Origin of the sequence: Blautia sp. HCP3S3_G3 (assembly GCF_052063365.1) — a bacterium.
Taxonomy (GTDB): domain Bacteria; phylum Bacillota; class Clostridia; order Lachnospirales; family Lachnospiraceae; genus Blautia_A.
The window spans coordinates 634,387-692,057 of record NZ_JBQHXR010000001.1; the positions used below are offsets into that span (position 1 = coordinate 634,387).

General features: G+C 44.3%; 59 protein-coding genes and 1 pseudogene (2 of these 60 only partly in view). 56 read left to right on the top strand and 4 right to left on the bottom strand.

From position 1 onward, the window contains the following. The 5 genes from ACTNEW_RS02865 to rpsA form a co-directional block, all read left to right on the top strand. A protein-coding gene (locus tag ACTNEW_RS02865; protein ID WP_441057630.1) for an oxaloacetate decarboxylase subunit alpha crosses the window boundary here: on the top strand, positions 1-971 show its 3' portion. It extends 442 nt beyond the left edge of the window; 971 of the gene's 1,413 nt are visible here — the last part of the coding sequence; its start codon lies beyond the left edge, outside the window; it ends in the stop codon at positions 969-971. Between the two features lie 212 nt (positions 972-1,183). Continuing rightward, the gene (locus ACTNEW_RS02870) at positions 1,184-2,422 is read left to right on the top strand and encodes an NAD(P)/FAD-dependent oxidoreductase (RefSeq protein ID WP_441057633.1); all 1,239 of its coding nucleotides are present in this window, start codon (positions 1,184-1,186) and stop codon (positions 2,420-2,422) included. A 17-nt stretch (positions 2,423-2,439) separates the two neighbouring features. Further along, a complete protein-coding gene (cmk, locus tag ACTNEW_RS02875; protein ID WP_441057636.1) occupies positions 2,440-3,111 on the top strand; it encodes a (d)CMP kinase in 672 nt (223 codons plus the stop codon). Between the two features lie 82 nt (positions 3,112-3,193). Next, positions 3,194-4,060 carry a 4-hydroxy-3-methylbut-2-enyl diphosphate reductase gene (gene ispH, locus ACTNEW_RS02880; RefSeq protein ID WP_441057639.1) on the top strand — a complete coding sequence of 289 codons (867 nt, stop codon included), beginning with the start codon at positions 3,194-3,196 and terminating at the stop codon, positions 4,058-4,060. Beyond that, a complete protein-coding gene (rpsA, locus tag ACTNEW_RS02885) occupies positions 4,041-5,126 on the top strand; it encodes a 30S ribosomal protein S1 (RefSeq protein WP_441057642.1) in 1,086 nt (361 codons plus the stop codon). Before ispH ends, rpsA begins: the two co-directional genes overlap by 20 nt. A gap of 1,556 nt (positions 5,127-6,682) precedes the next feature. Here rpsA and ACTNEW_RS02890 read toward each other — a convergent pair. Further along, complete coding sequence (locus ACTNEW_RS02890) at positions 6,683-7,705, bottom strand: ribonuclease H-like domain-containing protein (RefSeq protein ID WP_441057645.1); 1,023 nt, start codon at positions 7,703-7,705, stop codon at positions 6,683-6,685. Between the two features lie 130 nt (positions 7,706-7,835). On the opposite strand from ACTNEW_RS02890, the gene rsxC reads away from it, so the two are divergent. From rsxC to ACTNEW_RS02975, 17 genes are all read left to right on the top strand, one after another. Further along, positions 7,836-9,152: an electron transport complex subunit RsxC gene (gene rsxC / locus ACTNEW_RS02895; protein ID WP_441057648.1), complete on the top strand. Its 1,317-nt coding sequence runs from the start codon at positions 7,836-7,838 to the stop codon at positions 9,150-9,152. 14 nt (positions 9,153-9,166) lie between these two features. After that, positions 9,167-10,144, top strand: a complete 978-nt coding sequence (locus tag ACTNEW_RS02900) for an RnfABCDGE type electron transport complex subunit D (RefSeq protein ID WP_441057651.1) — start codon at positions 9,167-9,169, stop codon at positions 10,142-10,144. Further along, positions 10,141-10,758 carry an RnfABCDGE type electron transport complex subunit G gene (locus tag ACTNEW_RS02905; RefSeq protein ID WP_441057654.1) on the top strand — a complete coding sequence of 206 codons (618 nt, stop codon included), beginning with the start codon at positions 10,141-10,143 and terminating at the stop codon, positions 10,756-10,758. The genes ACTNEW_RS02900 and ACTNEW_RS02905 overlap by 4 nt, the downstream gene beginning before the upstream one ends. Further along, complete coding sequence (gene rsxE, locus ACTNEW_RS02910; protein ID WP_441057656.1) at positions 10,755-11,468, top strand: electron transport complex subunit RsxE; 714 nt, start codon at positions 10,755-10,757, stop codon at positions 11,466-11,468. Before ACTNEW_RS02905 ends, rsxE begins: the two co-directional genes overlap by 4 nt. 6 nt (positions 11,469-11,474) lie before the next feature. Beyond that, positions 11,475-12,050: an electron transport complex subunit RsxA gene (gene rsxA, locus ACTNEW_RS02915; protein ID WP_441057659.1), complete on the top strand. Its 576-nt coding sequence runs from the start codon at positions 11,475-11,477 to the stop codon at positions 12,048-12,050. A 12-nt stretch (positions 12,051-12,062) separates the two neighbouring features. Next, positions 12,063-12,860: an RnfABCDGE type electron transport complex subunit B gene (locus tag ACTNEW_RS02920; protein ID WP_441057662.1), complete on the top strand. Its 798-nt coding sequence runs from the start codon at positions 12,063-12,065 to the stop codon at positions 12,858-12,860. Between the two features lie 200 nt (positions 12,861-13,060). Beyond that, on the top strand, positions 13,061-13,429 hold the full coding sequence (locus tag ACTNEW_RS02925) for a NusG domain II-containing protein (RefSeq protein ID WP_441057665.1): 369 nt from the start codon (positions 13,061-13,063) through the stop codon (positions 13,427-13,429). Positions 13,430-13,590: 161 nt separating this feature from the next. Next, a complete protein-coding gene (gene ruvA, locus ACTNEW_RS02930) occupies positions 13,591-14,199 on the top strand; it encodes a Holliday junction branch migration protein RuvA (protein WP_441057668.1) in 609 nt (202 codons plus the stop codon). Between the two features lie 36 nt (positions 14,200-14,235). Continuing rightward, entirely contained in the window at positions 14,236-15,237 is a 1,002-nt protein-coding gene (gene ruvB / locus ACTNEW_RS02935) for a Holliday junction branch migration DNA helicase RuvB (RefSeq protein ID WP_441057671.1), read from the top strand. A 139-nt stretch (positions 15,238-15,376) separates the two neighbouring features. Next, the gene (locus ACTNEW_RS02940; protein WP_441057674.1) at positions 15,377-15,784 is read left to right on the top strand and encodes a cell division protein ZapA; all 408 of its coding nucleotides are present in this window, start codon (positions 15,377-15,379) and stop codon (positions 15,782-15,784) included. A gap of 65 nt (positions 15,785-15,849) precedes the next feature. Beyond that, positions 15,850-18,048: a peptidase U32 family protein gene (locus ACTNEW_RS02945; RefSeq protein ID WP_441057677.1), complete on the top strand. Its 2,199-nt coding sequence runs from the start codon at positions 15,850-15,852 to the stop codon at positions 18,046-18,048. A 6-nt stretch (positions 18,049-18,054) separates the two neighbouring features. Continuing rightward, positions 18,055-19,425 (top strand): FtsW/RodA/SpoVE family cell cycle protein, encoded by a 1,371-nt coding sequence (locus ACTNEW_RS02950; protein ID WP_441057680.1) that lies wholly within the window; start codon positions 18,055-18,057, stop codon positions 19,423-19,425. After that, positions 19,352-20,833, top strand: coding sequence for a peptidoglycan D,D-transpeptidase FtsI family protein (locus tag ACTNEW_RS02955; RefSeq protein ID WP_441057683.1), 1,482 nt, complete (start codon positions 19,352-19,354; stop codon positions 20,831-20,833). Before ACTNEW_RS02950 ends, ACTNEW_RS02955 begins: the two co-directional genes overlap by 74 nt. Positions 20,834-21,040: 207 nt before the next feature. Further along, the gene (locus ACTNEW_RS02960; protein ID WP_441057686.1) at positions 21,041-21,496 is read left to right on the top strand and encodes an NUDIX hydrolase; all 456 of its coding nucleotides are present in this window, start codon (positions 21,041-21,043) and stop codon (positions 21,494-21,496) included. 142 nt (positions 21,497-21,638) lie between these two features. Next, positions 21,639-21,950 carry a hypothetical protein gene (locus ACTNEW_RS02965; RefSeq protein ID WP_441057689.1) on the top strand — a complete coding sequence of 104 codons (312 nt, stop codon included), beginning with the start codon at positions 21,639-21,641 and terminating at the stop codon, positions 21,948-21,950. Between the two features lie 4 nt (positions 21,951-21,954). Further along, positions 21,955-23,163 carry a hypothetical protein gene (locus ACTNEW_RS02970; protein ID WP_441057692.1) on the top strand — a complete coding sequence of 403 codons (1,209 nt, stop codon included), beginning with the start codon at positions 21,955-21,957 and terminating at the stop codon, positions 23,161-23,163. After that, entirely contained in the window at positions 23,160-23,549 is a 390-nt protein-coding gene (locus ACTNEW_RS02975; RefSeq protein ID WP_441057695.1) for a GerW family sporulation protein, read from the top strand. Before ACTNEW_RS02970 ends, ACTNEW_RS02975 begins: the two co-directional genes overlap by 4 nt. Positions 23,550-23,911: 362 nt before the next feature. On the opposite strand, the gene rpmB is transcribed toward ACTNEW_RS02975, so the two are convergent. Continuing rightward, positions 23,912-24,100 (bottom strand): 50S ribosomal protein L28, encoded by a 189-nt coding sequence (gene rpmB, locus ACTNEW_RS02980; RefSeq protein WP_441057698.1) that lies wholly within the window; start codon positions 24,098-24,100, stop codon positions 23,912-23,914. 160 nt (positions 24,101-24,260) lie between these two features. Between rpmB and ACTNEW_RS02985 the strand changes: the two genes are divergently transcribed. From ACTNEW_RS02985 to ACTNEW_RS03035, 11 genes are all read left to right on the top strand, one after another. Continuing rightward, entirely contained in the window at positions 24,261-24,620 is a 360-nt protein-coding gene (locus ACTNEW_RS02985; protein WP_441057701.1) for an Asp23/Gls24 family envelope stress response protein, read from the top strand. A gap of 22 nt (positions 24,621-24,642) precedes the next feature. Continuing rightward, positions 24,643-26,316, top strand: coding sequence for a DAK2 domain-containing protein (locus tag ACTNEW_RS02990; protein WP_441058104.1), 1,674 nt, complete (start codon positions 24,643-24,645; stop codon positions 26,314-26,316). A gap of 65 nt (positions 26,317-26,381) precedes the next feature. Then, complete coding sequence (gene recG, locus ACTNEW_RS02995) at positions 26,382-28,433, top strand: ATP-dependent DNA helicase RecG (RefSeq protein WP_441057704.1); 2,052 nt, start codon at positions 26,382-26,384, stop codon at positions 28,431-28,433. A 313-nt stretch (positions 28,434-28,746) separates the two neighbouring features. Beyond that, positions 28,747-29,154, top strand: a complete 408-nt coding sequence (locus tag ACTNEW_RS03000; protein WP_441057706.1) for a DUF6465 family protein — start codon at positions 28,747-28,749, stop codon at positions 29,152-29,154. 321 nt (positions 29,155-29,475) lie between these two features. Next, positions 29,476-31,365, top strand: coding sequence for an outer membrane protein assembly factor BamB family protein (locus ACTNEW_RS03005; RefSeq protein ID WP_441057709.1), 1,890 nt, complete (start codon positions 29,476-29,478; stop codon positions 31,363-31,365). 48 nt (positions 31,366-31,413) lie between these two features. Further along, positions 31,414-31,656: a nucleotidyltransferase family protein gene (locus tag ACTNEW_RS03010; RefSeq protein WP_441057712.1), complete on the top strand. Its 243-nt coding sequence runs from the start codon at positions 31,414-31,416 to the stop codon at positions 31,654-31,656. Beyond that, positions 31,580-32,188, top strand: a complete 609-nt coding sequence (locus ACTNEW_RS03015; RefSeq protein WP_441057715.1) for a glycerol-3-phosphate responsive antiterminator — start codon at positions 31,580-31,582, stop codon at positions 32,186-32,188. The genes ACTNEW_RS03010 and ACTNEW_RS03015 overlap by 77 nt, the downstream gene beginning before the upstream one ends. Positions 32,189-32,544: 356 nt before the next feature. Then, on the top strand, positions 32,545-33,954 hold the full coding sequence (locus ACTNEW_RS03020; protein ID WP_441057718.1) for an NAD(P)/FAD-dependent oxidoreductase: 1,410 nt from the start codon (positions 32,545-32,547) through the stop codon (positions 33,952-33,954). After that, positions 33,951-35,249: an NAD(P)/FAD-dependent oxidoreductase gene (locus ACTNEW_RS03025; RefSeq protein ID WP_441057721.1), complete on the top strand. Its 1,299-nt coding sequence runs from the start codon at positions 33,951-33,953 to the stop codon at positions 35,247-35,249. Before ACTNEW_RS03020 ends, ACTNEW_RS03025 begins: the two co-directional genes overlap by 4 nt. After that, positions 35,242-35,595 carry a DUF1667 domain-containing protein gene (locus ACTNEW_RS03030; protein ID WP_441057724.1) on the top strand — a complete coding sequence of 118 codons (354 nt, stop codon included), beginning with the start codon at positions 35,242-35,244 and terminating at the stop codon, positions 35,593-35,595. The genes ACTNEW_RS03025 and ACTNEW_RS03030 overlap by 8 nt, the downstream gene beginning before the upstream one ends. Before the next feature lie 260 nt (positions 35,596-35,855). Continuing rightward, positions 35,856-36,089 carry a small, acid-soluble spore protein, alpha/beta type gene (locus ACTNEW_RS03035; RefSeq protein WP_441057727.1) on the top strand — a complete coding sequence of 78 codons (234 nt, stop codon included), beginning with the start codon at positions 35,856-35,858 and terminating at the stop codon, positions 36,087-36,089. Positions 36,090-36,236: 147 nt separating this feature from the next. On the opposite strand, the pseudogene ACTNEW_RS03040 reads toward ACTNEW_RS03035, so the two are convergent. Beyond that, positions 36,237-37,055, bottom strand: a pseudogene (locus tag ACTNEW_RS03040) (DegV family protein); the annotation flags it as partial. Positions 37,056-37,175: 120 nt separating this feature from the next. Between ACTNEW_RS03040 and ACTNEW_RS03045 the strand changes: the two are divergent. The 4 genes from ACTNEW_RS03045 to ACTNEW_RS03060 are packed head-to-tail and all read left to right on the top strand — an operon-like array spanning position 37,176 to position 39,275. After that, a complete protein-coding gene (locus tag ACTNEW_RS03045; protein ID WP_287776393.1) occupies positions 37,176-37,571 on the top strand; it encodes a methylglyoxal synthase in 396 nt (131 codons plus the stop codon). Then, positions 37,568-38,122, top strand: a complete 555-nt coding sequence (gene rsmD / locus ACTNEW_RS03050) for a 16S rRNA (guanine(966)-N(2))-methyltransferase RsmD (RefSeq protein WP_441057730.1) — start codon at positions 37,568-37,570, stop codon at positions 38,120-38,122. Before ACTNEW_RS03045 ends, rsmD begins: the two co-directional genes overlap by 4 nt. A gap of 19 nt (positions 38,123-38,141) precedes the next feature. After that, complete coding sequence (coaD, locus tag ACTNEW_RS03055) at positions 38,142-38,624, top strand: pantetheine-phosphate adenylyltransferase (protein WP_441057733.1); 483 nt, start codon at positions 38,142-38,144, stop codon at positions 38,622-38,624. A 21-nt stretch (positions 38,625-38,645) separates the two neighbouring features. After that, positions 38,646-39,275, top strand: coding sequence for an ATPase (locus ACTNEW_RS03060; RefSeq protein WP_441057736.1), 630 nt, complete (start codon positions 38,646-38,648; stop codon positions 39,273-39,275). Here ACTNEW_RS03060 and ACTNEW_RS03065 read toward each other — a convergent pair. Continuing rightward, complete coding sequence (locus tag ACTNEW_RS03065) at positions 39,252-40,232, bottom strand: hypothetical protein (protein WP_441057739.1); 981 nt, start codon at positions 40,230-40,232, stop codon at positions 39,252-39,254. The two genes, ACTNEW_RS03060 and ACTNEW_RS03065, sit on opposite strands and share 24 nt — an antisense overlap. A 92-nt stretch (positions 40,233-40,324) precedes the next feature. Between ACTNEW_RS03065 and ACTNEW_RS03070 the strand changes: the two genes are divergently transcribed. The 19 genes from ACTNEW_RS03070 to ACTNEW_RS03160 form a co-directional block, all read left to right on the top strand. Further along, a complete protein-coding gene (locus tag ACTNEW_RS03070) occupies positions 40,325-41,776 on the top strand; it encodes an aminoacyl-histidine dipeptidase (RefSeq protein ID WP_441057742.1) in 1,452 nt (483 codons plus the stop codon). 186 nt (positions 41,777-41,962) lie between these two features. Next, positions 41,963-42,775, top strand: coding sequence for a M23 family metallopeptidase (locus tag ACTNEW_RS03075; protein ID WP_441057745.1), 813 nt, complete (start codon positions 41,963-41,965; stop codon positions 42,773-42,775). 64 nt (positions 42,776-42,839) lie between these two features. Beyond that, positions 42,840-43,652 (top strand): GTP pyrophosphokinase, encoded by an 813-nt coding sequence (locus ACTNEW_RS03080; protein WP_441057748.1) that lies wholly within the window; start codon positions 42,840-42,842, stop codon positions 43,650-43,652. Positions 43,653-43,675: 23 nt separating this feature from the next. Continuing rightward, complete coding sequence (locus ACTNEW_RS03085) at positions 43,676-44,341, top strand: HAD family hydrolase (protein WP_441057751.1); 666 nt, start codon at positions 43,676-43,678, stop codon at positions 44,339-44,341. Beyond that, positions 44,342-46,234 carry a YgiQ family radical SAM protein gene (locus ACTNEW_RS03090; RefSeq protein ID WP_441057754.1) on the top strand — a complete coding sequence of 631 codons (1,893 nt, stop codon included), beginning with the start codon at positions 44,342-44,344 and terminating at the stop codon, positions 46,232-46,234. It abuts the gene before it with no gap. Between the two features lie 11 nt (positions 46,235-46,245). Beyond that, the gene (locus ACTNEW_RS03095; RefSeq protein ID WP_441057757.1) at positions 46,246-46,869 is read left to right on the top strand and encodes a hypothetical protein; all 624 of its coding nucleotides are present in this window, start codon (positions 46,246-46,248) and stop codon (positions 46,867-46,869) included. A 9-nt stretch (positions 46,870-46,878) separates the two neighbouring features. Continuing rightward, on the top strand, positions 46,879-47,946 hold the full coding sequence (locus ACTNEW_RS03100) for an RluA family pseudouridine synthase (protein WP_441057760.1): 1,068 nt from the start codon (positions 46,879-46,881) through the stop codon (positions 47,944-47,946). Then, a complete protein-coding gene (lepB, locus tag ACTNEW_RS03105) occupies positions 47,870-48,433 on the top strand; it encodes a signal peptidase I (protein ID WP_441057763.1) in 564 nt (187 codons plus the stop codon). The genes ACTNEW_RS03100 and lepB overlap by 77 nt, the downstream gene beginning before the upstream one ends. Positions 48,434-48,488: 55 nt before the next feature. Further along, positions 48,489-49,019, top strand: coding sequence for a Holliday junction resolvase RecU (locus ACTNEW_RS03110; RefSeq protein WP_441057766.1), 531 nt, complete (start codon positions 48,489-48,491; stop codon positions 49,017-49,019). Positions 49,020-49,238: 219 nt separating this feature from the next. Next, the gene (hisZ, locus tag ACTNEW_RS03115; RefSeq protein ID WP_441057769.1) at positions 49,239-50,360 is read left to right on the top strand and encodes an ATP phosphoribosyltransferase regulatory subunit; all 1,122 of its coding nucleotides are present in this window, start codon (positions 49,239-49,241) and stop codon (positions 50,358-50,360) included. After that, on the top strand, positions 50,357-50,992 hold the full coding sequence (hisG, locus tag ACTNEW_RS03120; protein ID WP_441057772.1) for an ATP phosphoribosyltransferase: 636 nt from the start codon (positions 50,357-50,359) through the stop codon (positions 50,990-50,992). Before hisZ ends, hisG begins: the two co-directional genes overlap by 4 nt. 66 nt (positions 50,993-51,058) lie before the next feature. Beyond that, entirely contained in the window at positions 51,059-52,360 is a 1,302-nt protein-coding gene (hisD, locus tag ACTNEW_RS03125) for a histidinol dehydrogenase (protein ID WP_441057775.1), read from the top strand. Between the two features lie 9 nt (positions 52,361-52,369). Beyond that, positions 52,370-52,960 (top strand): imidazoleglycerol-phosphate dehydratase HisB, encoded by a 591-nt coding sequence (gene hisB, locus ACTNEW_RS03130; RefSeq protein ID WP_441057778.1) that lies wholly within the window; start codon positions 52,370-52,372, stop codon positions 52,958-52,960. Between the two features lie 12 nt (positions 52,961-52,972). Further along, complete coding sequence (gene hisIE / locus ACTNEW_RS03135) at positions 52,973-54,256, top strand: bifunctional phosphoribosyl-AMP cyclohydrolase/phosphoribosyl-ATP diphosphatase HisIE (protein WP_441057781.1); 1,284 nt, start codon at positions 52,973-52,975, stop codon at positions 54,254-54,256. Between the two features lie 35 nt (positions 54,257-54,291). Beyond that, the gene (locus ACTNEW_RS03140; protein WP_441057784.1) at positions 54,292-54,858 is read left to right on the top strand and encodes a DUF2284 domain-containing protein; all 567 of its coding nucleotides are present in this window, start codon (positions 54,292-54,294) and stop codon (positions 54,856-54,858) included. Between the two features lie 296 nt (positions 54,859-55,154). After that, positions 55,155-55,535 carry a GntR family transcriptional regulator gene (locus ACTNEW_RS03145; RefSeq protein ID WP_441057787.1) on the top strand — a complete coding sequence of 127 codons (381 nt, stop codon included), beginning with the start codon at positions 55,155-55,157 and terminating at the stop codon, positions 55,533-55,535. Continuing rightward, positions 55,532-56,374 (top strand): ABC transporter ATP-binding protein, encoded by an 843-nt coding sequence (locus ACTNEW_RS03150; RefSeq protein WP_441057790.1) that lies wholly within the window; start codon positions 55,532-55,534, stop codon positions 56,372-56,374. The genes ACTNEW_RS03145 and ACTNEW_RS03150 overlap by 4 nt, the downstream gene beginning before the upstream one ends. 1 nt (position 56,375) lies before the next feature. Then, positions 56,376-57,014, top strand: coding sequence for an ABC-2 transporter permease (locus ACTNEW_RS03155; protein WP_441057793.1), 639 nt, complete (start codon positions 56,376-56,378; stop codon positions 57,012-57,014). A gap of 213 nt (positions 57,015-57,227) precedes the next feature. Then, positions 57,228-57,671: the beginning of a TrkH family potassium uptake protein gene (locus ACTNEW_RS03160; protein WP_441057796.1), read on the top strand. It continues 885 nt past the right edge of the window; 444 of the gene's 1,329 nt are visible here — the first part of the coding sequence; its start codon is at positions 57,228-57,230; the stop codon falls past the right edge of the window.

Sequence of the window (57,671 nt, forward strand, 5' to 3'; positions counted from 1 at the left end):
TTTCCTATACTCTGGGCGATGCCTATACACTGGAATACTGGACCACAATTGCAAAACAGATTGAAGAGATGGGTGCTGATTCCATCTGTATCAAGGATATGGCAGGTCTTCTTGTTCCGTATAAAGCAACCGAACTTGTTACCGCTCTGAAAGAAGCAGTTAAGATCCCGATCGATCTTCATACACATTATACCTCCGGTGTGGCTTCCATGACTTACCTGAAAGCTGTTGAAGCAGGCGTAGACATTATCGATACCGCAATGTCTCCATTTGCTCTGGGTACCTCCCAGCCGGCAACAGAAGTTATGGTTGAGACTTTCAAAGGTACACCATATGATACAGGGTTTGACCAGAATCTTCTTGCAGAGATCGCTGATTACTTCCGTCCGATGCGTGATGAAGCTCTGGAAACAGGCCTCCTGAATCCGAAGAATATGGGTGTAAACATCAAGACTCTTCTGTACCAGGTACCTGGAGGAATGCTTTCCAACCTTACCTCCCAGCTGAAAGAACAGCATGCAGAAGATAAGTTCTACGATGTTCTGGAAGAGGTTCCGCGTGTGCGTAAAGACCTTGGTGAGCCGCCTCTGGTTACTCCGTCTTCTCAGATCGTTGGTACTCAGGCTGTATTCAATGTCCTGATGGGCGAAAGATATAAGATGGTAACAAAAGAGACAAAAGACATCTTAAGCGGTAAATACGGTGCGACTGTAAAACCGTTTGATGCAGAAGTTCAGAAGAAATGTATCGGTGATACAGAGCCGATCACTTGCCGTCCTGCAGATCTTCTTGATAACGAGCTTGATAAGCTGGAAAGCGAAATGGCTCAGTACAAAGAGCAGGATGAGGACGTTCTGTCCTATGCACTGTTCCCGCAGGTTGCAACTGACTTCTTCAAATATCGTCAGGCACAGAAGACCAAAGTGGATGAGACAGTTGCAGATACCAAGAATGGAGCTTATCCGGTGTAATTGGTAAGAGTTGTAATCTCTAAAGTAAATAATCAAATGTTGCTGTAAACGAAAGTGATCAGTAATCATGAAAAACAAGTCTGATGGTTTTATCATCGGGCTTGTTTTTTGTTGGAAATTTGATATAATCATACTCTGGGGAGATAGAAGATTAGAACATACTTCTATTTCTGACTATTCTGTGAAATAATAATTAGTACAAAGGATTCATTATGAGTAAAGTAATTATTATCGGCGGCGGTGCGGCAGGTATGTTTGCCGGAATTCATGCGGCACAAAAGGGAAATGAAGTACATTTGTATGAAAAAAATGAAAAGCTGGGGAAAAAACTTTATATTACTGGCAAAGGCCGCTGCAATGTTACGAACGCCTGTGATACGGAAGAGCTTTTTCCGGCTGTGATGAGTAATGCGAAATTTCTTTACAGTGCTTTTTATACGTATGATAACCATGCGGTCATGGATTTTTTTGAAAAGGCGGGAGTTCCTCTGAAGATTGAAAGAGGAAACCGTGTATTTCCGGTATCAGATCATTCGTCTGATATCATACATGCTCTTGAAAAATTGTTGAAACAGGCAGGTGTCCGGATTCATCTGCGTTCAGAGGTGAAAAAAATTCTTCATGACGATGAGCATGTGTATGGGGTAGAGTTGGCTGGAGGCGCAAAAGTGCAGGCGGATGCCGTGATAGTTGCTACGGGAGGTCTTTCGTATCCATCTACCGGATCTACAGGAGATGGATATTTGTTTGCAGAAGATACCGGTCATCGTGTGACAGAACGAAAACCGTCTCTTGTTCCTTTGAAGACAAAGGAAGAATATATTCCGAAACTGCAGGGGCTTTCACTGAAAAATACAGAACTTACGATTAAAAACGGCAAAAAAGTACTGTACAGAGATTTTGGAGAAATGATGTTCACTCATTTTGGTGTGACAGGTCCTATGATTCTTTCGGCAAGTGCGCATATTGGAAAAATGCTGGAAAAGACAGAACTTTCCGCATATCTGGACCTTAAACCGGCGTTATCCCATGAGCAGCTGGATGCCAGGATTCTACGTGAGTTTGACGCGGCACCTAATAAACAGTTCAAAAATGTCATTGGTGTATTGTTTCCCTCCTCGCTTACGCCTGTAATTATGGAACTTGGGGGGATTTCGCCTGAGAAAGTGATTCACGAAATTTCCCGTGAAGAGCGGAGGGCATTCGGGGAACTTGTCAAAGCTTTTCCATTTACGATTATTGGGATGGGAGAATTTAAGGAAGCGATTATTACAAGAGGCGGAGTATCCGTGAAGCAGATCAATCCCGGGACAATGGAATCCAAAGTGCTGAAAAATCTCTATTTTATTGGAGAAGTTCTTGATCTTGATGCGGTCACGGGGGGCTATAATCTGCAGATTGCATGGTCTACTGCATATCTTGCAGCAAATGCTGCTGGTTTAAACAAATAGGAGTAGGAGGATTAGCGATGATTTATAATATTGCCATTGACGGACCTGCCGGGGCAGGAAAAAGTACGATTGCGAAAAGAGTAGCGAAGGAATTTTCTTTTATTTATGTAGATACAGGCGCGATGTATCGGGCGATGGCCTATTATCTTCTGCAGCAGAATGTGGACGGGAATGATTCACAGGAAATTGCATCCAAATGTGAGGGCGCAGATATTTCGATTGAATATAGAAATGGAGAGCAGATTGTACTTCTGAACGGAGAAAATGTCAATGCATATCTTCGTACAGAAGAGGTTGGAAATATGGCTTCTGTAAGTTCTGCGAACCTAAGTGTACGTGCGAGACTGCTGGACCTTCAGAGAAGTCTGGCAGCATCCCAGAGCGTTGTGATGGATGGGCGCGACATTGGTACAACGATTCTCCCGAATGCCGAAGTGAAGATCTATCTGACTGCAAGTTCTGCTACAAGAGCCAGAAGGCGTTACAAAGAACTGATTGAAAAAGGGGAAGAATGCAATATAGAGGATATTCAGAAAGATATCGAAGAACGCGATCAGCGTGATATGAACCGTGAGATTTCCCCTCTCCGTCAGGCAGAAGATGCGGTTCTGGTTGATTCTTCCGAAATGACGATTGATGAAGTAGTCAGCGCAATTGAGAATATTTTTCATGAGAAAACAGGAAAATAAAAGATGTTTTATACAATCTTGTCCTGATATTTCAGAAAACAAACGGATGAGATGAAAAAGTGATGTATCAGGAGGAAAACCAATGGAAGTAAAAACTGCAGAGACAGCAGGTTTCTGCTTCGGAGTAAAAAGAGCTGTTGATAAAGTCTATGAATTGATAGACTCGGGAGTAACCCCGATTTATACGCTTGGACCGATCATTCACAATGAAGAAGTTGTAACAGACCTTGAGAAGAAAGGCGTACAGGTGATTTCAGAAGAAGATCTGGATCATCTGGAAAAAGGAACCGTGATCATCCGTTCGCACGGAGTCGGAAAAGCTGTTTATGACAAACTTCTGGAGAGAAAATTGTCGTATGTGGATGTTACATGTCCGTTTGTTTTGAAAATTCACAGAATCGTGGAAAAAGAAAGCAGAGAGGGAAAGCACATCCTCATCATTGGCGATGCCTCTCATCCGGAGGTGCAGGGAATCTGCGGATGGGTGCAGGGGACTTATACTGTCATAAAAAGCAGTGAGGAAGCAGAAGCATATGAGCCGGATTCGGACAGGAAAATCTGTGTTGTGTCTCAAACGACATTTAATTACAACAAATTTAAAGATTTAGTTGAAATTCTCGGCAAAAAGAGGTACAATGATAATGTTTTAGATATATTCAATGTTTTAAACACTATTTGTAATGCTACCGAAGAACGGCAAAAAGAAGCGAGAACGATAGCCGGAGAGGTAGATACTATGTTGGTCGTTGGGGGCAGGCATAGTTCCAATACTCAAAAGCTGTTTGAAATATGCAAAAAGGAATGTGGAAATACTTACTATATACAAACACCTGTAGACTTGGATTCTGAAATGTTCCAATGCAGTAGTATTGTAGGTATTACAGCAGGGGCGTCCACCCCAAAGAAAATAATTGAGGAGGTTCAAGAACATGTCAGAATTAAGTTTTGAACAGATGCTGGAAGATTCCGTAAAAACTATCAGAAATGGGGAGATTGTACAGGGTACTGTCATCGATGTAAAAGAGGATGAAATTATCCTGAATATCGGCTATAAAGCAGACGGTATTATCACAAAGAGTGAATACTCTAATGATTCATCTATTGTACTTGCCGATGCAGTACATGCTGGCGACACAATGGAAGCAAAAGTCCTGAAAGTCAACGACGGTGAAGGACAGGTAATCCTTACCTATAAGAGACTTGCAGCAGAAAAAGGCAATAAACGTCTTGAAGAAGCATTTGAGAATCAGGAAGTATTGAAAGCTCCTGTAACTCAGGTACTGGATGGCGGTTTATGTGTAAATGTAGAAGAGACAAGAGTTTTCATTCCTGCAAGCCTTGTATCTGATACTTACGAAAAAGATCTTTCCAAATATGCAGATCAGGAAATTGAATTTGTTATCACAGAATTCAATCCAAGAAGACGCCGCATCATCGGTAACCGTAAACAGCTTCTTCTTGCTGAAAAAGCTGAAAAACAGAAAGCATTAATGGAAAGAATTAACGTTGGTGATACTGTAACTGGTGTTGTTAAGAATGTAACAGATTTTGGTGCATTCATCGACCTTGGCGGAGCTGACGGACTTCTTCATATTTCCGAAATGTCCTGGGGCAGAGTAGAGAATCCGAAAAAAGTTTTCACAGTTGGACAGGAAGTAAAAGTCCTGATCAAAGATATCAATGGTGACAAGATTGCTCTTTCTCTGAAATTCCCTGAAGAGAATCCATGGCTTACCGCTGCTGAAAAATTTGCAGTAGGCAACGTTGTAACCGGTAAAGTTGCAAGAATGACTGATTTCGGTGCATTTGTTGAACTGGCTCCTGGAATCGATGCTCTTCTTCATGTATCTCAGATTTCCAGAGAACATGTTGCAAAACCATCTGATGTTCTGGCTATCGGTCAGGAAATCGAAGCAAAAGTTGTTGATTTCAACGGCGAAGATAAGAAAATCAGCCTGAGCATGAAAGCTCTGGAAACAGCTGCACCGGCTGAAGAAGCTCCGGTTGAGGAATAATATTCGCTAAAGACAAAAATAATTTATGTGCTGCTGTAGACAGAAATAACTGTTTGTGCTGCAACTAAAGAAAATATTATTTGTTGATATATTAACAGAGATTTGCATTTAATGCAGGTCTCTGTTTTTATATTGAAAAAAGAAGAGAATACTCGAAGCGTTATTTGGTGAATTAAAGTGGGCTTTAGTTCAGAAGCAATCCGTGAGGATTTTTTATGTTTCGCTATGCTGCAGATTTCACCGAAACTTCCGTTTAGGGCGAAACTCTGTGAGGGGGTAGGTGTGAAAAACCGTACGCGAAAGAGAGCCCCTGAGGGCCGTGCAGACTTACCTTCGGTTCCTGTGCAGGCTTCGGGGCATAAGAAGTACTAAGCGCTGTGTATTTTTGCTAAAAGCGTGAACAGGATTTCTGAACTCGCCTTTGGCTCAGACAGCAGAAATCCCGCTCACAACGCAAAAATACACAGCCCAAGTACTTCTAATACCCCTGCAGAAGGCACAGGAACCGAAGGTAAGTCTGCCCGGCCCTCAGGGACTTTCTTCCGCTGTCAGTTAGCGTTTCACTGGAAGAGAAGATGAAAAATCCGGAAAGGGATTGTAAATGGGCTATTTTTTGCGGGTCGTTTTGCTTTTATAACATGGCAAATTTCCTTTCTCTTATAAGATGATGATGGGGTCAAAAGGTATTTTGATCCCTCTGATACACGGATTTCTCCGCACTTTGTGCTCCCGAAAATCTGCGCTTCGCTCCGGTCGGTACTAAACAAACGTCCACCGAACGTTCAGCGCCCTAAAAACATTCGAAATTCATCCTATTCGGGCTACTTTCTCATATTTTTGCGGGTTCCAAAGTCATGTTTTTTCATGCAAGCATGAAACACATGACCTTTTGACCCTTGCATCATAAGATATCATTTTGATGTCCACTTTGCCCACGAAGGAATTTCCCTTAACAACAGAAAATTAACTCTCCGATTAAAAATCTATGTCTTCCGTTTCCAATCTCCTTCCGGATTTTTCATCCCATAACTTTCAGTGAAACGCTAACTGTCAGCGGAAGAGGAACCCCTCCAGGGGCTGCGGCGGGCATATACTTCCTGGTTCTGTGCACTCTGCAGGGGGGTTAGAAGTACTTGGCTTTCCGATTTTCGCGTTGTGGGCCGGATTTGTGCTGTCTGAGCCAACGGCGAGTCCACGAATCCGGTCCACGCTTTTAGCGAAAATCGGAAAGCCTTAGTACTTCTTAAGCCCCGAAGCCCGCACAGGAACAGGAAGTATATGCCCGCCGCAGCCCCTGGAGGGGTTCCTCTTTCGCGTACGGTTTTTCACATCCCACTTCACAGTTTTTCGCATTGAACTAAAGTTCCGGAGAAAGCCATAAATATAGTTAAGCCCGGAGAATCCCCAAAGACTGCTTCTAAACTAAAGCGCACTTTAATTCACCAAAAACATTTTTATTAACTAAAGCCTTCTTTAATTAACAAAAGCACACTTTAGTTCACAAAAGCTTACTTAGGTTTACAATATCCCGTTATGAGACCCGGGAAGTAAAGCTCTCATTTTTTGAGCGTGCTCAGAAGATATGGAAGCGTATGCCGGAGATACTGCATCTGTTTGGCAGTATTGGAGAGGAAACTCTCATCACAGCAGAACCAGGTATAACAGGTATCGCGCCTGGCAGGAACACGCAGACTTCTGTCCATGTAGGAGCTCAGTGATTTGGGAATCGCAGTATCTTCGGTAGGAATATAATCATAATCCCGATAATTGGCATAATACTGCCGCAGCCTGCCGCCGGTAAGAGGAATCATCAGCCTTAATGAGTCAGCTTCGCCCGTGATATAGAACTGCGAATTTCCATTGGAAAACAGGACAGGAAGCGGATGCGGAAGACGAAGGGTGAGAAGAAGCAGGTCATCGCTGATTTCTGCATGAACAGGTTCATACATCCCTGTATAAAGACAGAGATAGGAAAGCATGCGAAAAACACTGCCGAGTCCCATCAGATCCTCCTGATTATGCCCGAGAAGCTCCTGCATAATATCCGTATCGTGTGTTTTCTGATATTTGTGAAAGCACCGGATCCCGTCTTTTCCGTTGCAGAAAAGCCGGGAGGGAAGATGCAGGAAAACTTCCAGATCCGGCTGTTTCATCCCGGGCAATTTCAGAAGGTCTTTGCATGGCTTCAGAACCTGATACAGATCAATGGAAAGAAGTCCCGGAAAAGGCGAAGACATGTTGTGTACCTGAAAACGGGTCTCCAGATACGGCTGATCGAATCGGTTTCCGTTATATTGAATGGTAACAGAATCTTTGGTCAAAAAATCAGAAAAAGCAGATAAAACCTCCGGCTCTTCAGATTCGTTTTCTCCGAACCACTGATATAAAATCCACTGCCCGTCTTCGTAAGTGACAGCTCCGACTAGATAGAGAAAAGAGGAATATTGTGATAATCCGGTGGTCTCAATATCATAAAAAACAGGACGGAAATCGGTACAGGAAATACAATATTTCGATAAATTTTTAACACTTTCAAAGTCTGGAAACCCTTGAAAAATAGGCATTTTTTTAACAATCATGAACATTCGTTCCTTTCTTGGATTGTATCTAATTATACACAAGATTTTGACAAAATGGTAGTGAATTTTTTCATAAAAAGAGTTATAGTATAGGTAAGCGGTTTTGGTAAAAATAAAGGAGGGAAAATATATGGGACTTTTAACCTTTAAGGGTGGTGTTCATCCTTATGACGGCAAAGAACTGTCCAAGAATTATCCTATTGAGAAATATCTTCCGCAGGGGGAAATGATCTATCCACTTTCCCAGCATATCGGAGCACCTGCTGTTCCGGTTGTGGCGAAGGGAGATCATGTACTTGTGGGACAGAAGATCGCCGATGCCGGTGGATTTGTATCAGCCCCGATCCATTCATCTGTTTCGGGAACGGTGAAGAAAATCGAACCTCATCTGAATGCAACCGGTTCTATGGTCAATGCAATCTTTATTGAAAATGATCAGAAGTATGAAGCAGTTGAGTACACTCCTGCGAAATTGGAAAGCCTTTCAAAAGAAGAGATACTGAAACGTATACAGGAAGGCGGTGTTGTAGGTATGGGCGGCGCAGGCTTCCCTACTCATGTAAAACTTGCACCGAAAGACCCGGCGAAAATTGAATACGTTCTTGTCAACGGTGCGGAGTGTGAACCGTATCTGACAAGCGACTACCGCAGAATGCTGGAAGAGCCGGAGAAGATCGTAGAAGGTCTGAGAGTCATGCTGACACTTTTTGATAATGCACAGGGATATATCTGTATCGAAGATAACAAACCGGACTGTATCGCCAGATTAAAAGAACTGGTGAAAGATATTCCGCGCATAGAAGTGAAAGAGCTGATGACCAAATATCCGCAGGGTGGTGAGCGTACGCTGATTTATGCGACGACAGGAAGAGAAATCAATTCTTCCATGCTTCCTGCTGATGTGGGATGCGTAGTAGACAACGTGGATACCGTAGTAGCAATCTATCAGGCCGTGATTCTTGGAATGCCGGTTATGAGCCGTATTGTCACTGTTACAGGCGATGGAATCCAGCAGCCCAAGAACTTTACCGTATTGTGCGGAACCTGTATGGAAGAGCTGATCGGGGCGGCAGGCGGACTCAAGAATACTGCATCCAAAGTAATTTCCGGAGGTCCCATGATGGGATTTGCCATGTATGATCTTCAGGTGCCGTGTACAAAGACCACATCTGCATTTCTGTGCCTTGAGAAAGATCCTGTTTCACAGGCTCAGCAGACAGCGTGCATTAATTGCGGACGCTGTGTGAGTGTCTGTCCGGGACATGTACTTCCGGCTCGTCTGGCTACTTTTGCAGAACACGGAAATATGGAGGCATTCCAGAAATTTGACGGAATGGAATGCTGTGAATGCGGATGCTGCAGTTATGTCTGTCCGGCGAAGAGACCATTGACCCAGAGTATCAAGTCCATGAGAAAAATGGTACTTGCAAGCCGCAGGAAGAAATAAGGGGAGGTAGAAAAATGGAACAAATGTTAAATGTATCATCCAATCCCCATGTGAGGGATAAGATGACCACAAGCAGGATCATGCAGCTGGTTGTGATCGCCCTGCTTCCGACTACATTATTCGGAATCTGGAATTTCGGGCTTCATGCGCTTCTGGTTCTTCTGGTTTCTGTTGCATCCAGTGTGATTTTTGAGTGGCTGTATGACCACTTTATGCATAAACCGAATACTATAACAGACTTCAGTGCTGTTGTGACCGGCCTTCTTCTCGGCCTGAATATGCCTCCGCAGATTCCGCTGTGGATGCCGGTTCTTGGAAGCGCATTTGCCATTATTGTGGTAAAACAGTTGTTTGGTGGTCTTGGTCAGAACTTTATGAACCCGGCGCTTGCAGGAAGATGTTTCCTGATGATCTCTTTTGCAGGAAAAATGACCAATTTCTCTGTAGGTGAGAAATACAGCGGTGTGGTAGATGCGGTTACAGGAGCGACTCCTCTGGCTGCTCTGAAAGCGCAGGGATTTGTAGAAAACTCTGTACCGGTTAAGAATCTGTTCCTTGGTAATATTCAGGGAACCATTGGTGAAACATCTGCGCTTGCAATCCTGATCGGTGCAGTGATTCTCCTGGCTTTCAAAGTGATCGATCTGAAAGTACCGCTTACATATATCGGCAGTTTTACTGTTTTTGTGATTCTGTACATGCTGTTTTCCGGAATGGGATTTGACGGAAATTATCTCCTGAGCCATCTCTTTGGGGGCGGTCTGATGCTTGGCGCCTGGTTTATGGCAACAGATTATGTGACAACGCCGATCACACCGAAGGGACAGCTGGTCTATGGATGTATTCTCGGTATTGTTACGGCGGTGTTCCGTCTCTTTGGCGGATCTGCAGAAGGCGTATCCTATGCGATCATCTTCTGTAACCTGCTGGTACCGATTATTGAACGCCTGACCAAACCTGTTGCTTTTGGGAAAGGAGGCAAAAAAGCATGAATAAAATCATAAAGGATACCATTGCGATTACGCTGATCACACTTGTTTCAGGACTGCTTCTCGGACTTGTACAGGATATTACGGCAGGGCCGATCGCCGAACAGCAGCAGAAAGCCAAAGAAGAAGCGTATAAAGCTGTTTTTGCCGATGCGGATTCTTTTGAACAGGTGGAACTGACGGAAGAGGTTTCCGCAGGTCTGGAAGCCTGTCTGGATGAGAATGGATACGGCGCACAGAATATCGATGAAGTGATGACTGCTCTGGATGCTTCCGGCAGTCAGATCGGATATGCGTTTACAGTAACAACTTGTGAAGGCTATGGCGGAGACATTCAGTTTGCCATGGGTATTAAGGATGATGGAACATTGAATGGGATTTCCATCCTTTCCATCGGTGAGACTGCGGGACTTGGTATGAAAGCCAATACAGACGCATTCAAAGATCAGTTCAAAGACAAAAATGTTGAGAAATTTGCATACACCAAAACAGGCGCGACCGCAGATGATGAGATTGATGCCCTGAGTGGTGCGACAATTACTACCAATGCCATGACCAACGGCGTCAACGCCGGATTATGTGCATTTCAGTATGCGGAAGGAGGAAATCTGGAATGAAAGCAAACACACCTTCAGAACGACTGGTGAACGGCATAATTAAAGAAAATCCTACCTTTGTGCTGATGCTTGGCATGTGTCCGACACTTGCCGTAACAACATCTGCCGTAAATGGTATCGGAATGGGCCTGACAACGATGGCGGTTCTGGCTGCGTCCAATCTTATGATCTCCCTGCTCCGGAAATTTATTCCGGACGGGGTACGTATGCCGGCCTTTATCGTTGTTGTTGCATCTTTTGTAACAATTGTACAGATGCTGCTGGAAGGCTTTATTCCAAGTCTTTATGATTCTCTCGGCATCTATATTCCTCTGATCGTTGTTAACTGTATTATTCTTGGACGTGCAGAGGCATATGCATCCAAAAATCCTCCGCTTCCATCATTGTTTGACGGTATTGGAATGGGACTTGGATTTACACTGAGTATTACCTGTATCGGTGCTGTCCGTGAACTGATCGGTGCAGGACAGATCTTCGGCAGGCAGATCCTTCCGCTGGCAGATGCAGCTGCAGGTACAGCAGGATATGAACCGGTTACGATCTTTATCCTTGCACCCGGTGCATTCTTTGTACTGGCTATGCTTTCTGCTATCCAGAACAAGTTTAAGCTCGGCGCAGCCAAAAGAGGGATTGATCCGAGTAATCCGGATGCATGCGGCGGTGCATGTGCATCCTGCGGCAACAGCATGTGCAAAGGCAAAAGGGGGTAAACAGATATGAAAGAATTATTAGTTATTCTCATAAGCTCCGCCCTTGTCAATAACGTGGTTCTGAGTCAGTTCCTGGGACTTTGTCCGTTCCTGGGCGTATCAAAGAAAATCGAGACAGCGGCAGGAATGGGCGGTGCGGTTATCTGCGTTATTACACTGTCTTCTTTTGTAACAGGACTGATCTACAAATTTATTCTGGTACCGACTGGTCTGGAATACCTGCAGACGATCGTATTTATTCTGATTATTGCAGCACTGGTACAGTTTGTGGAAATGTTCCTGAAGAAATGTATTCCTTCTCTGTATCAGGCACTTGGCGTTTATTTGCCTCTGATCACAACGAACTGTGCAGTTCTCGGTGTGGCTCTGAATAATGTGCAGGATAATTACAGCATTCTTGAGGGTACTGTGAACGGATTTGCCACTGCAGTAGGATTTACCATCGCGATTGTACTGATGGCAGGTATTCGTGAAAAAATTGAATATAACGACATTCCGAAGGCATTCCAGGGATTTCCGGTTGTTCTTCTGACTGCAGGTCTGATGGCAATCGCATTCTTCGGATTTTCCGGACTGATTTAAGGAGGCGTAGATATGAATATTGGAGCAATTATTATGGCGACTGTAGTAGTTGCGGCAGTGGGCCTCTTTATCGGTATTTTCCTGGGTGTTGCAGGCAAAAAGTTTGCAGTGGAAGTAGACGAAAAAGAAGTTGCTGTCCGTGAAGCGCTTCCCGGCAATAACTGCGGAGGATGTGGTTATGCGGGATGTGATGGCCTTGCGGCTGCAATCGCAAAGGGAGAGGCGCCTGTAAATGGCTGTCCGGTAGGCGGAGATGCTGTTGGTAAGGTCATCGCCGGTATTATGGGACAGGAAGTGGTAGAAACTGCCCGTCGGGTTGCTTTTGTGAAATGTGCCGGTACCTGCGATAAGACAAAGAATAATTATGAGTATACCGGTGTGGAAGACTGTGAGATGATGGCATTTGTTCCGGGAGGCGGTGCGAAGGCATGTGATTATGGATGTCTCGGATTCGGAAGCTGTGTCAAAGCCTGTCCGTTTGATGCAATCCATATCGTGAACGGTGTGGCATGCGTGGATAAGGAAGCCTGCCGTGCCTGCGGCAAGTGTGTGGCAAAATGTCCGAAGCACCTGATTGAACTGGTTCCATATGAACAGAGTATTTTTGTCAGCTGTGGTTCTCATGCAAAAGGCAAGGCTGTGACATCTGCCTGCGAAGTAGGCTGTATTGGCTGTAAAAAATGCGAAAAAACATGTCCGAATGGCGCAATTACCGTAACAGATTTCTGTGCGCATGTGGATTATGAGAAATGTACCAACTGTGGTGCATGTAAAGATGCCTGTCCGAGAGGAATCATTCTTTCCAGATAAACAGTGATTGTGAAAAGTCAGCCGTATTTTTCTGCGGCTGGCTTTTTTGTATCAAAGAAAGTGTTTTGCATTTTCCCTGATATAAAAAATAACAACAAGAATGTTTTTATCATTTCGTTTTTTCTTCATGTTTTTCTGGTACAATAATCATGGATGTACCGATGATGAAAATACAGGATTACTATGGAGGATGTTTGTTGATGATGAAGAAAAAAGACTTTATTCTGGCAGGACGAGTTCTCTGTCTGGCTCTGATTGTGTGGATGGTGCTTCAGTTTGCGATGCCGAAAGATAACAGTGTGATAAGAATTACCGTAGATGGAGAAGTTTATGGGGAATATTCTCTGGAGGAAGATCAGGAAATTGCAATTGGCGATACCAATATCTGCCGTATTCAGGATGGAAGGGCAGTTATGACAGAAGCGAATTGTCCAGATCAGCTGTGCATGCATCAGCGGGCGATTGATGCGTCCGGAGGAACGATTATCTGTCTTCCGAATAAAGTGGTGATTGAAGCAGTGGGAGCAGGGACAGAAGCACAGGACGATTTTGACAGTATCGCAGGATGATGGAAAATAATTTATCGAATAGGTGTTTGCTTTTTGCGGATGAATATGATATGATATCTAAGACTATTGCAGAGCAGGAAGAGAAAAACAGTGAATACTGATTGCACGAAAGCTTTTTCTGTGATTTGCAATGAATGCAGCATACAGGAGCAGTGAAGAAGATGATTTCATTTATTCGTGGAAACATTGCAGATGTGACGGAGAACTCCGTGATCGTGGAGGCCGGAAACATTGGCTATGAGATTTTTATGACCGGTTCCGCCATGGAACAGGCGAGCAGAATGAAACAGGAAGTGAAGATACATACGTATTTTCATGTAAGAGAAGATGCCATGCAGTTATATGGTTTTTTGAATAAAGATGATCTGCAGATGTTCCGTCTGCTGCTTGGAGTGAATGGAATCGGTCCGAAGGCGGCCCTTGGAGTGATGTCCGGTCTTTCGGCAGATGAATTGCGTTTTGCAGTTTTGTCAGATGATGTGAAGACCATTTCCAAAGCACCCGGAATCGGACGCAAGACCGCTCAGAAGATGATTCTGGAATTAAAGGATAAATTAAAGCTGGAAGAAGCTTTTGAGAAAAAAATGGAACATGAACAGGAGTCTGCTGTTGGGGGAGAAGCGCTTCGTGACGGACGTCAGGAAGCTGTGGAGGCTCTTACAGCACTTGGATACAGCAGTACAGACGCGCTTCGTGCAGTACGAAAAGTGACAGATGTTGATCCGGAAGATGTGGAAGGAATTCTGAAGGCTGCGCTGAAGCATCTCTGATGAGAGAAGAAATAAAAAATCGTATCGGAGAACTATATGGATAAAAGGATTATCACGACAGATGTAACGGAGGAGGATTTTTCTCTGGAAGGAAATCTCCGTCCACAGAGCCTGGATGAATATATTGGACAGGAAAAATTGAAAAATACGCTGAAAATTTATATAGAAGCTGCGAAACAGCGGCATGATGCACTGGATCATGTGCTGTTTTACGGCCCTCCGGGACTTGGCAAGACCACACTTTCCGGGATTATCGCCAATGAGATGGGAGTACATATGAAAGTGACTTCCGGTCCGGCTATAGAAAAACCGGGCGAGATGGCTGCAATTCTGAATAATCTGCAGGAAGGAGATATTCTTTTTGTGGATGAGATCCACCGTCTGAACCGTCAGGTGGAAGAGGTGCTTTATCCGGCTATGGAGGATTATGCGATTGATATTATGATCGGCAAGGGAGCTTCTGCGCGTTCCATCCGACTGGATCTGCCGAAATTTACTCTTGTAGGTGCAACTACCAGAGCCGGGCTTTTGTCAGCTCCGCTTCGTGACCGCTTTGGAGTGATGCATCACCTGGAATTCTACAATCAGAAAGAACTTCGGACCATTGTGATCCGGTCTGCACAGGTTCTCGGGGTGGAAATCGATGAAAAGGGAGCAGCGGAAATCGCAAAACGTTCCAGAGGTACACCGAGACTTGCGAACCGGCTTCTGAAGCGTGTACGGGACTTTGCCCAGGTGAAGTATGACGGGAAGATTACTTACGAGGTAGCATCTTTTGCGCTTGATCTTCTGGAAGTGGATCAGTACGGACTGGATAAGGTAGACCGGAGAATTCTGAAAACGATGATCACTAATTTCAGGGGAGGTCCGGTAGGTCTTGAGACACTGGCTGCCGCTATCGGAGAAGATGCGGGAACGCTGGAAGATGTATACGAACCATATCTTTTGCAGAATGGGTTTATTCACAGGACTCCGAGGGGAAGAATGGCCTCACCGCTGGCTTTTTCCCATCTTGGATATGAGATGCCTGACAAATAAATCAGCAACGATAAAAAAAATCCTATACTTTTCTACAAAATTCGATTATAATGTGGTGAGAGTATATTCAGCGAAAGATACGTTGCTGTTACCAATCAGAATAAAAGAACCATTCGAGAAAGATACAGGAGGCTTTACTATGGCAGTCAAGAACACGGCACAGGTGGTGATCGGAGGCAAGATCATTACTTTGGGAGGCTATGAATCTGAGGAATATTTCCAGAAGGTGGCATCCTATATGAATAATAAGATTTCAGAACTCAGTGCGATGCCGGGATATTCCAGGCAGCCGATGGAGACGAAACATACATTGCTCAGCCTGAACATTACAGATGATTACTTTAAGGCAAAGAAACAGGCAGAGATCTTTGAACAGGATCTTCAGCAGAAGGATCAGGAGATGTATGATCTGAAACATGAGTTGATTTCTCTTCGTATGCAGATTGAAGAAACGCAGAAACGGGAGAAAGAAGCTCTGGAACAGAAGAATCTTCTGGAGGGAAAAGTAGGAGAACTGGAAAAGGAACTGGACGAATTACTTAAGTAAAAGAGTGAAGGGGGATTGCTTCGGTAATCTCCTTTTTTCATCAGATCAGAAAGTTGGGGATGACTTTGAAAAATCATCAGAAAATAGAATTACTTGCACCGGCAGGCTCTTATGAGAGCTTTGAAGCAGCGATCGGTGCAGGGGCAGATGCCGTTTATGTGGGTGGTGCTGCTTTTGGAGCAAGGGCATATGCAAAGAATTTCGGACAGGAAGAACTTCTTCGCGCGATTCATACTGCACATGTCCATCATAAAAAATTATATCTGACAGTGAACACACTGCTGAAGAACAGAGAACTGAAAGAACAGCTGTATGATTATCTTCTTCCGTACTATGAAGCGGGGTTGGATGCAGTGATCGTGCAGGATTTTGGCGTATTTCGTTTTATCAGAGAGCATTTTCCGGGGTTACATCTTCATGCCAGTACCCAGATGACGGTTACCGGTCCGCGAGGAATGAAATTCCTGGAAGAACAGGGGGCGTCCAGAGTTGTAACGGCTCGGGAACTGAGTCTTTTGGAACTGAAAGAAATGCACAGGACAAGTCCCATTGAGATAGAAGCATTTGTTCATGGGGCACTTTGCTACAGCTATTCCGGTCAGTGTCTGATGAGCAGTCTGCTCGGCGGAAGAAGCGGCAATCGCGGAAGATGCGCGCAGCCCTGCAGGCTTTCCTATCATACGAGCATGGACGGCAGAAGGTTTAAAGGCAAAAATGAGATGTGCCCTTTGAGTCTCAAGGATATCTGTACGATAGATATTCTTCCGGAAATTCTGGATGCGGGTGTGATGTCTCTGAAAATTGAGGGAAGAATGAAACAGCCCGGATATACCGCAGGAGTGACTGCTGTTTATCGTAAATATCTGGATCTGCTGCAGCAGAACGGCGCAGAGCAGTATCAGGTGGAAGAGCAGGACCGCCGTTTTCTTCTGGATATTTTCAGCAGGGGAGGATCCTGCAGCGGATATTTCAAACAGCATAACGGTCCGTCTATGATGGCATTTACCAATGAAAAAAAGACCGGGGAAATTTCTCCGGACATTAGAAAAAGAAAAGAAAAAATTAATGGAAATTTCATTCTTTTTCCGGGAAGTCCTGCTATACTGGAAGTATCCTGCCGGGATGCAACGATTACGGTATCAGCCGGAGAAGTTCAGTATGCCAGAAGCCAGCCGATGGAGAAACTGCGTATCCGGCAGCAGATGGAGAAACTGGGAAATACAGAGTTTGAGTGGGAAAACCTGGATATCCAGATGGATGATCAGATTTTTATTCCTGTAAAAGTACTGAATGAACTTCGAAGAGAAGCCCTTTTGAAACTTGAGGATGCTCTTACCATGCCTTATCGGCGGACATTGGATACAGATGAATGTGAAAAAACAGATCAGATGCCTTCCGGTGGAAAAATAATCAGAAAAAAGGGATTATCGGGCAGGGAAATTCCGCCTCTTTATGTCTCCTGTGAAACTGTTTCGCAGGCGGAAGCAGTGATGGAATATGAAGAAATACAGGGTCTTTATCTGCCATTTGATGTGATGAAAACCTTTATGGACAGGGGAGTGGCTCAGGAAAAAGAGCTGTATCTTTCTCTTCCTCATATGACAAGAGGTGCTGTGCCGGAAGGTTATCTCGAACAGGCAGCGATATGGCTGGAACAGGGGATGAAGGGATTTTTGATCAGAAATCTGGAATCCTATGCTTTGATAAAGGAAAACGGCTGGAAGGAAAGATGTGTGCTGGATCATTCCATGTATACCTGGAATGATGAAGCGGTGACTTTCTGGAGAGAAGAGGGAATTCTGAAGAATACAGCTCCGCTGGAATTGAATGAAAAGGAACTTTTACACAGAGACAATAAGGGAACTGAGATGGTGATTTATGGATATCTTCCTGTGATGATCTCTGCACAGTGCGTCAGGAAAAATCTGTACGGATGCGATGCGGCTGAGGGATGTATTTTTTTGAAAGACCGTTATGAGAAAGTATTTCCGGCGGTGTGCTGCTGTCATCCATGGAAAATAAAAAATACGGGCAATCCGGAATATTGTTATAATATGATCTATAACAGTGTTCCTTTCGGGCTGCCTGGTGAGAAGACAAGGGTTCTGGCTTTGGGGATGCAGTCATTACGGCTGATGTTCACCATAGAGGATGCAAAAGAAACGAAAGAGGTTCTTGAGGAATTCCTGAATATATATCATCATGGCGGTACGCCGGGACAGAGAGAATTTACCAAAGGTCATTTTAAAAGAGGAGCCGAATAAAGGTATATGATTAATGTAATTGTTGAGTTATCCAAATATATTATCCTGACATTGATGGTGGTCTATACGTTTCATTGTTTTTATATGGTCCGCCGTCAGAGCGAGGAAGAAAAGAATGAATTGCTGCACCAGCAGCTGATGCTGATCTTCTTTATAGATTTTACGGCTTTTCTCGTGATCTATCTGAAGACGCTGGATTTTAAGGTGATTCAGTTCTATATGGAGATGATGGCGTTTTTTGCTGTGATACAGATTTTGTACCGCATCTGTTACAGAAAAGCATCCCTGCTGCTTGTGAACAATATGTGCATGCTTTTGAGTGTGGGATTTATCATGCTGTGCAGGCTGGATATTGCGACAGCTACGCGCCAGCTTCTGATCGCATCGGCAGGAAGTATTGTGTCCCTGATTATTCCGGTGATGATTCGCAGGATGAAGTTTCTGCGCAGGCTGACATGGCTTTATGCAGGCCTTGGCGTAATTCTTCTGGCGGCAGTACTTGTGCTTGCGCAGACAAGCTATGGAGCAAAGCTTTCTCTCATGGGAATTCAGCCTTCGGAAGTCATAAAAATCACCTTTGTATTCTTTATGGCTGCTCTTTTGTCGAAGGATACCAGTTTTTCGGCGGTTGTAAAGGCAACGGTGATCGCAGGTCTTCATGTGGGCATACTGGTATTGTCCAGAGACCTGGGAAGCGCGGTGATTTTCTTCGCAGCCTACCTGGTTATGATTTTTGTGTCTACGAAGAAAAAGTCCTATCTGGGACTGGGACTGGCAGGCGGTTCTGTTGCTGCAGTGATTGCGTACTTTCTTTTCGGACATGTGCGTCAGAGAGTGAGTGCCTGGAAAGATCCCATGGCTGTATATCAGAATGAGGGATATCAGATCGTGCAGTCACTGTTTGCTATCGGTACAGGCGGCTGGTTCGGAATGGGGCTGTGTCAGGGATCTCCGGAAGTTATCCCGGTTGTAAAAAACGACTTTATTTTCAGCGCGATCTGTGAGGAGCTCGGGGGGATTTTTGCTATTTGCCTGATTCTGGTATGCATGAGCTTCTTCCTGATGATTGTAAATATTGCTGTTAAGATCAAAAATCCTTTTTATAAGCTGATTGCGCTGGGGCTTGGTACCGAATACGCTTTTCAGGTATTCCTTACAATTGGCGGAGCAACGAAATTTATCCCTATGACCGGCGTCACACTTCCGCTGGTGAGCTATGGCGGAAGTTCCGTTATGAGTACGATTCTGATGCTGGCGATCATTCAGGGACTGTATATTTTAAGAGAAGACGAGGACGAGGAATTTGAGAAACGCAGAAAAGAAGCGGCAAAAAGAGCTGGAGCAGGAGCGCAGGCGGCGGGAGAAAGAAATTATTAAGAAGCGGAAGGCAAGAAATCGCGAATATAATTTTGTTTCTGCCTTTTTTATCCTGATTTTTGTGAGCCTGATCGGTTACCTGATCTATTTTAATTCAGTAAAGAGTGAGACGTTTATTAACAGTCCGTACAATACCCGTCAGGATACGTTTTCGGATCGTGTGGTCAGGGGAAAGATTGTTTCTTCTGATGGAGAAGTGCTGGCTCAGACGAATGTCAGCGAGGACGGTACAGAGGAACGTGTGTATCCATACAGCAATATATTTGCTCATGTGGTGGGATATGATTCTAACGGCAAGAGCGGTCTGGAGTCCGAGGCGAATTTCCAGCTGCTTACTTCTCATGCTTTTTTCCTGGAACAGATGAAGAATGAATTCCGGGGCGAAAAGAATGCGGGAGATAATGTGATCACCACTTTGAATGCCAGCCTTCAGACTACCGCGTATAATGCCCTGGGTGACAGGAAAGGAGCCGTAATCGCCATTGAGCCTTCCACGGGTAAGATACTGGCTATGGTAAGCAAGCCGGATTTTGACCCGAATGATATTGAAGAGAACTGGGATTCTCTTGTCAGTGACGAGACCAACAGCAGCCTTCTGAATCGTGCGACAATGGGACAGTATCCTCCGGGGTCGACGTTTAAAATTGTGACAGCTTTGGATTATTTCCGTACGAAGGGAAGTTTTGAAGGATACAGCTATCTGTGCGAGGGCAGTATCACGATGGAAGACCATACCATACGCTGTTATAATTCTACCGTTCATGGGCAGGAGGATTTTTATACAGCATTTGCAAATTCCTGTAACTGTGCATTTGCAGAAATCGGGACAGTGCTTGGCGGTAAATCTTTGAGAAAGACCAGTGAAGATCTTTTGTTTAATAAATCACTTCCGCTTAAGAATTCCAGAAAGAGCAGTTTTACGCTGGACGAAAGTTCACCGACAGCGCTGGTTATGCAGACTGCAATGGGACAGGGAAATACGCTTGTGAGCCCGCTCCATATGGCCCTGATCACTTCTGCCATAGCGAACGGCGGAATTCTGATGCAGCCGTATCTGATCGATCAGGTGCAGAATAATGCAGGCGAGACAGTAAGTACTACGGAACCTGTTGAGTACAAGCGGCTGATGACGGATAATGAAGCGAATCTTCTTGGAAAACTCATGAAAAATGTTGTAACGAACGGTACAGCATCGGCATTAAACGGAAGAGCCTATACCGTAGCCGGAAAGACAGGGTCTGCAGAATTTGACGAAAACGGATCCAGTCATTCCTGGTTTATCGGTTACTGCAATGCGGATGATCCGGATCTTGTGGTTGCGATCATAGTAGAAAATGGCGGAACCGGAAGCGAGGCTGCTGTTCCGATTGCAGGGCAGCTTTTTGACGCTTATTACTATGGTGGTTGACAGATTTGTGAATGGATTTTCCTGCATAAATGTATGAAAACACATGGAGGGATATTTCCGGTGGACAGTAACGAGGTCAACTTTCTATTGCCATGACCTGTAAAAAGAGGTATACTATATACAGGTTTTTCAGAAGAATTGCCGTGTATTGACTGAGGCAGATTCCGGCGATTCTGAATACACACGCATTACAGGAGGATTTGCAGTATGATAGAAGCAACAAGCTGTGGCGGTGTGGTAATTCATCGGGGAAAGATACTGGCGTTATACAAGTCTTATAAGAACCGTTATGAAGGATGGGTTCTTCCAAAAGGCACTGTGGAGCCGGGAGAGACGTATGAGCAGACTGCTCTGCGGGAAGTTCGGGAGGAAGCGGATGTGAGAGCTTCCATCGTGAAGTATATCGGTAAGAGTCAATATAATTTTACGGTACCCGAAGATATGGTCACAAAAGAAGTACATTGGTATCTGATGACTGCTGATAATTATCATAGTAAACCTCAGCGGGAGGAATTTTTCGTGGATTCCGGTTATTATAAGTTTCACGAAATTTATCATCTGCTCCGTTTTTCCAATGAGAAACAGATTGTGGAAAAGGCATATCAGGAGTATCTGGAGATGAGAAGTGAAGGCAGCTGGGGAAAACAGCATAAGTATTATTGAAAGGTAAACGGGCTGTGTTTTTTTAACGCAGTCCTGTTTAAATTCTGAAGAAAAGGGAATCCTCCAGATAAGAACCGCAGCGAGTAGAAAAGGATTTCTGCAGATCTGGCAGAAGATAGATGGGAAAGGGCGGTGATATGGCATGCTGAAGTGGCACGAACACGTTTATGTAGATGAGGGAATCCATGACGCGCAGAAAATACGTACCAGACTGGATGAGAACAGACTGACGCCCGGAATATATCTTCTGACATTTTCCAATAATCCCCATCATCTGATGGAGATTATTCCGGCAGTGGCATTAAAACAAAGACCTGTTCGGGAACTTTGTCCGGTGATTTTCGGTATGGCGGGGAGCAAAGAGGAAGCCATTGATCTGGCATGCAGGATTCTGATGGAAGCATATGATGAGACAGGTGCCTTTGGCATAGAAGAATATTTGAAAAACAGGTGAGTACATGTTACATATACTGTGGATGATTTTGAAATTCATATTGATCGTGATCGGGATTCTTCTGGGGCTTGTGGTACTTGCACTTTTGCTTCTTCTGTTCTGTCCGGTATGTTACAGGGTACAGGCAGCCGGAAGCATGAAAGAGTGGAAGAAAGCGCATGGCAGTGCTTCTGTAAGCTGGCTGTTTGGCGGTATACGTTTTACCGTGTGTCTGTGGGACGGTAATCCGAAGCAGGAGATACGGATTCTTGGAATCTCACTGGAGAAGCTGAGGCATCTCAGGAAAACATCCCAAACTGCAGAAAAAGGTGGAGCAGATAAGAAGCAAAAGGCTTCATCAAAGAAAAAAGCTCCTGCAACCGTGCTTTCTGAGGGGAAGAAGCAGAAGAAACCGGATAAAGTGACAGAAGCACAAAATAAGGAGAAAGAACCTTCTCCGATGATGCAGCCCAAAGATGCAGAAGATTTAGCGGTGCCGCAGTCCAAAGATGCAGAAGATTTAGCGGTGCCGCAGTCCAAAGATGAGGAGGATTTACCGGTATCTTATCGGAAAGACAGCGAAAAAACATCAGTGCAACATCAGAAAGATCGAGAAATACCGCATGTATCAAGTAATAAAGAGCGAAAAACTTCCTCAGTGTCCTGCGGGAAGGATGAAGTTAATATTCCGTTAGCATTTCAGGATGACAGAGAAGATTCAACAGCATCACAGGTAAAATTGAGAAAAAAAACAGGTATTTTTCAGAAATTCAGGAATAAGATTTTCGGTATTCTGGACAGACTAAAAAGAATCCCCGGATTTATCCGGAATTTTCAGAAAAATATACAGAAGGCATATGCTCAGCTGGATTACTGGAAACAGTTTTTTGCACAGACAGAGGTGAAAGAAGCTGCCGTTTTTGCATGGCAGAGAATCCGGCGGTTATTGAAACATCTTTTGCCGGTCAAGATCCGGGGTCAGGTGACGTTTGGATGTGAAGATCCGTCGGTAACCGGAACAGTGCTGGCAATTCTGGGAATTACGATTCCATTTCATAAGAACTGTCTGGAAGTTCATCCTCTTTTTGACGGAGAGAATTCTTTAGAAGGAGAAGTGAAGCTGTGCGGCAGAATTTACGGAATTGTTCTGATCATTACTGCAGTGCAGATTTATTTTAATAAAAATATCAAATATGTCATCAGCCGATGGAAGCATAAGGAGGAATCGTTATGACAAACGAAGACAAATACGAAAACAATTTTAAAGACACTGTGAGTTCATTGTTTCAGGGAATGGATGCATTTATCTCTGCAAAGACGGTTGTAGGGGATGCTATCCATGTGAATGATACGATTATCCTTCCGCTGGTTGATGTGACCTTTGGAATGGGAGCAGGCGCTTTTGCGGGAGAAAAGAAAAACAATGGCGGCGGTGGTATGACCGGTAAGGTTACCCCGTGTGCAGTGCTGGTAATTCAGAATGGAACTACGAAGCTTGTCAACATCAAGAATCAGGATGGACTTACAAAGATTCTGGATATGGTTCCTGATTTTGTAGACCGCTTTGCACCGAAAACGGCAGGCAGTGAGGGAGATACTGCTGATACAGATGCAATCTGATGCAGGAAAGAATGAGGCATGATAACACATGCCTGTATGAACAAAAATGAATATATGAACGATTATACAGATACAGAACAGGTATGCGAAGGGGCTGTTGCTGCATAAACTATAGTAAACCAAAGAAACTGGACGGATGGTTCGTGTGCAGACTGCTGGGGCTTGTAATGTTCTGTGTTGGAATCGGCATGATCATAGGAATGTTGATTACAGAAACTGTAATTATAATCATACTGGCAGCAATCTGCCTGCTGTGTGGTTATCATTTCTTTTGCAGATAGAAGGCGTGCGGGAAAACCTGCATGCCTTTTGTGATTTGGGCAAAAAAATACCCCCGCAGGACTGCGAGGGCAGGTGGAATCTTATGCTCTTTCAACTTTTCCGGATCTTAAGCAGGAAGTACATACGTACATCTTCTTTGATCCGCCGTTTGCTGTTTTAACTTTAACGGACTTTACGTTGGATTTCCACATCTTATTGGATCTTCTATGGGAATGACTCACATTGTTTCCGAAATGAGCAGCTTTTTCACAAATTGCGCATTTAGCCATGATAGCACCTCCTTGACGCTTTTTTTCAACAGACTTTATTTTAACAGATGAAATAGTCTTTTGCAAGCAAAAAAAGGAAAATTGTAAAATAAATATTTCTTTTTCTGTAAAAACAGGTTATAATACATACATACTAAACTGTAAATTTGGAGGTAACCATATGAATGGACGTATAGATTCCGGATTGGGACAGATTGTCATTGATACAGATGTCATCAAAACCTATGCGGGAAGTGTCGCAGTGGAATGTTTCGGAATTATCGGAATGGCCGCTGTCAGTATGAAAGACGGACTCGTGAAATTGCTTCGCAGAGAGAGCCTGCAGCATGGAATCAGTGTAATGATTACGGAAGAAAACAAGATTCGCCTGAATTTCCATGTGATCGTGGCATATGGCGTAAATATCAGTGCTATTGCGGATAACCTTGTCAGCAATGTCAAATATAAAGTCGAAGCCTTCACCGGACTGGAGATTGAGAAGATCAATATTTTCGTCGAAGGCGTGCGTGCGATAGATTAGTAAATTATAGGAGGAACTTGTGGTGAATACGAAAACCATAGATGCCAAGATACTTTCCAGAATGTTTCTGGCAGGTGCCAAGAATCTGGAAGCGAAAAAAGAGTGGATCAACGAATTGAATGTATTCCCGGTGCCGGACGGCGATACCGGAACCAATATGACCCTTACCATTATGTCAGCTGCTGCGGAAGTCGGCTCTCTGCAGGACCCGGATATGGAGACACTGGCCAAGGCTATATCTTCCGGTTCTTTGAGAGGCGCCAGAGGAAACTCCGGTGTTATTCTTTCTCAGCTCCTTCGCGGATTTACCAGAAGCGTTCGCAAGAGCAGCGAACTGACTGCAAAAGATATCGCAGCTGCTATGGAGAAAGGCGTAGAGACAGCTTACAAGGCTGTTATGAAGCCGAAGGAAGGAACGATTCTGACAGTTGCCAGAGAAGCAGCTGCAAGAGCTTCTGAAATTGCGGAAGATGTGGAAGATCTGGAAACATTTTTCAATGAAGTTTTTGCTCATGCAGAGGCAACTCTTGAAAAAACACCGGAAATGCTTCCTGTTCTGAAAGAAGCCGGTGTTGTGGATTCCGGCGGACAGGGACTTCTGGAAGTATTCAGAGGTGCAATAGACGGATTCCTTGGCAAAGAGATTGATTATTCCAGTTTCAGTGCATCCGGTGGTCCTGCGGTAACGAAGATTTCTCCGCAGGCAGAAGCAGATATTAAATTCGGTTACTGCACAGAATTTATCATTCTTCTGAATCAGCCGATGCCGGAGGAAGAGGAACATTCCTTCAAAGAATTCCTTACATCACTTGGCGATTCTATCGTACTCGTTGCAGATGATGAGATTGTGAAAGTTCATGTTCATACCAATCATCCGGGACAGGCGATTGAACGTGCTTTGACTTATGGCGCACTTTCCCGCATGAAGATTGATAACATGAGAGAAGAACATCAGGAAAAACTGATCAAGGATGCCGAAAAGCTGGCCAGAGAACAGGCCGCTCAGGAAGCAGAAGCAAAAGCTGCAGAGCCGCCGAAGGATTATGGTTTTATTTCCGTATCTGTCGGCAAGGGCCTTACAGAGATCTTCAAGGAACTTGGCGTGGATTATCTGATCGAAGGCGGACAGACCATGAATCCAAGTACCGAAGACATGCTCAATGCCATTGATAAGGTAAATGCAAAGACCATTTATATTTTCCCGAATAATAAGAATATTGTACTTGCAGCAAATCAGGCAAGAGACCTTACAGAAGATAAAGAAATCATCGTTGTTCCTACCAAGACGATTCCTCAGGGAATTACTGCTCTTATCAGTTTTGTACCTGAGAAATCCGCCGAAGAGAATGCGGAAGCCATGATGGAAGCAGTCTCCAAGGTGAAGACTGGTCAGATTACTTATGCAGTACGCGATACAAGAATTGATGACAAAGAAATCCATGAGGGTGATATCATGGGAATCGGTGACAGTGGAATGCTTGCTGTCGGTAAGGAACGTGCAGATGTTGCAAAAGAAACAGTTGCGGCAATGATGGACGACGAAGCGGAAGTCATCAGTGTATACTATGGTGCCGATATTGCCGAGGAAGAAGCAGAAGAATTGTGTGCTTTCCTGGAGGAAGAATATCCGGACTGTGAAGTAGAGCTGAATATGGGCGGACAGCCGATTTACTATTATGTGATTTCAGTGGAATAAAAAGAACATGACGAAAAAGGCGGAAGAAACTTCCGCTTTTTTCTTTGAGTTAAGAGGTTGATTAAATGAAAAGAGCACTGCGTGAATTAAAGGGAGTTGGAGAAAAAACAGAAAAATTATTCCGGAAAATCGGTATCAGTGATACTGATGATCTGCTGCGGTATTATCCGAGAACTTATGATTCTTATGAAGAACCGGTGCCGGTTTCTGATTTGGAAGAAGGCACTGCAGCGGCTGTCCGCGTAACGGTCACAACGGGCGTTTATGTAAATCAGGTGAGAAATCTTCAGGTGGTAACCATTACGGCAGCTGATGAGAGTGGAAAAATCCCTGTCGTCTGGTTTAATATGCCTTATCTTCGCAATACTCTGAAAAAAGGAAGCGTACTGATCTTTCGCGGACGTGTTGTGCGGAAACAGAAACACCTCCAGATAGAACATCCGGAAATTTTTACACCGGCTGCTTATGAGGAGGTTCTTCACAGTCTGCAGCCGATTTATGGACTGACTGCCGGGCTCACCGGAAAAACCATTGTTAAACTGCTGAAATCTCTGTTGGCGGAGCAGAACCTTCAGATGGAATATCTTCCTGAAGAATATCGGGAACGGTATCAGCTGGCAGATGCTAATTTTGCTGTTTCTGCGATTCATTTTCCAAAAAACAGAGAGCAGCTTCTGATTGCCAGAAAGCGTCTTGTTTTCGATGAATTTCTCCTGTTTATTCTGGCTGTGCAGCTGTTAAAAGAAAAAACAGAGGAGGCACCGAATTGTTTTTCCATGAAAAAAACATGGACGACCGAACAGATTATAGAAAATCTTCCGTACAGGCTTACAAACGCACAGCTGAATACCTGGCATGAAATTGAACGGGATCTTTGCGGTGAAGCACTGATGTCCAGACTGGTACAGGGGGATGTGGGAAGCGGAAAAACCATTCTTGCCTTTCTTGCCATGATAATGGCATCGGAAAATGGATGCCAGTCTGCATTGATGGTACCAACAGAGGTGCTTGCGCGCCAGCATTATGAAGCGTTTCTGAAGCTGAAAGAAGAGTATGGTCTTGCATGTACTGCTATTCTTCTGACAGGTTCCAACACAGCGAAAGAAAAACGGGAAAGATATGCCATGATCGCTTCTGGGGAGGCAGACATCATTATCGGAACACATGCATTGATTCAGGAAAGAATCGAGTATCAGCGTCTTGGTCTGGTGATTACCGATGAACAGCACCGGTTTGGTGTCAAACAGAGAGAAGCACTGACGACAAAAGGCAATCCCCCCAACGTGCTTGTCATGAGCGCCACACCTATTCCCAGAACGCTTGCCATCATTCTGTACGGAGATCTGGATATTTCCATTATTGATGAGCTGCCGGCCAAAAGACTTCCCATAAAAAACTGTGTGGTAGGCACATCTTACAGGCCGAAAGCATATACTTTCATAGAAAAACAGGTACGTGAAGGCAGGCAGGCATATATCATCTGTCCGATGGTGGAAGAAAGTGAAGGTCTGGATGCGGAAAATGTACTGGATTATACGAAGAAACTGCAGGGAATCTTTCCAAAAGATATCCGAATTTCCCATCTTCACGGAAAAATGAAACCAAAAGAAAAAAATCAGGTAATGGAAGCATTTGCGGCAGGGGAAATTCAGATTCTGGTGTCCACGACGGTGGTGGAAGTTGGCGTGAATGTGCCAAATGCTACCGTAATGATGGTTGAAAATGCAGAGAGATTCGGTCTTGCACAGCTTCATCAGCTCAGGGGCCGCGTCGGCAGGGGAGAATATCAGTCGTATTGTATTTTTATACAGGGAAATGATGTGAAAGAAATCTCAAAGCGACTGGAAATCTTAAATAAATCGAATGACGGATTCTTTATTGCCGGAGAAGATCTGAAGCTTCGCGGTCCGGGAGATCTGTTTGGAATCCGGCAGAGCGGTCTGCTGGAATTTAAAATAGGAGATATCTATCAGGATGCAGATATCCTGAGAACAGCCAGTGAAGCAGCAGGAGAAATCCTTGCGCTTGATCCGGATCTGACATTGCCGCAGCATGCAGCGTTGAAAGAAAAACTGATCTCCTATATGAGGGATGATCTGGAAAATCTGGGACTGTGATGTTCACTGAAACCCGGTAACCAGAATTCTTCAGTATAACCCGGCAAAATAAATACGGTAAAATCACGAAAATTAAGATGACTGTAAATGATAACTGATGAAAAAGTAATAAAAGTCAGATGAAAAAGCAACGAAACTTCATGAATATGTACTGAATAATTGCCGGAAAAAGTGTCCGGAAATATGGGGAGATTTCCCGAAAACCCGCATAAACAGAGCATTTCCGTCAAAGAAAAACTTGCCAAAAAGCGGAAATCGTAGTATTATCCTATGGAACTAAAAATCATTTTTTACCCTGTAAGGAGGCTAATATATGGCTACAAGAGCAACAAAAAAAGCAGAGCCGAAGACAACAGTAAAAGAAGCTCCTGCTAAGAAGACAACAGCAAAAGCAGTAAAGGAAGAGGCTGCTGAAGCTAAAACAACTGCTAAAGCTGCTGAGAAAACAGCCGAAAAACCAGCCGCTAAAAAGACAACAACCAGAAAACCAGCAACAAGAAGAACAACAAAAAAATCTGAGGTTAATACAGAAGTGTATGTACAGTTCTGGGGCAAGGAAGTATATGCGAAGGACGTTGTAGCAAGTATCAAAAATATCTGGACGGAAGAGATGGGCAACAAAGAAGAAGATATTACAGACTTAAAAGTATACATCAAACCAGAAGATAACGGTGCACATTATGTCATTAACAATGACATTACTGGTTTCATCGGATTATAAGAAAAAGAAAGCAGACCCGGAAGGCAATTGCAGGAATGCAGTCGCTTCCCCGGGTCTTTTGCATTATAGAAGGGTATTCGGTATTTTTTTATGATACAACAGGGTTTTTCCTGGAAAGTGCTATTATATTCTTATGATTGTTTTGATTTTTGCATGCTTATTGCCGGCTTGTTTTTCTTGTCATATGTAAATGCTAATGATACAATGGATTGGTAAAGCGGTGGTTTATTGTGCGGAGAAAACTGTTTGTCAGAGGAAGCGGGACATAACTTTGTTCTGTATTATAGACTGTATGCAGTATTTGTTTTATTGGGGGAGCATATGGAAGAGAGAGTAAAAAATAAAAAAAGTGCCAGACCCACAGGGAATGTGATGTATGTGCCAGAGACAAAGCCGGAAAGAAACAACGAATCAAAACCTGTAATAAAAGCAAAATCAGAAAGAAAACCGGAAGCAACAGAAAAACGAAAAACAAAACCCGGAACAAGACAGGAAAAGAAAAAAATACCTGTTGTGCAGATCATGTTTTTGGCAGAAGCGTTTCTGATCATTCTTGCATTTATTATATTATTTGTTGTGAAAACACATGGAACAGATGCGGTTTCGGCAGATTCTGATGAAATTGCTGTGAGTGCGGATGGAGATGTGGTCGGTATGGCTCAGACAGAGGAATTGTCGGAACTGGATTTTTCTCCTCACTGTACGGAACAGACAATACCTTCCAGTCTGATTGAGTATACGGAAATCAACATCAATGGAAATACTTTGAACGATATATCCGAATACAGATCTGCAGATGTACTGTCTTTTGGAATCGGAAACGACTACAGTAAGCTTGAGGGAATTGTAACGTTCCGCGGAAATAATTTCCGGGATGATCCTACTTATGGTTATGCGGAAATGAAAGATTTTCAGCTGAAACAGGAATGGTCACATCAGACAGGTTCTCTTACTTACGGGGATGCCTGCTGGACAGGAAGCGGATGGACAGGCCAGCCTCTGATGGCAAAATGGCCGATAGATACGAAAGCTGCCATGAATATGTATGACTGGGCAAAACAGGATGAGGATCTGGTGGAAGTAATCTATGCGTGTATGGACGGTTATATTTATTTCCTTGATCTCGAAACAGGAAAGCCTACCCGTGATGCTTTTTATCTGGGATATACATGCAAAGGGTCAGGAGCATTGGATCCGCGCGGTTATCCGATTATGTATGTGGGCGCCGGCTATGACAGCTATGAAGGTACAGCCAGAGCCTTTATCATTAATCTGATCGACTGCAGCGTGATGTATACCTTTGGTAATAATGATGAATTTTCGTTAAGAGGATCTCTGAGCTATTTTGATTCTTCTGCACTTGTGGATGTAGAAACGGACACATTGATTTATCCGGGAGAGAACGGAATTCTTTATCTGGTGAAACTGAATACCAGTTATGACGAAGCTGCCGGAACTCTTTCGATTGCTCCGACGGTTGTCAAATGGCATTACAATGGAATTCGCTCCAGCATGGGCTCCTACTGGCTTGGAATGGAAGACAGTGCAGCTGTGTACGGCGGTTATCTTTTTATTGCGGACAACGGTGGAAACCTGATGTGCATAGATCTGAATACGCTTCAACTGGTATGGGTACAGGATGTGCTGGATGATTCCAACTCCACACCGGTTCTGTCTGTAGAGGACGGACATCTTTATCTGTATGTCAGCACTTCGTTCCGCCTCGGATGGAGAAGCTATGATACAGCGGAAGTTCCCATCTGGAAAATTGATGCGGAGACAGGAGAAATTGTATGGAAAACTCCTTATGAGTGTTACACGGAGGATGGAGTATCGGGAGGCGTACAGTCTACGATTGCCACTGGAAGGGAAGAATTGTCGGATTATATTTATGTGACAGTGGCAAGAACAGGAGAGTCGTATGATGGCGTGCTTGCCTGCATCAACAAGAAAAACGGAAATGTGGAATGGGAACATAAAGCTTATTACGCCTGGTCTTCACCAGTCTGTGTTTATAATTCCGATGGAAGCGGCAAAGTCCTCTACTGCAGCTGTGCGGGAAAAATGTATCTTCTGGATGGAAAAACGGGGGAGGTATGCGATATCCTTCAGCTCAGTGACGGTGCAATCGAGGCATCCCCTGCAGTATACAACAATTATGCAGTTGTCGGAACGAGGGACTGTGAAATCTGTGGAATAAAACTGCAGTAACTGTTCTTTGGAATAAAAAGGATTGAGAATGTTGTGAGGATAACTGAAATGATAGAATTATCTGAAAAAACAGGAATAAAACCTGTAGTTTTACAGGAAATCATACAGATGGCTCAAAAATATGAGGTGAAGAAAGTGATTCTTTTTGGCTCACGTGCACGTGGGGATTTCAAAGAAAGAAGCGATTGTGATATATCAAAAAGAGGAGAAAAATATGCAGGAACATCAGTTGCAAAAAAAACAGGATACGCCATCTGGTACCAGTGCCATTCTGGAAATGATAGAAGATAATCCGATCATCACGGCGGTGAAAGATGACAGTGGCCTGGAAGCCTGTCTGAAGGCGGAATCCGGGGTGGTATTTATTCTGTTTGGAGATATCTGCAATATTCATGAGATTGTAAAAAGGATAAAAGAGAATGGAAAGATTGCCATTGTACACATGGATCTTCTTGGAGGGATCGGAAGCAAAGATGTGGCGGTGGATTTTATCAGAAATCAGACAGAAGCAGACGGCATTATATCCACGAAAACGACTTTGCTGAAAAGGGCAAAAGAGCTGGGTATGTTTACGGTGCTGCGTTCTTTTATTCTGGATTCTATGTCTTTGAATGGAATCCGCAGACAGTATGAACAGGTAAAACCGAATATGGTAGAGATTCTTCCCGGAATCATGCCGAAAATTACAAAAAGGGTCGTGGAAGAGATTCCGGTTCCGGTGATCTGCGGAGGACTGATCTCGGACAAAGAGGACATTATCAGCGCGCTGAGTGCAGGTGCAGCAGCAATTTCTTCCACAAATCAGACAATCTGGGAATTATAAGGAAATTGTAAAAGAGGAAATGCGAATGCATAAAAAGAGAAAGCAGAAAGATCTTTTAAGATTCTGTGCAGTATATAGAAATGCAGAATAGAAGATTCCAACAAAAAATCCATAAAAAATTCCAACAAAAAAATTCACAAAAAGGTTGTTTTTTTATAACTCTAATGCTATAATTTCCTCATACATAATTACTGAGAGATGAAGAGCAGAGTGATTATATAGTATGATACTATAGGTTACTCTGCTCTTTTTTGCATAAACACGCTCCAGGACAGTCGTTTTGTGGATTATTCTAATGTACAAGCGGTTCTGTTCATTATGCTGCTCTGAAAAAAGAAGAAAGGGGAGAGTCTCAAATGAGAGATGTCATCATTATAGGTGCCGGAGTTTCCGGATGTGCAATTGCCAGAGAGTTGTCCAGATATGAACTGGATATCTGCGTGGTTGAAAAAGAAAGCGATGTATGTGAAGGAACAAGCAAGGCAAACAGTGGTATCGTACACGGCGGATTTGACGCCAAACCCGGTTCACTGAAGGCGAAACTGAACGTGCAGGGAAATATCCTGATGGAAGAAATGTCCAAAACCCTGGATTTTCCATTTAAGAGAAATGGTTCTATGGTCATCTGCGAAAGACCGGAAGAGGTTTCCGGGCTGGAGAAGCTTTTGGAACAGGGAGTGAAAAACGGAGTACAGGAGATGAAAATCCTGACTCGAGAGCAGGCTTTGGAGCTGGAACCGAATCTGGCAGACGGAGTATATGCAGTGCTTCATATTCCATCCGGCGGAATTGTCTGTCCTTTTGAAATGAATATCGCTTATGCGGAAAACGCAGCACAGAACGGAGTGGAATTTTGCCTGGAGACGGAAGTACAGTCCATTGAAAAAATGGAAAAAGGATTTCGCCTTCATACAGATCAGGGAACGATGGAGGCAGCCTGCGTGATTAATGCGGCAGGTGTTTATGCAGATGTTTTCCATAATATGGTCAGTGAACAGAAAATCCATATTACACCGAGAAGAGGTGATTATTGTCTCCTGGACAAGACCGCAGGCAGTCATGTGAGCCACACGATTTTCCAGCTTCCTACAGAAAAAGGAAAAGGAATCCTGGTGAGCCCTACGATTCATGGAAACCTTCTTCTGGGGCCGACAGCGATTGACATTGAGGATAAAGAGGCGACAGCTACTACGGCAGCAGGACTTGCAGAGATTATGGAAAAAAGTGTCAGATCAGTGAAAAATATTCCGACACGTCAGGTAATTACCTCTTTTGCAGGCCTCCGTGCGCATGAAGATCAGGGCGAATTTATCATCGGAGAACCGGAGGATGCAAGAGGCTTTATCGATGTTGCAGGTATCGAATCGCCAGGGCTGACCAGCGCTCCTGCAGTGGGACTTTATGTACGGGATATGGTAGCCGGAATCATGGAATTAAAAGAAAAGAAGGAGTTTGTCGAGACGAGAAAAGGTATTACACGTTTCAAGGAACTTTCTATGGAAAAACAGAATGAACTGATCAGGAAAAATCCGTCTTACGGCCGGATCGTCTGCCGATGTGAGGGAATTACGGAGGGAGAAATCCTGGATGCAGTGAGGAGACCGCTGGGAGCCCGGACTCTGGATGGAATCAAGCGTCGTACAAGAGCAGGAATGGGACGCTGCCAGGCCGGTTTCTGCACGCCGAAAACAATGGAACTGCTGGCGAAAGAGCTTCATCTGGAACTGAAAGATATCCGTAAAAACGGAAGGAGGGATGCGCAGTGAAACAGTGTGACCTTGTGATCGTTGGCGGCGGTCCGGCGGGACTGGCTGCGGCAATTGCGGCAAAAAAGAACGGAATCAATGATATTCTGATTGTGGAACGTGATGAAAAACTGGGAGGCATTCTGAACCAGTGTATTCATAATGGATTTGGTCTTCATACTTTTCACGAGGAACTGACCGGACCGGAGTATGCGTACCGTTTTATTCAAATGGCGGAGGAACTGGAAATTCCGTATATGACCGGTTCCATGGTGCTGGATATTACCCCTGAGAAAAAACTGACTGTGATCAATCGTACAGAAGGCGTGATGGAAATTCAGGCAAAATCGGTGATTCTTGCCATGGGCTGCCGGGAACGTCCGAGAGGTGCCCTGAATATTCCGGGATACCGTCCAATGGGGATTTATTCTGCAGGAACTGCGCAGAGACTGGTGAATGTGGATGGATTTCTTCCAGGCAAAGAAGTAGTCATTCTCGGTTCCGGTGATATCGGTTTGATCATGGCAAGAAGAATGACACTGGAGGGTGCAAAGGTCAAAGTCGTTGCAGAGTTGATGCCATATTCCGGCGGACTTAAGAGAAACATTGTACAGTGTCTGGATGATTTTGGAATCCCGCTGAAACTGAGCCATACAGTTGTTGAAATTAAGGGAAAACAAAAATTGGAAGGTGTAACGCTTGCCCGTGTGGATGAGCATAATCGCCCGATACCGGGAACAGAAGAGTATTATGCATGTGATACCCTGCTTTTGTCCTGCGGTCTGATTCCGGAAAATGAACTGAGCAGAGAAATGGGAATTGCCATGAATCCTGTAACAAACGGACCAGTCGTAGACGAAAGTCTGGAGACAAGTATTCCTGGCGTGTTTGTATGCGGAAATGTACTCCATGTTCATGATCTGGTGGATTTTGTTTCTGAGGAGGCAGCAGTTGCCGGAAGAAATGCAGCGGATTACATCAGCGGCAATATGGAAGAGAAAAAGTCACAGGGAATTCCGGTAGAAACAGAAGGCGGCATCCGTTATTCCGTACCATCTGTTGTTGAGCCGGAACGTATGCATGAGCCGGTGAAAGTACGTTTCCGTGTGGGAAATGTTTACACAAACTGCTATATCAGTTTATATCTGGATGACATACGTATCCAGCGAAAAAAGAGACAAATCGTTACACCGGGAGAAATGGAGGAAATGGTTCTGAAAAAAGAATTTTTCCAGGAATATGGACGACCGGAGAAGATTCGCATCGTACTGGAACAGGCAAAACAGGATGACCGGGAGGTGAACGGCAATGAGTAACAGGATACTGACCTGTATCGGATGCCCCATGGGATGTACGCTTCAGGTAGAAATGGATGGACAAATAGTAAAAAGTGTGACAGGGAACACCTGCAAACGCGGTGATACCTACGCAAGAAAAGAAGTGACGGATCCGACAAGAATTGTCACGACAACCGTACGTCTCAAAAACGGTGGTGTTGTTTCCGTCAAAACAAAAGAAGATATTCCGAAGGGAAAAATCCTGGACTGCGTAAAGGAACTGAAGCAACTGGTTGTGGAAGGCCCGGTTAAAATTGGCCAGGTAGTGCTGGAAAATACTGCAGGTACAGGAATTCCTGTAGTTGCTACGTCATTTTCCAAATAAAAATTCTGAGAGGATAGCAACCAGACTGTTTTAGAATGTGGTTGAAAATAGTCTGGCTGCTGATAAATACCGTTTCATTATGAAAATATGTATTTTTCCATGATATATGGATGCTTGTTGGTTATTTTTCAGATGGTTTTGGGTATATGGATCAAATAATGCCATTTTATGAATAAACTTCTAGTGTATTATTTCCGTTACTCCACATAATAACATCGTAACATCCAACCAAACAAAAATAACCAAGGAGGAAATGAATCATGTCAAATACAAATTCTTCTTCTAACAGAGCAGTTGTACCGGAAGCCAAGGGCGCTTTAGACCGTTTCAAATTTGAAGTGGCAAGTGAACTGGGTGTGCCGCTGACGGATGGATACAACGGAAACCTGACCTCCAAACAGAATGGTTCTGTTGGTGGATATATGGTGAAAAAAATGATTGAGGCACAGGAAAGACAGATGTCCCAGGGCCAGGGTGGAATGAGCCAGATGTAATCCTGAAATATCCGGCGATACGATAGTATGTGCGATAATGATGGAATTATCCGCATAAATACGAAAGTAGAATAAAGAAATTGCCAGGATGAAAAAACGGCGCTGCTTTATAATCATAAGGATTATAAGACAGCGCTGTTTTATAAGCTTCGTGATGACCTTTTTCATTTTGCCGCGGTATTTTCTGGTTGCGACAAGTTTGCCGTCCAGAATTTCAATACATGGATGGATATTCAGAATCCGGCTGCCGAGACATACCACGTTGCTGACGCGTCCGCCTGCGCGGAGAAATTCCAGGTTATCCGGAAGAAAACACATTCTGGCGCGTTCGGTCAGAGTGTTTGCAGCGTCTGCAGCTTCCTGAATGGTCATTTCCGGATGTTCTTCAAGAAGTTTTGCGACTTCTGTTACGACTGCAGCCTGACCGATGGAAACCTGTCTGGTATCTATGGCGGTGATATAATCACGGTCCTCTGCCGCAATAAGTGCGCTCTGGTAAGAACAGGTGGTTATGGAAGAATATGCAAGATAAAGAATTTGTGAATCAGGATATTCTGCATGGATTTCATCAAAAACACGAATGAAATCTTCCGGTGAGCATCCGCTGGTTCTTGGAAGTTTGCCTGTGTCATGATAATAATCACAGATTTTCTGTACAGGGAAAGAACCATCATCAAGAGTTTCTGTATCAAAAGAAACGTGCATGGGAGCCAGGCGGATGTGATAGCGGGAAGCAAGCTCAGGCGTAAGATCCGAGCCGGTTTCGGCAACGAGGATAATTGGATTCATGGGGAATCTCCTTTCAAGAAATGCGTTTAAAACTCCATAAAAAAGGGCTATTATTAATATGATACATGGTAATTGAAACGAGGCCAAGAGGGTATTGATGGGATTGTCATCTTTTGTGAGTTTTTGTATCATAGATGTTCGGAGGACTATTACATAAAACAGTAAATGGCAAAACATTAACAAATTATGAATTTTGTATATTTTGCAAGAATTAGTTGCACTTCTTTTGGCAAGTTGTTATAATAATAGAGATATAAGCACAATAAAAATAGAATGTAATGTATGGAGAGGTGGACTATGAATTTAGGAATCATTGCACACAACAGCAAAAAAGTTCTGATTGAAGACTTCTGCATCGCTTATAAGAACATTCTGGCGAAACACGAGGTATATGCGACCGGAACTACAGGAAGAAGGATTGAAGAAGTGACAAGTCTTCATGTACACAAATTCCTGGCCGGAAGTATTGGTGGAGATAAACAGTTCATGGAAATGGTGGAACGTCAGAATCTGGATATGGTGATTCTTTTTTACAATCCGGTTATGATCGATCCGAAGGAACCGGACATCATGGCAATTGTAAGACGCTGCGACCAGTATAATATTCCGGTGGCAACCAATATTGCTACGGCAGAACTTCTGATTCTGGGACTTGCCCGTGGAGACCTTGATTGGAGACTGAATCTGAGATGAGAGTGATTGCAGGAAAGGCCAGGCGCCTTCAGTTAAAAACCGTACCGGGACTGGATACCCGGCCAACTACCGACCGAATCAAAGAAACACTGTTTAATATCCTGCAGCCGGAACTTCTGGACTGCAGATTCCTTGATCTGTTCAGCGGAAGCGGCGGTATTGGTATCGAAGCGCTGAGCCGCGGTGCTCAGTATGCTGTCTTTGTGGAAAAAAATCCCAAAGCATGTGCCTGCATCAGGGAAAATCTTTCATTTACAAAACTCGCAGAAAATGGTAAACTGCTGAACATGGATGTTCTTCAGGCCCTTCGTTCCCTTGAGCATAAAGGTGTATTTGACTGTGTATTTATGGATCCGCCTTATCAGCAGGAACTGGAACGACAGGTTCTGGAATATCTCAGGGAGAGCAGTATTATTGATGAAAATACGCTGATCATTGTGGAAGCGGATCTGAAGACGGATTTTTCTTATGCAGAGGATCTGGGGTATTGTCTTCTCCGTTCTAAGGAGTACAAGACCAATAAACATGTTTTCCTGAAAAAATTACCGTAAGAGAAAGAGAGATTATACGATGGTAACAGCCGTTTATCCTGGAAGTTTCGATCCGGCTACTTATGGACATCTTGATATTATCCGCCGGGCAAGTATTTCCTTTGACCAGGTAATTGTTGGAGTTTTGCATAATTCTGCAAAAAGTCCGTTGTTTTCTGTAGAAGAACGTGTTAATATATTGGAAAAGGCGACGAGAAATCTCCCTAATGTCATTGTGAAGCCGTTTGATGGCCTCTCGGTAAATTTTGCCAGAGAGAATCAGGCTCAGGTGATTGTCAGGGGGCTTCGTGCTGTCACGGATTTTGAATATGAACTGCAGATGGCCCAGACCAACCGTGTTCTGGCACCGGATATCGATACCGTATTTCTGACGACAAGTCTGGAATATGCATATTTAAGTTCCACAATTATGAAAGAGGTTGCGAAGTTTGGCGGAGACTTATCCAAATTCGCACCGCCCGAGATTATCGAAGCAGTTAAGGCTAAGATGTACGAAAAATAGAGAAAATAAGGAGAGTGTACTATGAGCAGCAGAATTGAACAGATCATTGAGGAAATCGAGGAATATGTAGACAGCTGTAAATTTCAGCCGTTATCAACGACTAAGATCGTAGTAAATAAAGAAGAGATTGATGAACTTTTACGAGAACTCCGCCTGAAAACTCCGGATGAGATCAAACGTTACCAGAAGATCATCAGCAACAAGGACGCCATTCTGGAAGATGCACAGGTGAAGGCAGACAGCCTGATCGCAGATGCACAGGCAAAGGCTCAGGAACTGGTTACCCAGCATGAGATTATGCAGAAAGCTTATGCACAGGCAAATGAGACAATCAATGCAGCGAATAAACAGGCACAGGAAATTCTTGATTCCGCAACACAGGATGCCAACAGCATCCGTCTCAGTGCCATTACTTATACAGATGACATGATGGCAAATATCGGGGCTGTTCTTAATCAGACTCTGGAAGATGCAGGCGGCAAATACAAAGGATTTATCGAAGCTCTGCAGGCCTGCCTCGAGGTTGTGAATCATAACCGTCAGGAATTGGCTCCTCAGACTGCACAGGCAGCTGCCATGTCCGGTACTTATCATGAAGAACCGGAAGCAGCAGACGATGATACCATGTTAGATGAGCTTGGAGAAAACTAATACGAACAGGAACGTCAGAAGACTGTTCAGACATTTTGCACTTAGGAAGGGCAGGAATGACAGGCGTTTGTCAGTGACACTTCTGGTTTGAGCCATGATACAGCAGCCGCCGAAGGCAGTCAGCGCCATGGAGACAGGATATTGTATTTCGAATGGCAGATCAGACAGGGCAATCTGGTGAAGTCCTGTTGTCAGTTCCATTGTTCCCAGGATCAGACTGCACAGATCTGCGGACCATTTCCAGCAGTGACGGATGCAGGCGGAAATCAGTGAAAACAGGAGAATGTAACCGCCCAGACGGGTGATGGTTTCGAATCCGTTCATAATAGAGACATCTATGATGCTTCCTGGTGAGCTGGCAGTAGATGTCTCTTTTTTTAAAGTGATTTGTCTGCCTGATGACGTTTCTGAAGGAGATGAGTTCCCGGAACGGGTATGTCCATGGAAAATCAGAAATCGGAAAAAGAGCATACATGCAGCATCTGCCAACAGAAGAATTCCCCAAATCTCTCCGGCGGATATTTTTTGTCCAAGGCAGATCTGCGCAAGATAAGTTGTCAGAAATGCGGGACTTGGCTGATTGGCAAAGGTCAGAAGATATTCGGCTTCCCTTTTGCTGATTTTGCCGCAGGAATAGAGGTCTGATGCAAGCTTGGCTCCCATGGGATAACCGCAGAGCATTCCCAGCAGAAACGCATATGCGCCGGACGGCGACAGCCCGAATAGAATACGCCAGAAATTACGAAACGGTGACAGGGCTTTTTCGATGCAGTCTGTCCGTATGAGAAGTCCTGTCAGAATCAGAAACGGAAGAAGTGTAGGAAGAAGGGTGTTCAGCCACAATTTCATGCCGTCCTGTGCAGCAGAAAGAGATTCCTGCGGATATGTCAGTAAAAAGAGCAAAAGAAAAAGAATTCCGGCAGGTGTCAGAATTTTTTTGATGATTATTCTGTTCATGATCAATTCCGTTTTTTTTACTATATGGGACTGGTGTATAGAATATTCATATGGGAATAATAAAAAAAACCATAGAATTGGAGGAAAATAAAATGAGAGTTTTGGAAAATTGCGAACCAAAGAAAGTATTTTATTATTTTGAGGAAATATGTAAAATCCCGCACGGTTCTGGAAACACGAAAGAACTCAGTGATTATCTTGTGAATTTTGCCAGAGAGCGTGGCCTGGAATATGTACAGGATGAGATGAATAATGTCGTGATTTACAAACCGGCAACTCCGGGATACGAAAATGCTCCGACAGTCATCCTTCAGGGACATATGGATATGGTCTGTGAAAAGCGCCCGGATGTGGAACATGATTTCACAAAAGACGGATTGAAACTATCTGTTGTAGATGGATGTGTTTCTGCAAATGGAACCACTCTTGGCGGCGATGACGGAATTGCAATAGCTTATGGTCTTGCGCTTCTTGACAGTGATGATCTTGCACATCCGGCTCTGGAAGTACTGATTACTGTAGATGAAGAAATTGGTCTTCTTGGAGCAGAAGGGTTTGACTGCAGTGTCCTGAAGGGCAAACGTCTGATCAATCTGGATTCAGAAGCGGAAGGCAGTCTGTGGATCAGCTGTGCAGGAGGTCTGTGTGCCAACAGTTTTATCCCGGTGAAGAGAGTCGAGGCAGAGGGACAGAAACTTCATGTAAAAGTATGCGGTCTTATGGGCGGACATTCCGGCGCGGAAATTGACAAAAAACGCTCCAATGCCAATGTATTGATGGGAAGATTTCTGTATGGACTGAAAAAGCATGCAGATTATGAAATTGTATCTCTGGCAGGCGGACAGAAGGACAATGCTATTACAAAAGAAGCAAATGCGGAAATTCTTACAACAGAGGAAGAAATTGCTGCAATCCGGGAATATGCAGCTGTCTGCCAGGCAGGACTCCGTGATGAATATACAGGAACAGATGAAGGAATTACGGTTGAAATCACAGAGGAAGGCGCTGCCAGTGCCAGAGTTCTTCATCCGATCAGCCGTGAGAAGGTGCTGTTCTATCTTATGCAGATTCCATTTGGCGTTCAGAAGATGAGCGGAACGATTGAAGGACTTGTGGAGACATCCTCCAATATCGGAATTGTGGAATTGAGAGAAGAGGAATTCTTTGCATCTTCCAGTGTGAGAAGCTCCGTTGAGGCGGCAAGAGATGCATTGGCTGATAAAATTGAATATCTGACAGAATTTCTTGGCGGTGAATATGAGGTGCAGGGAGCATATCCGGCATGGGAATACCGGAAAGATTCTCCGCTCCGAGACAAGATGGTGGAAGTGTACCGCCAGATGTACGGTGAAGAACCGAAGGTTGTGGCGATTCATGCAGGACTGGAATGCGGACTGTTCTACAAAAAAATTGAGAATCTGGACTGTGTTTCCCTTGGACCGGATATGAAAGATATCCATACTTCGGAAGAAGTTCTGGATATAGCCTCCACAAAACGTGTGTGGGAATACCTTGTTAAGACTTTGGAAACTTTAAAAGACTGATGATACGCAGGAGCCTCTGCAGGATAGATGATTTTGTCTGTCTGCGGGAGGCTCCATTTTATTATATTAGAAATGACCGGTATTTTCTGATTCTAAAGAAGGGTGCAGCCACATATAATATCTGGTACATTGAATAATAAACTGCCATTTATTCGATGGAATGGTACACGGTATGGGAGGCGGAGCATGAAGTCCGGATGGAAACAATTGATTCCTGTATATTTTGTTCTTCTGACAGCAGTGATGTATCTTCTGACAGTAATCCATGAAAGAAGTCGGGCGTCTGTTCTGCAAATGAACACCTGTGAGGGAGAAGATTTTCGAAAACAGGAATTGCTTCCGGAGGTTTATGAGGAGATCCGGAAGCTTTCCAGGTCAGGAGGATCCTTTGGAGAACTTCTTACAACAGCAATGCTGAACGGGGATTTTCATCCGAAAACAGTGTGCACGGACAGAGAACCGTATTACCGCTATAAAAGGAAAGAATTTGATTTTCTGAAAAGCTGTTATGAGGCTGTCTGGGCAGATCTCGTATATTTTCCCATACCGTCAGGAGATATTTCTTATGAAAATACATGGCTGGATTCCAGAGATTATGGAGGGAATCGCTTTCATGAGGGAGCGGATCTGTTTGGAAAAGTGGAAATACCCGGATATTATCCGGTGATCAGCATGACAGATGGTACGGTAGAGCAGATTGGATGGCTCCCTCTTGGAGGATACCGTATCGGAATCCGGTCAGACCATGGCGGATATTTTTATTATGCCCATTTATCGGAATATGAACGTGATTTCAGGGAGGGAGAACAGATAGAAGCGGGAGATATTCTGGGCTATATGGGAAATACCGGATATGGGGCAGAAGGAACCGTGGGGCAGTTTCCGGTGCACCTGCATCTTGGAATCTATATCAACACTTCTTCCGGGGAAGAGCTGAGTGTTAATCCCTACTGGGTTTTGCGGGCAATTCATAAAAATATCATAAACTATTCATATTAATAGAAATTTCTCCTGATTTTGTGCTATAATGAAAAACGTATGGAAATGCAAGGAGCGAGTAATAATGGAAATACAGTTGTGGAGAAGCATTTTATGTCCCTATGAACTTGCGGTCAAAGAACTGACCGTGAAATTTGAGCATATTATCACAGAACATAAGCTGAATGATCTGTATTCCCCCATCGAGCAGGTGAGCGGACGTGTGAAGAGCGTGTCCAGTATTCTGGAGAAGATGCAGCGCAAGCACATTCCCATGGAGCGGATGGAGGAAGAAGTGGAGGATATAGCAGGAGTCAGGATTATCTGCCAGTTTGAGGAAGATATCGAAACCGTAGCCTCCATTATCCAGAATCGTTCAGATATGGTCATCAAGAGCGAAAAAAATTACCTGAAACATATTAAGCAGAGCGGTTACAGGAGTTACCATCTGATTATTTATTATACCGTAGATACGATAAACGGACCAAAGAAACTGCAGGCAGAGATTCAGATCCGTACCATGGCCATGAATTTCTGGGCAACCATTGAGCATTCTCTTCAGTATAAATATAAGGGCGATATGCCCGCACATGTGGCTGAACGTCTCAGTAAGGCTGCAGATGCCATTATTTCCCTTGACAAGGAAATGGCTTCTGTCCGCAATGAGATTATGGATGCACAGAATTCCTCCCAGATGCAGTCTAATCTGGTGCGGGATATTTTGCTGAATATTGAGAATCTGTACAAGCTTTCTAATAAAAGAGAAGTCACGAAAATACAGGATGAGTTTCTGAGAGTGTTTAAGACCAAGGATCTGAAGCAGCTGGAGAGATTTCACCGTCAGCTTGATATTATCGCTGAAGGATATCGCGCACAGGCGGTTACCCATGACCTGTAGGCAGAGTCAGAGACAGGAGGCACATGTTAGAAAATAAAAAGGCAATGATTTTTGATCTGGACGGAACACTGGTGGATTCCATGTGGGTCTGGGATCAGATCGATATTGATTATCTTGGCAGGCTGGGGTATGAGGTTCCGCAGGATCTCCAACCGGCTATCGAAGGAATGGGATTTACAGAAGTGGCTGTCTATTTTAAGGAGCGGTTTCACATACCGGATTCCATTGAAGAAATCAAAAAAACATGGCAGGATATGGCTATGGAACAGTATTGTTATAAAATCCCTCTGAAACCGGGAGTCTGTGATTTTCTGAACTATGTAAAATCACAGGGAATGAAAACAGCTGTTGCGTCCAGCAATGACAGGAAACTGATTGAGTCTGCACTGGTCTGTCATGGAATCAGAGAGTATTTTGACTGCATTATCACTGCCTGTGAGGTAAAAAAAGGCAAACCGGCACCGGATGTTTATCTGGAAGCGGCAAGACGGCTTCGGACAGACCCGTCTGAATGCCTGGTATTTGAAGACATTGTTCCGGGAATCCTGGCGGGCAAATCAGCGGGGATGAAGGTATGTGCAGTGGAAGATGATTACAGTATCCCCCAGAGAGAAGAAAAAAGAAAAACTGCCGATTATTATATCCGGTCTTATGATGAGATCCTGGCAGGTACATATGAGGAATTATAGATGCAGAATTTTTTACCGGTCAACAATAAAGAAATGAAAGAACGGGGATGGGATCAGGTAGATTTTGTCTATGTGACAGGAGATGCCTATGTAGACCATTCCTCTTTTGGCGCGGCGATCATCAGCAGACTGCTGGAGAGCCGCGGCTATCGCGTGGGAATGATTCCGCAGCCGGACTGGCGCAATGAGGAGAGCATCCGGGTATTCGGAGAACCGCGTCTGGGCTTTCTGGTAACAGCGGGTAATATGGATTCTATGGTGAATCATTACAGTGTTTCCGGAAAACGAAGACAAAAGGATTCCTATTCGCCCGGAGGCCAGATGGGTCTTCGCCCGGATATGCCCACCATTGTATACAGTAATCTGATCCGCAGGACTTATAAGCATACGCCGATTATCCTGGGCGGCATTGAGGCAAGTCTTCGAAGAATGGCCCATTATGATTACTGGCAGAATAAAGTACGCCGCAGTGTACTGATGGATTCGGGAGCAGATCTTATTTCCTATGGCATGGGGGAACATTCCATTCTGGAAATTGCAGATGCTCTGAACAGCGGTATTCCGGTGCAGGAACTGACTTACATTCCGGGAACCGTTTATAAATGCAGAGATCTTTCCAGAGCCTACGATCCAATTGTGCTTCCTTCCTTTGAAGAACTTCAGGGAAGCAGGAAGGCTTATGCAGACAGTTTTGCCATACAGTACAAAAATACAGATCCTTTTACGGCAAAACCGCTGGCAGAATCTTACGGGACGAAGGGGTATGTGATTCAGAACCCTCCGTCCAGACCGTTATCGCAGCAGGAAATGGACGATGTTTATGATCTTCCTTATACCGGGAAATACCATCCGATGTATGAAAAAGACGGAGGAATCCCGGCTCTGGAGGAAGTAAAATTCAGTCTGACCAGTAATCGGGGCTGCTTTGGCGGCTGCAGTTTCTGTGCGCTGACATTTCACCAGGGAAGGATCCTTCAGACACGAAGTCATGAATCGATTCTCCGGGAAGCAGTACGAATGACGGAGGATCCTGATTTTAAGGGCTATATTCATGATGTGGGAGGACCGACGGCAGATTTTCGCCAGCCGTCCTGCGAGAAACAGCTGACAAAGGGCGTCTGTCAGAACAGACAGTGTTTATTTCCGTCACCGTGCAAGAATCTGAAAGTGGATCATTCGGATTATGTGGCACTCCTTCGCAAACTGCGGGAACTGCCCAAAGTAAAAAAAGTATTTATCCGTTCCGGAGTCCGTTTTGATTATGTGATGGCGGACCGGAATCCGGAATTTCTCCGGGAACTGGTGGAACACCACGTGAGCGGGCAGCTGCGCGTGGCTCCGGAGCATGTTTCCAACCAGGTACTGAAATTTATGGGAAAGCCATCTCATGAAGTGTACGAAAGCTTTCTGAAAGCTTATGACAGAGCAAATCAGAAAACAGGAAAGCAGCAGTATGCAGTACCGTACTTCATGTCTTCCCATCCGGGATGTACCATGAAGGAAGCAGTAAAACTTGCGGAATATGTGCGGGATCTTGGCTTTACCCCGGAGCAGGTGCAGGATTTTTATCCCACACCGTCCACTCTTTCCACCTGTATGTATTATACAGGAATTCATCCGCTTACCGGAGAGAAGGTTTACGTTCCGCGCAGTCCCCACGAGAAGGCAATTCAGCGGGCACTGATGCAGTATAAAAATCCTGCCAACCGGGAGCTTGTACTGGAGGGGCTGAAGATCGCGGGAAGAATGGATCTGGTGGGATATGGAAAGCAGTGCCTGTTAAGACCGGAAAAAAGCCGGACAGGCGCCGGAAGTCCGAAGAACAGCCAGAAACCACAGGACAGGAAGAAAACCATCCGCAATATACACAAGAAAAAACAAAATAAACGATAAAGGAGCATTTGATGAGCAGTACAAAACGTAAAAAACGGATTTCCAAGGGAAATTTCGGCTATTTTGCATCAGAGAAAAAGCACCGTCTGGCTGTTACTGCAATCCTGTTTGCAGTTCCTCTCAGTGTGTTCTTTGCTGCATGGATCATTTTGAAGACGCGTATGACGATCTGGACAGTGGGATGTGTGGTAGGATGCCTTCCTGCCTGCCGTTCCATGGTGAATCTGATCATGATTCTGATGCGGCATCCCATGGACCGGAATCTGTATGAAGAGATCCATTCGCATGCCGGCAGTCTTGTGATGGCTTATGAGATGTATATGACGTTTTATGAAAAGAGCGCATATATCGATGCCTTTGCCATCTGCGGCAATGAAGTGGTGGGATACAGCAGTGATCCGGATATTGATACTGATTTTATGGCAAAAGAAGCACAGAAGATCGTACGCAAGAATGGATATAAGGTGAATATAAAAATTGTCAGAGACCTGCGCCCTTATCTGGAACGTCTGGATTCCATGAATGAACACAGAGAGTCTCTGGAAGAAGGCATTCGGTTTACCCCGGATGAAAAATATCCGGATCTTTCCAGAAATGAACTGATCAGACACACATTGCTTGCCATCTGTCTGTAGGAGGAGTTCATGAAACAATTGATCATCGGAGAAAATGAAGCGGGGCAGCGCTTTGACAAATATCTGGCAAAGCTTCTGAAAGAAGCGCCCAAGAGTTTTTTCTACAAAATGCTGAGGAAGAAGAACATCACTCTGAATGGCAAAAAGGCCACAGGAAATGAAAAGCTTTCCGCGGGAGATGAGGTGAAACTGTTCCTCAGTGATGAGACGTTTGAGAAGTTTGCCGGAAACAGGGAGGTAGCCAGAGCGGTCTGCCGTCTGGATGTGATCTATGAGGATGAGAATATCCTTCTGATCAATAAGCCTGCCGGGATGCTGTCGCAGCCATCGGAGAGCAGAGAAGCCTCTCTGGTGGAATATGTGATCGGATATCTTCTGCAAAAAGGTGAGGTTACGGAAGAAAGCCTGAAAACGTTTAAGCCGGCTGTCTGCAACCGCCTTGACAGAAATACCAGCGGAATTGTTGCAGCAGGAAAGAGTCTTGCCGGGCTTCAGGAGCTGTCCGCGCTTTTTCATGACCGTACAATTCGCAAAGATTACCTTTGTCTGACAGAAGGTGTCATAAAAAATGAAAAATATATCAAAGGATATTTGCATAAAGACGAAAAATGTAATAAAGTAACAATATATCATTCTGACCGGGGAGAAGGGATTCCGGAAGAGGCACTTCCTGTTGAGACACGGTATCTTCCGTGGGGTGACAACGGAAGAATGACACTTCTTTCCGTAAGACTGATTACCGGACGAACGCATCAGATCCGTGCACATCTTGCCAGCATCGGTCATCCGATTGCCGGCGACAGGAAGTACGGAAGCGAACCATTCAACCGGGAACTTTGCAGAACGTACGAACTGAAGCATCAGCTGCTTCATGCATACAGACTGGAATTCCCTGATATGGAGGGAGTTCTTGCGGGCTTATCCCGGAAGGTATTTACGGCACCTGTGCCGGAGAACTTTTTTTACATGATAAAGAAGGAACATTTAGAGGAGAGTTATTATGAAAATCTGGAAAGAGCTGTGGGAATATGTAAAGATGATTATCATTGTGGTAATCGTAGTGACACTGGTGAATAATGTGATTCTGATCAATGCGAAGATTCCTTCGGAATCGATGGAAAAAACGATTATGGCAGGTGACCGGATTTTTGGTTTCCGCCTGTCTTATGGTATTAATCTGGATTTCTTCGGACATCAGTATGTGAAGAAATACAAAGATCCGGAAAGATTTGACATTATTATCTTTAAATATCCGGACGATGAGAGCCAGCTGTTTATCAAGCGTCTGATCGGACTTCCCGGAGAAACGGTTGAGATCAGAGACGGTAAGGTCTACATCAATGGCTCTGAGGAACCACTGGATGACAGCTTTGTTCCGGAGACTCCGCTGGGAGATTTCGGTCCTTATGTGGTTCCGGAAGATCACTATTTTATGCTGGGTGACAACCGGCAGAATTCCAGAGATTCCAGATACTGGAAGAATACGTTTGTATCCTTTGACCAGATTGTGGGCAAGGCGATCATCCGTTACTTCCCGTCCATGAAACTTCTGACGAAAAAATAAACCTCTGATAAACATATCAATTTCTGCAGAATGAAGGTTGAAGGAGTTTGATGATATGGCGACCTGGAGCAGCCGGGGATTGCGCGGTTCCACATTGGAGGAACTGGTCAACAGAACAAATGAACAGTACAGGGAAAAGGGGCTGGCTCTGATTCAGAAGATTCCGACCCCGATTACTCCCGTACGAATGGATAAAGAAAACCGGCACATTACGCTGGCCTATTTTGAGCAGCGCAGTACGGTGGATTATATCGGGGCAGTGCAGGGGATTCCTGTCTGCTTCGATGCGAAAGAATGCAGTACGGACACGTTTCCCTTAAGCAATATCCATCCTCATCAGGTGGAATTTATGAAAGCTTTTGAGGAACAGGGAGGTGTTGCATTTTTTCTTGTTTTTTACAGTATGGAAGATTTGTTTTATTATCTTCCGCTCAGAGAACTGCTGGTTTTCTGGAAACGAATGGAAGAGGGCGGCCGCAAAAGCTTCCGGAGGGAAGAACTGAATGCGGATTATTATCTGAAACGAAAGAGCGGTTTTCTGGTTCCTTATCTGGAGGGAATCCAGCGTGACCTGGATAACCGATAGTTTGTGTGAATGAAGAGAAAGAAATGGTATTATTGCTGTTTACTTTGTTCTGAGCAATCTAAGATTATTAAGGATTGTCAGAAATTTCCTCAAAATGGGATTGACAAGAAAGAGGGAATTTACTATAATTTTAAATGGTTTTGCGCGCTAGTATGGTAATATGGCAGCATATTAACGTGCTAAAGCGTAAGAAAAACGTATGATGAGGAGGAAAATCGTATGCAGCGTATCTTTCATACACCGGAAGGTGTCAGAGATATTTATAATGGAGAATGCAGCCAGAAACGGAATCTTCAGAAGCGTATACAGGAAGTGTTCCGCAGTTATGGTTATGAAAATATAGAAACACCGACCTTTGAGTATTTTGAGGTATTCAGTAATGAAGTGGGAACCATTCCGTCCAGAGAACTGTATAAGTTTTTTGACAGAGAAGGAAATACACTGGTTTTACGGCCGGACTTTACGCCTTCTGTTTCGAGAGCATGTGCGTCTTATTTTAATCCGGATAAAGAAGTGGTCAGTCTCTGCTATACGGGAAATACTTTTATTAATAATTCCAGTTTCCGGGGAAGGCTGAAAGAAACCACGCAGATGGGCGTGGAGCGTTTTGGAGATGAATCGGCTGATGCTGATGCGGAGCTTCTGGCTATGACTGTGGAATGCCTGAAAGCCTCCGGACTGAAAGAATTTCAGGTGAGTGTGGGCCAGGTGGATTATTTTAAATCCCTTCTGGAAGAATCCGGTTTGAATGAAGAAGAACAGGAGAGCCTTCGTGCTCTGATCTCACAGAAGAATTACTTTGGTGTGGAAGATCTTGTGAAGGAAAAAAAGATTTCTCAGGAGCTTGCGAACGTATTTATGGAACTGCCGCAGCTTTTTGGCTCCAGTGAAGTACTGGCAAAAGCACGTTCCCTGACCACGAATGAGAACGCGCTGAAAGCAGTGGCGCGACTGGAAGAAATCTACGAGATTCTGAAAATTTACGGCTGTGAGAATTATATCAGTTTTGATTTTGGAATGCTGAGCAAATACCGTTATTATACAGGAATTATTTTTCAGGCATATACATACGGAACAGGTGAACCGCTGATCAAGGGCGGCCGTTACAATGCCCTGATGAAACATTTCGGCAAACCTGCAGCAGCTGTCGGTTTTGCCATTGTGGTCGACAGCCTGATGGCAGCGTTGTCCAGACAGAAAATTTCTGTTAGTGATGAACCGGAAGTGACAGTGATCGCATACCGGAAAGAAAACCGTTCAGAGGCCATCAGACAGGCGCAGAAGATGCGTATGGAAGGTAAGAGTGTGGCATTACGTCTGGAGAAGGGAGAAGAGGAATGAGATATCTGACATTTGCGCTCACGAAGGGCAGACTGGCCAATAAGACGATGGATATGCTGGAAAAAATCGGCATTACCTGTGAAGAAATGCGGGATAAAGATTCCAGAAAACTGATTTTTGTCAATGAAGAGCTGAAACTGAAGTTCTTCCTGGCGAAAGGACCGGATGTACCGACTTATGTGGAATATGGTGCAGCGGATATCGGAGTTGTCGGCAAGGATACGATTCTGGAAGAAGGCCGTAAGCTGTATGAAGTTATGGACCTGGGATTTGGCGCATGCAAAATGTGTGTCTGTGGTCCGGAAAGTGCCAGAGAAGTTCTGGATAACAACCAGCTGATCCGTGTTGCCACGAAATATCCGAATATTGCCAAGGATTATTTTTACAATAAGAAACATCAGACTGTGGAGATCATCAAATTAAACGGTTCCATTGAACTTGCCCCGATCGTAGGTCTGTCAGAAGTGATCGTGGATATTGTGGAAACAGGTTCCACCCTGCGGGAAAACGGTCTGAAGGTGCTGGAGGAAGTATGTCCTCTTTCTGCACGTATGGTAGTCAACCAGGTCAGCATGAAGATGGAAGACGAGCGGATCCGCAGTCTGATTCAGCAGCTTCGGGAGGTTGTTTAAGCTGATTAAAATAGAACAGCATTAGAATAGAACAGTGTCAGAATATAGCAGAAGGGATTGAGACAGATGCGTAAAGTTACGCTTACAAAAGAAAGTACAAAAGGGATTCTGGAAAATCTTCTGAAAAGAAGCCCGAACAACTATGGGAAATTTGAAGCTGCTGTAGCAGAGATTCTTGCAAAAGTAAAGGAAGAGGGAGATGAAGCTCTTTTTTCCTATACGAAACAGTTTGACAAAGTGGAGATCACTGCAGAAAATATTCAGGTTACAGAGGAGGAAATCCGGGAAGCATATGATCTGGTGGATCCTTCTTTGATCGATGTAATTCGCAAGGCGCTGGTAAATATCCGCAGCTATCACGAAAAACAGAAACAGAACAGCTGGTTCACCAGTGAATCCAATGGAACGATGCTTGGCCAGAAAGTAACACCCCTGGAAAAAGTCGGCGTGTATGTACCGGGAGGAAAAGCTGTGTATCCGTCTTCTGTTCTGATGAACGTACTTCCTGCAAAGGTTGCAGGCGTTGATCAGATCGTGATGACCACTCCTCCGGGAAAAGATGGCAAAGTAAATCCGGCTACTCTGGTTGCAGCAAAAGAGGCGGGTGCTGATGTGATCTACAAAGTCGGAGGAGCACAGGCCATTGCAGCCCTTGCATATGGAACAGGGAGCATCCCGAAAGTAGATAAGATTGTAGGCCCTGGAAATATCTTCGTGGCTCTTGCGAAAAAAGCGGTTTACGGACACGTAAGCATTGATTCCATTGCAGGACCCAGCGAGATTCTGGTTCTGGCTGATGAGACGGCGAATCCGCGATATGTTGCGGCAGACCTTCTTTCTCAGGCAGAACATGACGAGCTTGCATCCGCGATTCTGATCACCACCAGTGAAGAACTGGCAGAAAAAGTGGATAAGGAAGTGCAGGGCTTTGTGGAAGTCCTTTCCCGTAAGGAAATCATACAGAAATCTCTGGATAATTTTGGCTACATCCTGATTGCGGAAAATATGGACGAAGCAATTGAAGCTGCCAATGCTATTGCATCGGAACATATGGAAATTGTGACGAAAAATCCGTTTGAGGTGATGATGAAAGTGCGCAATGCCGGTGCGATTTTCATCGGGGAATACAGTTCCGAGCCGCTGGGTGATTATTTTGCAGGACCGAACCACATTCTTCCAACCAATGGAACTGCGAAATTCTTCTCCCCGCTTTCGGTAGATGACTTTGTAAAAAAATCCAGCATTATTTATTATTCCAGAGATGCGCTGAAAAAAATCCACAAAGATATCGAACAGTTTGCTGTTTCTGAACAGCTGACCGCACATGCGAATTCTATTGCAGTCCGGTTTGAGAATGAGGAAGAGTAGGAGGAGTTTATGGCACGGGAAGCATCGGTAGAACGGAATACAAAAGAAACAGAAATCAAGCTGAAGCTGGTTCTTGACGGAACCGGTTATTCGGATATTGAAACAGGAGTGGGATTTTTTGACCATATGCTGGACGGATTTACCAGACACGGACTGTTTGACCTTTGTGTCCGTGTGCATGGAGATCTGCATGTGGATGACCATCATACGATCGAAGATACCGGAATCGTACTGGGAACGGCTATTAAGCAGGCAATCGGAGATAAAAAAGGCATCCGCCGTTACGGAAGCTGTATTTTGCCTATGGATGAATCTCTGGTACTCTGTGCCGTAGACCTTTGCGGCCGGCCGTATTTTGCCTGGGATGCAGAGTTTACCAGTGATAAGATCGGAGATATGTCTTCAGAAATGGTGAAAGAATTTTTCTATGCCATTTCTTATGCCAGCGGTATGAACCTGCATATCAAAGTCCTTTCCGGAGGAAACAATCATCATGTGGCGGAAGCGATGTTCAAAAGCTTTGCCAAAGCCCTGGATCAGGCTGTTTCATATGATCCGCGAATTACAGACGTGCTCTCCACGAAGGGGAGTCTCGCATAAGGAGAAAAAATTATGACAAATAAATTAATGATTCCCTGTGTGTATCTGCAGAACGGCAAGGCAGTGACCGGGTTCGGTCAGAGAAATCTGTTCGGTGACGGGGATGTGGAGGCGCTGGCAAAATTCTACAGTGATAACGGAGCGGATGAGCTTCTGGTTTTTGACTTTTCTTCCGGGGATGAAGAACACGAAAAAGCCATTGGAAAAATCAAAGAAATCTGTGCAGCATCAGAAATCCCGGTGATCGGTGCCGGCAACATCAAACGTATGGAGGATGTCAAAAAACTGATCTACGCCGGATGTGCCAAAACTGTGCTGAATTTTTCCAAACAGGGAAATGTGGAACTTCTGGAAGAGGTATCCAAACGTTTTGGCAAAGATAAAATGATGGTAAGCATTTCTTCCGTGGAAGAATTTACGGATCATAAAGAACTGATCGAAAATTATGCAGGAGCTGTACTGGCGCTGGATGCTGTTCAGGATGCGATTGCCGGGGGTTCTTCCATTCCGGTCATTCTTCATACGGATGAGAGCGAAGAAAGCAGCCTTCTTTCCCTTCTTGGAAGCAATTCTGTCAGGGGATTAAGCGGCGCTTATGTAAGTGCGGCATCTACCGAGCTTCTTGGCTTTAAAGAAGTATGCCGGACAGCGGGGATTCCGGTCAATACATTTGAAAGCAGTATTCCATGGTCAGAATTCAAGCTGAACAGTGACGGTCTGATCCCTGTGGTGGTGCAGGATTACAAAACAGACGAAGTCTTGATGGTTGCCTATATGAATGAAGAGGCGTTCCGTACAACGCTGAAAAGCGGAAAAATGACTTACTGGAGCCGCAGCCGCCAGGAACTCTGGACCAAGGGGCTGACTTCCGGGCATGTCCAGTATGTCAAATCGCTGACGTTGGATTGCGACAATGATACGATTCTGGCAAAAGTGGCACAGGTCGGTGCTGCGTGCCATACCGGCAGCAGAAGCTGTTTCTTCCAGCCGCTGATGAAAAAAGAATATGATGATACGAATCCGCTGCGTGTGTTCCAGGATGTATATGATGTCATTCTGGACCGCAGGGAAAATCCGAAAGAAGGTTCTTACACCAACTATCTTTTTGATAAGGGAATTGATAAGATTCTGAAAAAAGTGGGAGAAGAATGTACCGAAATCGTGATTGCGGCCAAGAACCCGGATAAAGAAGAAATCAAATATGAGATTTCTGATTTCCTGTATCATGTCATGGTATTAATGGCAGAAAAGGGAGTGACCTGGGAAGATATTACCAGAGAGCTTGCAAGAAGATAGCAGGAACATTCACAGTATAAGCAGGAGGTAATCTCATGTGTGATACAATGACAGATAAGAATCGAATCTATGAAATTGCGGCAGAAGCAGGATTTGAAGATGCGGCAGTGATCAATACGGAGGATCTGCAGTTTGTACCGGAATTCCGTGTGCTGTGTGAAGAAAATGACTGCGGGAACTATGGAAAAAATTATGGCTGTCCGCCGGCATGCGGTACGCCGCAGGAAATGCAGGGCAGAGTCATGCAGTATCGAAAGGCCGTTGTGTTTCAGTCAAAAACACCGGTAACGGATGTGATGGATCCGTCTTTGACCAAACCGATTAAGAAACGCCATATTCAGCAGACTCGTCGAGCTATGCAACAGATGGCGGAAGATGGAATGAAAATGGATGGTTTTGCTATTATGTGCGGACCATGTAATTTCTGTGCTGTCTGTGCAATGGAAGAAAACAAACCGTGTCCTCATGAGGATATGCGCACGTCCTGTCTGTCCGCATACTGTATCAATGCCACAGAACTGGCGAAGCTCTGTAACATGGAGATGGAATGGGGCGGAACGATGGCATGCTTTTTCAGCCTGTATGTATTTGACAGAAAATAGAAGCAGTTACTCCCACAACGGAAATAAATGATTTATAGCAGTAATAATGCTACATGAACAGAAGAAAAGTTGTTAGTAAAAAAGTCAATAATAAGCATAGCAGTGAAAAAGAAACATTATAGTTAAAAAAGTAAGAGACGATAACAGGAATCCTTCCGAGTCGTCTCTTTTTTTATTGATCTGTGGTTTTGCATATACATACGGGAATCTTATCATACAAAGCTTTATTTTATATTGACAAAACTGTTATAACTGTATATACTGTACATATACAGTAAAACAAACGAGGTGATCATGTGAACATCTTCATAGACAATAAAAGTGGAGCTCCGATTTATGATCAGATCTACACCCAGATCAAAGCGCAGATCATCAACGGTACGCTTCAGGAGGACGAAGCGCTTCCCTCCATCCGCAGCTTGGCCAAGGATTTGCGGATCAGTGTGGTGACGACCAAACGTGCCTATGACGAACTGGAAAAAGAAGGATTTATCTATACAATAGCTGCCAAAGGATGCTTTGTGGCACCAAAAAATGTAGAGCTGCTGCGTGAAGAGAATCTTCGCAAAATCGAAGATTACATGGATAAAATCGTACAGCTTGCCGTTTCCTGCAATCTTGGCAGGGAGGAAGTCATAGAAATGTTTCGTTATATCATGGAGGACACGATGCAATGAATGCAATCGAAATCAAAAATCTGACAAAAACATACCCTGGTTTTTATCTGGATCATCTGAACCTGACTCTGCCGTCCGGGTGCATTATGGGACTGGTCGGTGAAAATGGCGCAGGCAAAACAACCACCATTAAACTGATTCTGGATATGATCCATAAAGATGATGGATTTATCAGTGTGATGGGGAAAGATCATCTGGAGAATATCCGTCTTTTGAAGGAGAATATTGGAGTTGTTCTGGATGAAGCGGGATTTCCGGAATGTCTGAATGCTGCAGAAGTGAATACAATCATGAAAAATACCTATCATAACTGGGACACAGCAGCTTTTGAGGATTATCTCAGAAAATTATCCATTCCACGTGAGAAACAATTCAAAGAATTTTCCCGCGGAATGAAAATGAAGCTTTCTATTGCAGTGGCCATGTCGCATCATCCGAAGCTTCTGATTCTGGATGAAGCCACCAGCGGACTGGATCCGGTTGTGAGAAATGAAGTCATTGACATGTTCAATGAATTTACAAGAGATGAAAACCATTCCATTCTGATGTCATCTCATATAGTCAGCGACCTGGAGAAAATCTGTGATTACATCGCTTTTCTACATAAGGGAAAACTGCTTCTCTGTGAGGAAAAGGATATTCTTCTGGAAGAATATGGTGTGGTTCACTGTACCTGCGAACAGCTTCGGGAATTACCTCCTTCTGCAGTAAAAGGGAAAAAAGAGTCTGCGTATGGAGCGGAAGCAATCGTGAAACGCGATGCTGTACCTTCCGGCTGGACGCTCAGCCCGATTACTATCGAGGAATTGTTTGTGTTTATGATAAAGGAGGCAGAGTGATATGAAGGGCTTGCTTTGGAAAGATTTTTACATGGCAATGAAATACTGCCGCATGAATATGCTGCTGATTTTTATTTTTGCAGCAGGTGCCGTATTCAGTGATAATCTGTTCCTGTTGTTTTACCCGATCATGATGGCAGGAGTGGTTCCCATCAGTCTGATCTCCTATGATGAGAAAAGCAAATGGAATGTCTATGCTGGAGTATTTACTTATTCGAAGGAAGAACTGGTTTCTGTGAAATATATCATTGCGCTGTTGTTTCTCGCGTTTGGGACACTGGTAATCGGAATCGCCATGCTGGTTAAAATGGGATTATCCGGGAATTATGACTGGAGATCCTACGGGATGCTGATGATCGTTATGCCAAGTGCCGGTCTGGTCAGTCCTTGTATCCTTCTTCCGTCTGTTTTTCGTCTTGGCGTTGAAAAAGGACGGGTGATCTATTATGCAGTGCTGATTTTGGTTGCATCACTTTTTGGAATCCTTGGATTTATGGAGGAAAATGCGGGAATAGCGGCAGCAGGAAATCTGTCGATAACAGGCATCGGGGCCGTTCTGGTATTGCTGCTGTTTGATGCAGTCATTCTGGCAGGATCATGGATTCTGGCAGTTCGCATTTATAACAGAAAAGAAATCTGATCAGTTATTTCATTTACGATGTGATAATACAGCCGGGAAGCTTCTTCAGAGAAGCTCTTCCGGCTGTTTTCATGTATCACAGGAAAGCCCTCCGGGCAGGCTAGCATGAAAACGGAATCTTAATGGAATCTTAACGCCGCATTTTATGCCCTAACACACATTTTATGGACAGGATGAGATAATAAAAACAAAAAACACTGAGGTTTTGTACATATGAAAGGGATAAAAAAGCACTTATCGTCTGCGCAGATCATTATTCTCGGATTTGCGGCGGTGATCCTGATCGGAAGTCTGCTTCTGATGCTGCCTGTGTCCACGCAGGATGGAAAGGGAGCGATTTTCACAGATGCATTATTTACCGCAACCTCCGCTGTATGTGTAACCGGTCTGGTGGTTCAGGATACGGCAACGTACTGGTCTGTTTTTGGACAGGCGGTGATTATTATTCTGATACAGATTGGCGGTATGGGAGTTGTGACAATGGCTGTGGCAGTGACCATCTTTTCCGGAAGAAAAATCAGTCTGAAGCAGAGAAGTACGATGCAGGAAGCGATTTCCGCGCACAAAGTGGGAGGTATTGTCCGGCTGACCGGTTTTATTCTGAAAATGACAGTTTTCTTTGAACTGGCTGGTGCAGTGGTGATGGCACCGGTGTTC

What these genes read in the sequence shown, in the direction of transcription:
- ACTNEW_RS03085 (WP_441057751.1), top strand. Translation starts at nt 43,676, where the DNA reads ATGTTAGAAAATAAAAAGGCAATGATTTTTGATCTGGACGGAACACTG.
- hisIE (WP_441057781.1), top strand. Translation starts at nt 52,973, where the DNA reads ATGACAAATAAATTAATGATTCCCTGTGTGTATCTGCAGAACGGCAAG.
- rpsA (WP_441057642.1), top strand. Translation starts at nt 4,041, where the DNA reads ATGTCAGAATTAAGTTTTGAACAGATGCTGGAAGATTCCGTAAAAACT.
- ACTNEW_RS03010 (WP_441057712.1), top strand. Translation starts at nt 31,414, where the DNA reads ATGATAGAATTATCTGAAAAAACAGGAATAAAACCTGTAGTTTTACAG.
- ACTNEW_RS02970 (WP_441057692.1), top strand. Translation starts at nt 21,955, where the DNA reads ATGTTACATATACTGTGGATGATTTTGAAATTCATATTGATCGTGATC.
- ACTNEW_RS02870 (WP_441057633.1), top strand. Translation starts at nt 1,184, where the DNA reads ATGAGTAAAGTAATTATTATCGGCGGCGGTGCGGCAGGTATGTTTGCC.
- hisD (WP_441057775.1), top strand. Translation starts at nt 51,059, where the DNA reads ATGCGTAAAGTTACGCTTACAAAAGAAAGTACAAAAGGGATTCTGGAA.
- ACTNEW_RS03020 (WP_441057718.1), top strand. Translation starts at nt 32,545, where the DNA reads ATGAGAGATGTCATCATTATAGGTGCCGGAGTTTCCGGATGTGCAATT.
- hisZ (WP_441057769.1), top strand. Translation starts at nt 49,239, where the DNA reads ATGCAGCGTATCTTTCATACACCGGAAGGTGTCAGAGATATTTATAAT.
- recG (WP_441057704.1), top strand. Translation starts at nt 26,382, where the DNA reads ATGAAAAGAGCACTGCGTGAATTAAAGGGAGTTGGAGAAAAAACAGAA.
- ACTNEW_RS03090 (WP_441057754.1), top strand. Translation starts at nt 44,342, where the DNA reads ATGCAGAATTTTTTACCGGTCAACAATAAAGAAATGAAAGAACGGGGA.
- ACTNEW_RS03015 (WP_441057715.1), top strand. Translation starts at nt 31,580, where the DNA reads ATGCAGGAACATCAGTTGCAAAAAAAACAGGATACGCCATCTGGTACC.
- rsmD (WP_441057730.1), top strand. Translation starts at nt 37,568, where the DNA reads ATGAGAGTGATTGCAGGAAAGGCCAGGCGCCTTCAGTTAAAAACCGTA.
- ACTNEW_RS02925 (WP_441057665.1), top strand. Translation starts at nt 13,061, where the DNA reads ATGATGAAGAAAAAAGACTTTATTCTGGCAGGACGAGTTCTCTGTCTG.
- ACTNEW_RS02920 (WP_441057662.1), top strand. Translation starts at nt 12,063, where the DNA reads ATGAATATTGGAGCAATTATTATGGCGACTGTAGTAGTTGCGGCAGTG.
- ACTNEW_RS02950 (WP_441057680.1), top strand. Translation starts at nt 18,055, where the DNA reads ATGATTAATGTAATTGTTGAGTTATCCAAATATATTATCCTGACATTG.
- ACTNEW_RS03035 (WP_441057727.1), top strand. Translation starts at nt 35,856, where the DNA reads ATGTCAAATACAAATTCTTCTTCTAACAGAGCAGTTGTACCGGAAGCC.
- ACTNEW_RS03155 (WP_441057793.1), top strand. Translation starts at nt 56,376, where the DNA reads ATGAAGGGCTTGCTTTGGAAAGATTTTTACATGGCAATGAAATACTGC.
- ACTNEW_RS03005 (WP_441057709.1), top strand. Translation starts at nt 29,476, where the DNA reads ATGGAAGAGAGAGTAAAAAATAAAAAAAGTGCCAGACCCACAGGGAAT.
- ACTNEW_RS03065 (WP_441057739.1), bottom strand. Translation starts at nt 40,232, where the DNA reads ATGAACAGAATAATCATCAAAAAAATTCTGACACCTGCCGGAATTCTT.
- ACTNEW_RS03070 (WP_441057742.1), top strand. Translation starts at nt 40,325, where the DNA reads ATGAGAGTTTTGGAAAATTGCGAACCAAAGAAAGTATTTTATTATTTT.
- coaD (WP_441057733.1), top strand. Translation starts at nt 38,142, where the DNA reads ATGGTAACAGCCGTTTATCCTGGAAGTTTCGATCCGGCTACTTATGGA.
- cmk (WP_441057636.1), top strand. Translation starts at nt 2,440, where the DNA reads ATGATTTATAATATTGCCATTGACGGACCTGCCGGGGCAGGAAAAAGT.
- ACTNEW_RS03000 (WP_441057706.1), top strand. Translation starts at nt 28,747, where the DNA reads ATGGCTACAAGAGCAACAAAAAAAGCAGAGCCGAAGACAACAGTAAAA.
- ACTNEW_RS03075 (WP_441057745.1), top strand. Translation starts at nt 41,963, where the DNA reads ATGAAGTCCGGATGGAAACAATTGATTCCTGTATATTTTGTTCTTCTG.
- ruvB (WP_441057671.1), top strand. Translation starts at nt 14,236, where the DNA reads ATGGATAAAAGGATTATCACGACAGATGTAACGGAGGAGGATTTTTCT.
- ACTNEW_RS03100 (WP_441057760.1), top strand. Translation starts at nt 46,879, where the DNA reads ATGAAACAATTGATCATCGGAGAAAATGAAGCGGGGCAGCGCTTTGAC.
- ACTNEW_RS03140 (WP_441057784.1), top strand. Translation starts at nt 54,292, where the DNA reads ATGTGTGATACAATGACAGATAAGAATCGAATCTATGAAATTGCGGCA.
- ACTNEW_RS03080 (WP_441057748.1), top strand. Translation starts at nt 42,840, where the DNA reads ATGGAAATACAGTTGTGGAGAAGCATTTTATGTCCCTATGAACTTGCG.
- ACTNEW_RS02975 (WP_441057695.1), top strand. Translation starts at nt 23,160, where the DNA reads ATGACAAACGAAGACAAATACGAAAACAATTTTAAAGACACTGTGAGT.
- ACTNEW_RS02890 (WP_441057645.1), bottom strand. Translation starts at nt 7,705, where the DNA reads ATGATTGTTAAAAAAATGCCTATTTTTCAAGGGTTTCCAGACTTTGAA.
- ACTNEW_RS03060 (WP_441057736.1), top strand. Translation starts at nt 38,646, where the DNA reads ATGAGCAGCAGAATTGAACAGATCATTGAGGAAATCGAGGAATATGTA.
- ispH (WP_441057639.1), top strand. Translation starts at nt 3,194, where the DNA reads ATGGAAGTAAAAACTGCAGAGACAGCAGGTTTCTGCTTCGGAGTAAAA.
- lepB (WP_441057763.1), top strand. Translation starts at nt 47,870, where the DNA reads ATGAAAATCTGGAAAGAGCTGTGGGAATATGTAAAGATGATTATCATT.
- hisB (WP_441057778.1), top strand. Translation starts at nt 52,370, where the DNA reads ATGGCACGGGAAGCATCGGTAGAACGGAATACAAAAGAAACAGAAATC.
- ACTNEW_RS02960 (WP_441057686.1), top strand. Translation starts at nt 21,041, where the DNA reads ATGATAGAAGCAACAAGCTGTGGCGGTGTGGTAATTCATCGGGGAAAG.
- ACTNEW_RS03030 (WP_441057724.1), top strand. Translation starts at nt 35,242, where the DNA reads ATGAGTAACAGGATACTGACCTGTATCGGATGCCCCATGGGATGTACG.
- hisG (WP_441057772.1), top strand. Translation starts at nt 50,357, where the DNA reads ATGAGATATCTGACATTTGCGCTCACGAAGGGCAGACTGGCCAATAAG.
- ACTNEW_RS03110 (WP_441057766.1), top strand. Translation starts at nt 48,489, where the DNA reads ATGGCGACCTGGAGCAGCCGGGGATTGCGCGGTTCCACATTGGAGGAA.
- ACTNEW_RS02985 (WP_441057701.1), top strand. Translation starts at nt 24,261, where the DNA reads ATGAATGGACGTATAGATTCCGGATTGGGACAGATTGTCATTGATACA.
- ACTNEW_RS02940 (WP_441057674.1), top strand. Translation starts at nt 15,377, where the DNA reads ATGGCAGTCAAGAACACGGCACAGGTGGTGATCGGAGGCAAGATCATT.
- ruvA (WP_441057668.1), top strand. Translation starts at nt 13,591, where the DNA reads ATGATTTCATTTATTCGTGGAAACATTGCAGATGTGACGGAGAACTCC.
- rsxC (WP_441057648.1), top strand. Translation starts at nt 7,836, where the DNA reads ATGGGACTTTTAACCTTTAAGGGTGGTGTTCATCCTTATGACGGCAAA.
- ACTNEW_RS02965 (WP_441057689.1), top strand. Translation starts at nt 21,639, where the DNA reads ATGCTGAAGTGGCACGAACACGTTTATGTAGATGAGGGAATCCATGAC.
- ACTNEW_RS02905 (WP_441057654.1), top strand. Translation starts at nt 10,141, where the DNA reads ATGAATAAAATCATAAAGGATACCATTGCGATTACGCTGATCACACTT.
- ACTNEW_RS03045 (WP_287776393.1), top strand. Translation starts at nt 37,176, where the DNA reads ATGAATTTAGGAATCATTGCACACAACAGCAAAAAAGTTCTGATTGAA.
- ACTNEW_RS02900 (WP_441057651.1), top strand. Translation starts at nt 9,167, where the DNA reads ATGGAACAAATGTTAAATGTATCATCCAATCCCCATGTGAGGGATAAG.
- ACTNEW_RS03150 (WP_441057790.1), top strand. Translation starts at nt 55,532, where the DNA reads ATGAATGCAATCGAAATCAAAAATCTGACAAAAACATACCCTGGTTTT.
- rsxA (WP_441057659.1), top strand. Translation starts at nt 11,475, where the DNA reads ATGAAAGAATTATTAGTTATTCTCATAAGCTCCGCCCTTGTCAATAAC.
- ACTNEW_RS03095 (WP_441057757.1), top strand. Translation starts at nt 46,246, where the DNA reads ATGAGCAGTACAAAACGTAAAAAACGGATTTCCAAGGGAAATTTCGGC.
- rsxE (WP_441057656.1), top strand. Translation starts at nt 10,755, where the DNA reads ATGAAAGCAAACACACCTTCAGAACGACTGGTGAACGGCATAATTAAA.
- rpmB (WP_441057698.1), bottom strand. Translation starts at nt 24,100, where the DNA reads ATGGCTAAATGCGCAATTTGTGAAAAAGCTGCTCATTTCGGAAACAAT.